Annotated in this window: 49 protein-coding genes and 1 pseudogene (2 of these 50 only partly in view); 23 read left to right on the top strand and 27 right to left on the bottom strand. The window is 67.6% G+C overall.

The window, feature by feature from the left end; translation table 11 throughout:
• Positions 1 to 131: the 3' end of a methyl-accepting chemotaxis protein gene (locus LZK98_RS05340; RefSeq protein ID WP_233785365.1), read on the top strand. The gene continues 1279 nt to the left of window position 1, outside the view; only the last 131 of its 1410 coding nucleotides appear in the window; the start codon falls outside the window, past its left edge; the stop codon is at positions 129 to 131.
• On the opposite strand, the gene LZK98_RS05335 is transcribed toward LZK98_RS05340, so the two are convergent.
• From LZK98_RS05335 to LZK98_RS05320, 4 genes are all read right to left on the bottom strand, one after another.
• Positions 121 to 987 (bottom strand): ROK family protein, encoded by an 867-nt coding sequence (locus LZK98_RS05335; protein WP_233785364.1) that lies wholly within the window; start codon positions 985 to 987, stop codon positions 121 to 123. The genes LZK98_RS05340 and LZK98_RS05335 overlap by 11 nt on opposite strands.
• 2 nt (positions 988 to 989) lie before the next feature.
• Positions 990 to 1844 carry a PEP-CTERM sorting domain-containing protein gene (locus LZK98_RS05330; RefSeq protein WP_233785363.1) on the bottom strand — a complete coding sequence of 285 codons (855 nt, stop codon included), beginning with the start codon at positions 1842 to 1844 and terminating at the stop codon, positions 990 to 992.
• Positions 1841 to 3163, bottom strand: a complete 1323-nt coding sequence (locus LZK98_RS05325; RefSeq protein WP_233786511.1) for a dicarboxylate/amino acid:cation symporter — start codon at positions 3161 to 3163, stop codon at positions 1841 to 1843. The genes LZK98_RS05330 and LZK98_RS05325 overlap by 4 nt, the downstream gene beginning before the upstream one ends.
• Before the next feature lie 102 nt (positions 3164 to 3265).
• Positions 3266 to 3544: a hypothetical protein gene (locus tag LZK98_RS05320; RefSeq protein ID WP_233785362.1), complete on the bottom strand. Its 279-nt coding sequence runs from the start codon at positions 3542 to 3544 to the stop codon at positions 3266 to 3268.
• 200 nt (positions 3545 to 3744) lie between these two features.
• Here LZK98_RS05320 and LZK98_RS05315 point away from each other — a divergent pair, with 200 nt between their 5' ends.
• Complete coding sequence (locus tag LZK98_RS05315; RefSeq protein WP_233785361.1) at positions 3745 to 4209, top strand: Lrp/AsnC family transcriptional regulator; 465 nt, start codon at positions 3745 to 3747, stop codon at positions 4207 to 4209.
• Positions 4210 to 4234: 25 nt separating this feature from the next.
• Here LZK98_RS05315 and LZK98_RS05310 read toward each other — a convergent pair whose 3' ends face one another.
• Positions 4235 to 5011: a LytTR family DNA-binding domain-containing protein gene (locus LZK98_RS05310; RefSeq protein ID WP_233785360.1), complete on the bottom strand. Its 777-nt coding sequence runs from the start codon at positions 5009 to 5011 to the stop codon at positions 4235 to 4237.
• Between the two features lie 202 nt (positions 5012 to 5213).
• Here LZK98_RS05310 and LZK98_RS05305 point away from each other — a divergent pair, with 202 nt between their 5' ends.
• The 7 genes from LZK98_RS05305 to LZK98_RS05275 all read left to right on the top strand — a co-directional run bounded on the left by LZK98_RS05305 (position 5214) and on the right by LZK98_RS05275 (position 17602).
• Entirely contained in the window at positions 5214 to 7151 is a 1938-nt protein-coding gene (locus LZK98_RS05305) for a TonB-dependent siderophore receptor (RefSeq protein ID WP_233785359.1), read from the top strand.
• 231 nt (positions 7152 to 7382) lie between these two features.
• Positions 7383 to 10109 carry a TonB-dependent receptor domain-containing protein gene (locus LZK98_RS05300; RefSeq protein WP_233785358.1) on the top strand — a complete coding sequence of 909 codons (2727 nt, stop codon included), beginning with the start codon at positions 7383 to 7385 and terminating at the stop codon, positions 10107 to 10109.
• Between the two features lie 62 nt (positions 10110 to 10171).
• A complete protein-coding gene (locus LZK98_RS05295) occupies positions 10172 to 12118 on the top strand; it encodes a S9 family peptidase (protein ID WP_233785357.1) in 1947 nt (648 codons plus the stop codon).
• On the top strand, positions 12115 to 13104 hold the full coding sequence (locus tag LZK98_RS05290) for an amidohydrolase family protein (protein WP_233785356.1): 990 nt from the start codon (positions 12115 to 12117) through the stop codon (positions 13102 to 13104). Before LZK98_RS05295 ends, LZK98_RS05290 begins: the two co-directional genes overlap by 4 nt.
• Positions 13105 to 13159: 55 nt before the next feature.
• Complete coding sequence (locus LZK98_RS05285; protein WP_233785355.1) at positions 13160 to 13633, top strand: RNA polymerase sigma factor; 474 nt, start codon at positions 13160 to 13162, stop codon at positions 13631 to 13633.
• Entirely contained in the window at positions 13630 to 14562 is a 933-nt protein-coding gene (locus tag LZK98_RS05280) for a FecR family protein (RefSeq protein WP_233785354.1), read from the top strand. The genes LZK98_RS05285 and LZK98_RS05280 overlap by 4 nt, the downstream gene beginning before the upstream one ends.
• A 127-nt stretch (positions 14563 to 14689) precedes the next feature.
• Positions 14690 to 17602 (top strand): TonB-dependent receptor, encoded by a 2913-nt coding sequence (locus LZK98_RS05275; RefSeq protein ID WP_233785353.1) that lies wholly within the window; start codon positions 14690 to 14692, stop codon positions 17600 to 17602.
• Here the strand turns inward: LZK98_RS05275 and LZK98_RS05270 are convergent.
• From LZK98_RS05270 to LZK98_RS20680, 7 genes are all read right to left on the bottom strand, one after another.
• Positions 17569 to 19167, bottom strand: a complete 1599-nt coding sequence (locus tag LZK98_RS05270) for an aminotransferase class V-fold PLP-dependent enzyme (RefSeq protein ID WP_233785352.1) — start codon at positions 19165 to 19167, stop codon at positions 17569 to 17571. The two genes, LZK98_RS05275 and LZK98_RS05270, sit on opposite strands and share 34 nt — an antisense overlap.
• Before the next feature lie 55 nt (positions 19168 to 19222).
• Positions 19223 to 19438 carry a hypothetical protein gene (locus LZK98_RS05265; RefSeq protein WP_233785351.1) on the bottom strand — a complete coding sequence of 72 codons (216 nt, stop codon included), beginning with the start codon at positions 19436 to 19438 and terminating at the stop codon, positions 19223 to 19225.
• An 813-nt stretch (positions 19439 to 20251) separates the two neighbouring features.
• The gene (locus tag LZK98_RS05260) at positions 20252 to 21829 is read right to left on the bottom strand and encodes an amidohydrolase (RefSeq protein ID WP_233785350.1); all 1578 of its coding nucleotides are present in this window, start codon (positions 21827 to 21829) and stop codon (positions 20252 to 20254) included.
• A 24-nt stretch (positions 21830 to 21853) separates the two neighbouring features.
• Positions 21854 to 24931, bottom strand: a complete 3078-nt coding sequence (locus LZK98_RS05255; RefSeq protein ID WP_233785349.1) for a TonB-dependent receptor plug domain-containing protein — start codon at positions 24929 to 24931, stop codon at positions 21854 to 21856.
• 268 nt (positions 24932 to 25199) lie between these two features.
• Positions 25200 to 25724, bottom strand: a complete 525-nt coding sequence (locus LZK98_RS05250; protein ID WP_233785348.1) for an Lrp/AsnC family transcriptional regulator — start codon at positions 25722 to 25724, stop codon at positions 25200 to 25202.
• 718 nt (positions 25725 to 26442) lie between these two features.
• On the bottom strand, positions 26443 to 26922 hold the full coding sequence (locus tag LZK98_RS05245; protein ID WP_406693893.1) for a DNA -binding domain-containing protein: 480 nt from the start codon (positions 26920 to 26922) through the stop codon (positions 26443 to 26445).
• Between the two features lie 112 nt (positions 26923 to 27034).
• Positions 27035 to 27157: a transcriptional regulator domain-containing protein gene (locus LZK98_RS20680; RefSeq protein WP_406693891.1), complete on the bottom strand. Its 123-nt coding sequence runs from the start codon at positions 27155 to 27157 to the stop codon at positions 27035 to 27037.
• 338 nt (positions 27158 to 27495) lie between these two features.
• Here LZK98_RS20680 and LZK98_RS05240 point away from each other — a divergent pair, with 338 nt between their 5' ends.
• From LZK98_RS05240 to LZK98_RS05210, 7 genes are all read left to right on the top strand, one after another.
• Positions 27496 to 28245 (top strand): LuxR family transcriptional regulator, encoded by a 750-nt coding sequence (locus LZK98_RS05240; RefSeq protein ID WP_233785346.1) that lies wholly within the window; start codon positions 27496 to 27498, stop codon positions 28243 to 28245.
• Between the two features lie 78 nt (positions 28246 to 28323).
• Entirely contained in the window at positions 28324 to 28944 is a 621-nt protein-coding gene (locus LZK98_RS05235; protein ID WP_233785345.1) for an acyl-homoserine-lactone synthase, read from the top strand.
• Between the two features lie 17 nt (positions 28945 to 28961).
• Positions 28962 to 29837: a phytanoyl-CoA dioxygenase family protein gene (locus LZK98_RS05230; RefSeq protein ID WP_233785344.1), complete on the top strand. Its 876-nt coding sequence runs from the start codon at positions 28962 to 28964 to the stop codon at positions 29835 to 29837.
• The gene (locus tag LZK98_RS05225) at positions 29834 to 30445 is read left to right on the top strand and encodes a GntR family transcriptional regulator (RefSeq protein ID WP_233785343.1); all 612 of its coding nucleotides are present in this window, start codon (positions 29834 to 29836) and stop codon (positions 30443 to 30445) included. Before LZK98_RS05230 ends, LZK98_RS05225 begins: the two co-directional genes overlap by 4 nt.
• A gap of 111 nt (positions 30446 to 30556) precedes the next feature.
• Positions 30557 to 30676 carry a benenodin family lasso peptide gene (locus tag LZK98_RS05220; RefSeq protein WP_233785342.1) on the top strand — a complete coding sequence of 40 codons (120 nt, stop codon included), beginning with the start codon at positions 30557 to 30559 and terminating at the stop codon, positions 30674 to 30676.
• A 50-nt stretch (positions 30677 to 30726) separates the two neighbouring features.
• Positions 30727 to 31392, top strand: coding sequence for a lasso peptide biosynthesis B2 protein (locus LZK98_RS05215; RefSeq protein ID WP_233785341.1), 666 nt, complete (start codon positions 30727 to 30729; stop codon positions 31390 to 31392).
• A complete protein-coding gene (locus tag LZK98_RS05210) occupies positions 31392 to 33137 on the top strand; it encodes an asparagine synthase-related protein (protein WP_233785340.1) in 1746 nt (581 codons plus the stop codon). The genes LZK98_RS05215 and LZK98_RS05210 overlap by 1 nt, the downstream gene beginning before the upstream one ends.
• Here the strand turns inward: LZK98_RS05210 and LZK98_RS05205 are convergent.
• From LZK98_RS05205 to LZK98_RS05180, 6 genes are all read right to left on the bottom strand, one after another.
• Positions 33091 to 35244 (bottom strand): Atxe2 family lasso peptide isopeptidase, encoded by a 2154-nt coding sequence (locus tag LZK98_RS05205; protein ID WP_233785339.1) that lies wholly within the window; start codon positions 35242 to 35244, stop codon positions 33091 to 33093. The two genes, LZK98_RS05210 and LZK98_RS05205, sit on opposite strands and share 47 nt — an antisense overlap.
• On the bottom strand, positions 35238 to 37799 hold the full coding sequence (locus LZK98_RS05200) for a TonB-dependent receptor (protein ID WP_233785338.1): 2562 nt from the start codon (positions 37797 to 37799) through the stop codon (positions 35238 to 35240). Before LZK98_RS05200 ends, LZK98_RS05205 begins: the two co-directional genes overlap by 7 nt.
• Before the next feature lie 99 nt (positions 37800 to 37898).
• Complete coding sequence (locus LZK98_RS05195; RefSeq protein WP_233785337.1) at positions 37899 to 38930, bottom strand: FecR family protein; 1032 nt, start codon at positions 38928 to 38930, stop codon at positions 37899 to 37901.
• A complete protein-coding gene (locus LZK98_RS05190) occupies positions 38930 to 39529 on the bottom strand; it encodes an RNA polymerase sigma factor (RefSeq protein ID WP_233785336.1) in 600 nt (199 codons plus the stop codon). The genes LZK98_RS05195 and LZK98_RS05190 overlap by 1 nt, the downstream gene beginning before the upstream one ends.
• 528 nt (positions 39530 to 40057) lie before the next feature.
• Positions 40058 to 41296: a glycoside hydrolase family 130 protein gene (locus LZK98_RS05185; protein WP_233785335.1), complete on the bottom strand. Its 1239-nt coding sequence runs from the start codon at positions 41294 to 41296 to the stop codon at positions 40058 to 40060.
• A 244-nt stretch (positions 41297 to 41540) separates the two neighbouring features.
• Positions 41541 to 41864 (bottom strand): hypothetical protein, encoded by a 324-nt coding sequence (locus LZK98_RS05180; RefSeq protein WP_233785334.1) that lies wholly within the window; start codon positions 41862 to 41864, stop codon positions 41541 to 41543.
• 159 nt (positions 41865 to 42023) lie between these two features.
• Between LZK98_RS05180 and LZK98_RS05175 the strand changes: the two genes are divergently transcribed.
• The 3 genes from LZK98_RS05175 (at position 42024) to LZK98_RS05165 (ending at position 44602) form a co-directional block, all read left to right on the top strand.
• Entirely contained in the window at positions 42024 to 42257 is a 234-nt protein-coding gene (locus LZK98_RS05175) for a hypothetical protein (RefSeq protein WP_233785333.1), read from the top strand.
• A gap of 100 nt (positions 42258 to 42357) precedes the next feature.
• Complete coding sequence (locus LZK98_RS05170; protein ID WP_233785332.1) at positions 42358 to 43029, top strand: BON domain-containing protein; 672 nt, start codon at positions 42358 to 42360, stop codon at positions 43027 to 43029.
• Between the two features lie 10 nt (positions 43030 to 43039).
• Positions 43040 to 44602, top strand: coding sequence for an MBL fold metallo-hydrolase RNA specificity domain-containing protein (locus LZK98_RS05165; protein ID WP_233785331.1), 1563 nt, complete (start codon positions 43040 to 43042; stop codon positions 44600 to 44602).
• A 112-nt stretch (positions 44603 to 44714) separates the two neighbouring features.
• Here the strand turns inward: LZK98_RS05165 and LZK98_RS05160 are convergent, their stop codons facing one another.
• Together LZK98_RS05160 and LZK98_RS05155 are read right to left on the bottom strand one after the other, a co-directional pair.
• The gene (locus LZK98_RS05160; RefSeq protein WP_233785330.1) at positions 44715 to 45665 is read right to left on the bottom strand and encodes a L,D-transpeptidase family protein; all 951 of its coding nucleotides are present in this window, start codon (positions 45663 to 45665) and stop codon (positions 44715 to 44717) included.
• On the bottom strand, positions 45662 to 46024 hold the full coding sequence (locus LZK98_RS05155) for a baeRF12 domain-containing protein (RefSeq protein WP_233785329.1): 363 nt from the start codon (positions 46022 to 46024) through the stop codon (positions 45662 to 45664). Before LZK98_RS05155 ends, LZK98_RS05160 begins: the two co-directional genes overlap by 4 nt.
• A gap of 200 nt (positions 46025 to 46224) precedes the next feature.
• Between LZK98_RS05155 and LZK98_RS05150 the strand changes: the two genes are divergently transcribed.
• Positions 46225 to 47052: a universal stress protein gene (locus LZK98_RS05150; RefSeq protein WP_233785328.1), complete on the top strand. Its 828-nt coding sequence runs from the start codon at positions 46225 to 46227 to the stop codon at positions 47050 to 47052.
• A 47-nt stretch (positions 47053 to 47099) separates the two neighbouring features.
• On the opposite strand, the gene LZK98_RS05145 is transcribed toward LZK98_RS05150, so the two are convergent.
• The 5 genes from LZK98_RS05145 to LZK98_RS05125 all read right to left on the bottom strand — a co-directional run bounded on the left by LZK98_RS05145 (position 47100) and on the right by LZK98_RS05125 (position 53639).
• On the bottom strand, positions 47100 to 47750 hold the full coding sequence (locus LZK98_RS05145) for a BON domain-containing protein (protein WP_233785327.1): 651 nt from the start codon (positions 47748 to 47750) through the stop codon (positions 47100 to 47102).
• Positions 47747 to 50383: a magnesium-translocating P-type ATPase gene (gene mgtA / locus LZK98_RS05140; RefSeq protein ID WP_233785326.1), complete on the bottom strand. Its 2637-nt coding sequence runs from the start codon at positions 50381 to 50383 to the stop codon at positions 47747 to 47749. Before mgtA ends, LZK98_RS05145 begins: the two co-directional genes overlap by 4 nt.
• Positions 50380 to 51930, bottom strand: coding sequence for a bifunctional aminoglycoside phosphotransferase/ATP-binding protein (locus tag LZK98_RS05135; RefSeq protein ID WP_233785325.1), 1551 nt, complete (start codon positions 51928 to 51930; stop codon positions 50380 to 50382). Before LZK98_RS05135 ends, mgtA begins: the two co-directional genes overlap by 4 nt.
• Before the next feature lie 7 nt (positions 51931 to 51937).
• Positions 51938 to 52414 carry an Hsp20/alpha crystallin family protein gene (locus LZK98_RS05130; RefSeq protein WP_233785324.1) on the bottom strand — a complete coding sequence of 159 codons (477 nt, stop codon included), beginning with the start codon at positions 52412 to 52414 and terminating at the stop codon, positions 51938 to 51940.
• Between the two features lie 214 nt (positions 52415 to 52628).
• Complete coding sequence (locus LZK98_RS05125; RefSeq protein ID WP_233785323.1) at positions 52629 to 53639, bottom strand: lysylphosphatidylglycerol synthase transmembrane domain-containing protein; 1011 nt, start codon at positions 53637 to 53639, stop codon at positions 52629 to 52631.
• A 99-nt stretch (positions 53640 to 53738) separates the two neighbouring features.
• Between LZK98_RS05125 and LZK98_RS05120 the strand changes: the two genes are divergently transcribed.
• Both LZK98_RS05120 and LZK98_RS20675 read left to right on the top strand, forming a co-directional pair.
• On the top strand, positions 53739 to 54731 hold the full coding sequence (locus LZK98_RS05120) for a zinc-dependent alcohol dehydrogenase family protein (protein ID WP_233785322.1): 993 nt from the start codon (positions 53739 to 53741) through the stop codon (positions 54729 to 54731).
• Positions 54732 to 54779: 48 nt separating this feature from the next.
• Positions 54780 to 55382: pseudogene (locus tag LZK98_RS20675) on the top strand (sensor histidine kinase); the annotation flags it as partial.
• Positions 55383 to 55490: 108 nt separating this feature from the next.
• On the opposite strand, the gene LZK98_RS05110 reads toward LZK98_RS20675, so the two are convergent.
• Together LZK98_RS05110 and LZK98_RS05105 are read right to left on the bottom strand one after the other, a co-directional pair.
• A complete protein-coding gene (locus LZK98_RS05110) occupies positions 55491 to 56144 on the bottom strand; it encodes an NAD(P)H-dependent oxidoreductase (protein ID WP_233785320.1) in 654 nt (217 codons plus the stop codon).
• 11 nt (positions 56145 to 56155) lie between these two features.
• Positions 56156 to 56299 (bottom strand): hypothetical protein, encoded by a 144-nt coding sequence (locus LZK98_RS05105; RefSeq protein WP_233785319.1) that lies wholly within the window; start codon positions 56297 to 56299, stop codon positions 56156 to 56158.
• 130 nt (positions 56300 to 56429) lie between these two features.
• On the opposite strand from LZK98_RS05105, the gene LZK98_RS05100 reads away from it, so the two are divergent.
• Positions 56430 to 57531, top strand: partial view of a bifunctional acetate--CoA ligase family protein/GNAT family N-acetyltransferase gene (locus tag LZK98_RS05100; protein ID WP_233785318.1) — the 5' portion only. The gene runs 1553 nt beyond the window's last position; only the first 1102 of its 2655 coding nucleotides appear in the window; it begins with the start codon at positions 56430 to 56432; its stop codon lies off the right edge, out of view.

Below are 57531 nucleotides of genomic sequence, written 5' to 3'. Positions count from 1 at the left end.
GCGACTTCATGCTCGTCACCTATTGCCAGGACCTCGGTCAGGGCCGCTATCGTGCGGTCAAGAGCGTGTTCGTGCCGCTGTGGATCAACGGCCGCCGCTGGGGCAATTTCGAGATGGCGTTCACGAACTGACCGCGCGGCGCGCCATCAGCAGCGCACCCTCCAGCCCGGCATTCTCCAGCATCGCCGGCACGACGAAATCCGGCGCGTTCGCCGCCGGCCCGACACCATAGCCGCCGAGCGCCGCGCGCAATTCCCCGGAAGTCGCCTCGAGCAGCCCGGGCGTCGTCATCACCCCGCCGCCCATCACGATCCGCTGCGGCGACCAGGCGAACACCAGCGCCGCCAGGAGCTGCCCCAGATAATGGGCGACCAGCGCCGCCACCTCGGGAGCCTCGGGCAGGGTCCGCCCCTTCAGCCGCTGCTGCACGGCCGGTCCGGCAGTCAACCCCTCCGCACAGTCGGGATGGAAGGGGCAGGTGCTCGGCGCATCGTCTCCGGCGGCCCGCACGAGACGGATGTGCCCCGCCTCGGGGTGCAGCGCTCCCACCAGCGCGCGCCCGTCGATCGCCAGCCCCGCGCCGATGCCGGTGCCGACCGTCACATAGGCGACGCTGCCGAGCCCTTGCCCCGCCCCCAGCGCCTGCTCCGCAATGGCGGCGACATTGACGTCGGTATCGACCGCAACCGGGCAATCCAGCCGGCCGGCGAGCACTACACGCAGGTTCGACCCGGTCCAGCCGGGCTTCGGGGTGTCGAGCATCTCGCCATAGTTCGGCAGCGCCGGATTGACGATCAGCGGGCCGAAGGCCGCGATGCCGGCTGCCGTGACCGCGACGCCCGCCGTCTCCACACAGCCGAGGATCGCATCCGCGGCGGCATCCGGCGTGGTGGTCGACCAGCGTCCCTCGCCGACGACGATGCCGTCCTCCGCCACCACGCGCGCCAGAATCTTGGTGCCGCCGGTCTCGATACCCAGAAACGCCATCGTCAGCCTGCCTGCAGCTGGTCGAAGGCAATCTGCTGAAGCGCCTTCACCACGCGCGGTTCGAGGCCGAGGTCATTGGCCGCGCGCTCTCGCTCGCCGAGCACGCGCGGATCGACACCTGTCACTCGGCCGAACACCATCAATGCCTCCAGATAATAGCCATAGGCGCTCGCGTGATACTGGTCCCATGTCCACAGATCGATCTGGCCATAGGTAAGGCCGTCATAGGGATTGGGATCGGCAATGCCAGCCGAGATCGCTCGATTCCACGCTTCGCCGACCGGTACTATTCCATCGATGTCCGGTACGGCGCGACGCGCAAGCTCGGAGGCTGCGCGCAGGTCGAGCGCCATTGCGGTCACCGGCTTTCCCGACCAGCGCCGGCCGGGCGGATAGGTAAGGTCGGCGCGCGTCCAGGTCGAAACCAGCTCGACGTCGACTTGGGGATTGGCGCGGCTGACCATCTCGGCCAGCAGCTTGGCATTGGCGATATGGATCGCCGGATCTCCCGGCTTGTCCCTGTCGAGCGTGCTGTAGCCCTGGAGCACGACCACGTCCCAGCGGCGGGCGATCAATGCGCGCTTCTCACGAACATGGAAATCGAAGCCTTTGCCGGGCGAGGTCTCGAGGCTCACCGCATAGTCGAGCCCCGCCTGCTCGGTGAAGGCCTTGAACAGCGCCGGCACGCCGCCGACACCGTCATGATTGAGATCGGTCACGCTGTCGGGCCGATAGCGCATCACCGGCGACCCCGCACCGAACGTGAAGCTGTTGCCGACGAATAGGATCGTTCGCGGTGCCCCGGGCGCTGCTGCCCCCAGCAACAGGCAGGCAAGAACCAGCAGCGCAGTTTTCATACCACGGCCGACTCGCCAACCGGTGCATCGGCGGTCCCCCGATCGCCTCCCGCAAGAGCGGCGTCGAGTTGCCGGGTGTCTATCTTGCGTTCCCAAGTGGCGACCACGATGGCGGCGGTGGCGTTGCCGATGAAGTTGGTGAGGGATCGGCATTCGGACATGAAGCGGTCGACGCCGAGGATGAGAGCCATGCCGGCGACGGGGACGGCCGGGACGATGGAGAGGGTGGCGGCCAGCGTGATGAAGCCGGCGCCGGTGACGCCGGCGGCCCCCTTCGACGAGAGCATGGCGACGCCGAGCAGGGCGAACTGCTCGCCCCAGGAGAGATGGATGCCGCACGCTTGCGCGATGAACAGCGCGGCAAGGGTCATGTAGATGTTGGTGCCGTCGAGGTTGAAGCTGTAGCCGGTGGGGACGACGAGGCCGACCACGCCCTTGTCGCAGCCCGCGCGCTCAAGCTTGTCGATCAGGCTGGGCAGCGCCGCCTCGGACGAGGAGGTGCCGAGCACGAGCAGCAGCTCGGCCTTGAGGTAGGCGATGAGGCGCAGGATCGAGAAGCCGTGCGCCCAGGCGATCGCGCCGAGCACGACGAGCACGAACAGGATCGAGGTCAGGTAGAAGGTGGCGACGAGACCGCCGAGGCCGATCAAGCTGCCGGCGCCGTACTTGCCGACAGTAAACGCGATCGCCCCGAATGCACCGACCGGCGCCGCCCGCATCAGGATCGCGACCAGGCGGAACACCACCAGCATCACCCGCTCGGCCAGATCGAGCACCGGCCGCGCCGGCTCACCGACCAGGCTCAAGGCGATGCCGAACAGGATCGCCACGAACAAGGTCTGCAGGATCGAGCCCGAGGTCAGCGCCGACACCATCGTTTCAGGGATCACCGCCATGATGAAGCCGGCGACGCTGCTCTCATGCGCCTGATGGGCATAGCCGGCGACCGCGCTCTGGTTGAGCGTCCTGGGATCGACATGCATCCCCGCCCCCGGCTGCACGACATTGGCGACCAGCAGCCCCACCAACAGCGCCAGCGTCGACACCACCACGAAATAGCCGAACGCCTTCGCCGCCACCCGGCCTACCGCCGCCAGCTCACGCATCCCCGCGATGCCGGTCACGACGGTGAGGAAGATCACCGGCGCGATCACCATCTTCACCAGCTTGATGAAGCCGTCCCCCAACGGCCGCAGCGCCTCGCCCACCCCGGGCCACACATGCCCCACCACCGCACCGCACACGATCGCCACCAGCACCTGCACGTACAGATGGGCATATAAAGGACGGCGCTTCGGCAAAGCAGCTGGAACGGACACGATCGCCACCCGTCCCTGATGCCCCAGCCCCGCTCAAAGGACAATCGGGTCCCCGACATCATCGTCATACAGCGCTAGGCGCGCGGCTCTCCCGCGATCGGATCAGGGAAGGCGCAGCCGGACTCTGCGGACCCTGACGAGGCTGCGCATCTTCTCGGCGACGATCTCCGCGCGATGCGGATCGATGTCGCGGACCGTGAGCGAAATGCGGCAGATCCTGGCCGAGCATTCGACCTGCGCCCGTTCGATCACACGATCCTGCTGCGCAATCAGCGCGAGCAGGCGACTGAGCACCTGCGCGCACCGATCCGCCGTGATCGCGAAGACGGCTGCGCGCGTGTCGACCCTCGGCGCACGTCTGGTGGCCATGACCGGAATCACGCCGCGCGCGCCGTCCGAAGATCGTCGAGGTGCACCGCCTCTTCGGGCTCTTCCGTCGGTTGCGCGTGATCCATCGTGCAGGTTCCTTCCCCAATCCGGGGAGGATATCCATGAGAAGCGGGAATTTCTTACCCAATCCCGCTGCAATTCGGCGGAATATCGAATATTCTGACCTGAAAATCGTCAATCCGAGAAAGATCGTGCCGGACAACCTGGATAATTTCGACCGAAAGATCCTGCGCCTGCTGCAGGACGACGCGTCGCTCTCCACTGCGGCGATCGCCGAGGCGGTCGGGATGTCCGCCTCGCCCTGCTGGCGCCGCATCGACCGGCTCGAGCGCGAAGGCTTCGTAAAGCGCAGGGTCGCGCTGGTCGACCGCCGCAAGATCGGCCTCAACGCCCAGGTCTTCGCGACGGTGAAGCTCAATGCCCATGGCCGCGCCAACCTCGACGAGTTCACCGCCTCGATCCGCGAGCTGCCGGAGGTGCTCGAATGCTATGTCCTCATGGGACCGGTCGATTTCATGCTGCGCGTCGTCGCCGCCGACATCGAGGCCTATGAGCGCTTCTTCTTCGAGAAGCTGTCGCGCCTTCCCGGCGTGCAGGAGATCAATTCGACCGTCGCCCTTTCGGAGATCAAGGCGACCACTGCCCTGCCCGTCTGATCCTCGCCTCTCCAGGGTCTGGATCCTAGCCCAGCGCCTCCACGGCGGACCTGAAGCGCCGGCCGAGCGGGATCGGCGTTCCGCAGGCAAGATGGACGACCGGCCGCCCGCTCGGCTCGCGTCGGATTTCGCGGACCTGCCGCGCATTGACGACGGTCTGGCGATGAACGCGCACGAAGCCGAGAGGGGCAAAGCGGTGCGCCAACTCGCTCAGCGTTGCCCGCACCAGATGGACACGGCCGTTGGCGACGATCTCGCTGTAATTGCCGGCCGAGCGGATCAGCGCCACGTCCTGGACGCGCACCCGCAGAAAGGGCGCCTCGGGCAGGTGGAGCCATTCGCCCGGTACCGCCGAATACGCCTCCGGCGACGGCGTGAACGCCATATCGTCCGATTCCCGGCGCGCATGATTTTCGAGGTGCCGCCCCCAGGCCAGCAGCGCCAGCAGCACGGTCGTACCCAGAATCGCTGCCCGCGGCAGGAAGCTGAAGATGGATGGCAGCGGCGGCATGCCCGGGGCGCAACGAAGATCGCCGGATATCGCGATCGCGAACTGGGACGCGAGCAGATCGGCAACCGTCACGGGAGCGAAGGCGAGAACGGCGAGCAGCAGCGGTGATCGCTGCGGCGCGGAGACGAGCTCGCCGACCGGCTCCCGGCAAGCGAAGCCGATCGTGAGCGTGAGCCCCCAGACCAGCAGATTGGCGAGCCGCGCTTCTTCCGGCCGCTCGGCGACGAACGGATCGACCGGCGTTCCGATGCCGCCCATGGCGTAGCCGAGCAGGAAGCCGAGCAGGCCCATAGCCACGCCGGCGCTCAGCGGGATCTGCCGCTCCCAGATCGACTCTCGAACATCAGCCGCCATGGTCCGACGATAGCCTACGAGCGCGCGCGCGCGAACTGCCGTTCGTCACGTCCGCGCGCCGTTCGTCCCAACCGGCTCCCGATGCCGCCGCGGCCGGGGCATCCGGCCCGGCGACCGGATGTCATCGGGATTGCGAATCATGCGTTGCTCCATCTGCTGTCTGTCGCTGCTCGCGGCGCCCGCTGCCCATGCCCAGATCGCGATCTCACCGCCGGCCCAGCCGCAGAACCGCGACGTGGTGCGGGCCGCGGACGACGCCTTCGGCCGGCGCATCGGCGTCGAGGAAGTCGGGCTCTACACCGAAAGCGAGGTGCGCGGATTCGATCTGCAGAGTGCCGGCAATTACCGGATCGAGGATCATTATTTCGTCCGGGCGGCCGGGATGCTTCAGCCGTTGACCGAAGGCACCGCCATCCGCGTCGGCGCCAACGGGTTGCGCACCGACTTCGCCGCCCCGTCCGGCGTCGTGCAATACGACCTTCCCGACGGCGTGCCGGGAATGCAGGCGACGATCGAGGCCGGCTGGTGGGGCGGGTCGGGACCGATCGTGCTGACGCGTTTCGCGGGCGGCACGCAGGACAGCCGGCTGAGCATCGCCGGCGGCCTCCAGCTGAGCGTCGGGCAACGCTATACCGACGGCACCGGCGGCGACTTCATCGCGGTGGGCCTCGTCCCGCGCTGGACGCCGGCGGCGGGCATCCGGCTGGCCGGCGTCTGGGGCCATAATTGGTACACGCGCGGTGCCGACACCACTTTCGCCAGCGCGGGTACGCCGCCGGCGCGCATATCGCTCGGCATCGATCGCACCCAGTCGTGGATGGACGCCAGCAACGAGAGCGATCTGTCGGGCGCGATCCTCGACATCGATGCAGGAGACGGCTGGAGCCTGGGCGCGTCGGCCTTCCGGTCGGAACTCGCCTATCGGCGCAACGTGTTCAACCTGATCCGGTTGTCCGATGCCGGCACCGGAGCCGAGGTGAGCGGCCTGTTGTTCGGCGAAGAGAACCGCCGGTCCTTCTCTGCCGAGATCACGGCCGCCAAGCGCTTCACCACCGGCGCACTGGATCATCGCCTGATCGCCGCGATACGGCGACGCGACAGCGTGGTGCTCAGCGATCCGGGCGCGGCCTTCACGCTTGGCCACTATCCCGATATCGATCGGCCGCCCGCCCTTCCCCGGCCGCCGGTCAGCCTCAATCCGCTGCGTCTTCGGGATGAGGTGGAGCAATGGACGGGCGGGCTTGGCTATCGGCTGTCGATCGGCAGCTTCGCGGAGCTGCGCGCCGACGTCCAGCGTGTGGAATATCGCAAGCAGGCGCGCGCGCTCGACGGAAGCTCGGAGCACCAGACGAGCCGGCCGTGGCTCTATGGCGGCGCGCTGTCGGTCGGGTTCACGCGCGCGCTGACCGGCTTCGCCAGCTATGCGCGCGGGCTGGAGGAGGCCGGGGTCGCGCCGGCCAATGCGGTGAACCGCGGCGCGGTGCTGCCTGCCGCAATCTCGCGCCAGGCCGAGCTCGGCATGAAATACGCCATCGCCGGCGGACCGACGCTGATCGCCGGCGTGTTCGACCTTTCAAAGCCGCTGCCGGGCATCGACGCCGGCGGCGCGTTCGACTTCGTCGGCCGGGTGCGGCATCGCGGCGCCGAACTGTCCCTCGCCGGACCGATCACTCCTCGGTTGGGTGCGGTGCTCGGCGCGACCTATCTTGATGCACGGACCGAAGGCGAGCTCGTCGATCGCGGATTGGTCGGCGCGCGTCCGATCGGACGCCCCGAGGTGATGGCGCTCGCCAATCTTACCTGGCGCGTGCCCGGCGTCGCGGGGCTTACGCTCGACGGCGGCGTCAGCATCCGCGGCGAGCGCTATGCCGATCGCGAAAATCGCGTGACGCTTCCCGGCTATGCGATAGTCAATCTCGGCCTGAGGCAGCGTTTCGCGATCGGGGACCATTCGGTCACGCTCCGCGCCCGCGTGGCGAACCTCACGAACCGGTTCGCCTGGAACGTCAGCAACTCCGGCCTGCTCACCCAGAACATCCCGCGCGTACTCACGCTCACCCTGACGGGGGAGATCTAGGGCCTTAAGCCTCTCCCCTTCAGGGGAGGGGTTGGGGTGGGGCCTGGCCCCAAGCGACCTGGCCCGCCGCACTGCCCCACCCCCAACCCCTCCCCTGAAGGGGAGGGGCTAAATTGCTGAATGTCGATCCGATCCGAAGATTTTTCGAAAATATGTCGGTTTTGTGAAATCCGTTCGTCTTCCCCTGTGGAAGCCCGCGGCGATGGACCGCCGGCTGGAACAGGGGGTCACATGACGCGATCTGGCAGTCTCATCCGGTTTGGCAGTGTCATCGGGGCGTGCGCGGCGATCTTCGCCGCTGCAGGCGTTTCGGCTCAGACGGCAGCGCAGGAGCAGTCAGCTCCGGCGGATACGCCGGCCGCGGACGGCGGCGAGATCATCGTCACCGGATCGCGCATCGACCGTAATTTCGACACGCCGACGCCGACGCTGACCGTGACCGCCGAAGACCTCTCGGTCGGCGCGCGCCCGAACGTCGCCGCGGCGCTCAACGATCTGCCGCAGTTCCGCGCGACCACATCGGCGCAGACCACCGGCACCAACACCGGCGCCGGCAACGCGCCGGTCGACTTGCGCGGCCTCGGCATCAACCGCACGCTGGTGCTGGTCGACGGCCGCCGCATCGTCAGCGACAACGACCTCAACACTATCCCGAACATCATGATCCGCAGCGCGCAGGTCGTGACCGGCGGCGCCTCGGCCGCCTGGGGCTCGGGCGCGGTGGCGGGCGTGGTCAATCTCGGAATCGACGAGAAGTTCAACGGACTGCAGCTCGGCGCCGAGGCCGGCATTTCGCGATACGGCGACGCCGCGCAGCATCGCTTCCAGGGCAAGGCCGGCTTCGGCTTTGACGACGACCGCGGCCACTTCGTGATCGGCGGCGAATATTTCAACAGCGACGGCATCGTGCCGAAGACCGCCCGCAAGAACGTCGGCCGCTGGGCGCCGTTCGGCGGCGCGATGACACCGGACGTGGGCTTCTCCACCTCGGCCCCTGGGGGCCTGATCACCTCGGGTGCGCTGAAGGGCAAGACGTTCAATCCCGACGGCTCGCTGCGCGATTTCGACTACGGCCGGGTGATCGCCGGCTACATGACGGGCGGCGAAGGATCGTCCAACGACGACCTGAGCCCGCTCGTCACTCCGCAGCGCCGCTATAGCGCGCTCGGGCGCCTGACTTACGACATCACGCCGTCGATCAAGGTCACCGCGGAACTGCGCCACTCGCGCATGTGGAACAACTACATCTGGTTCGGCGACCATGTGCAGGGCAACACGCTGACCAGCACGACACCGGCGGGAATACTGATCCGGTCGGACAACGCCTTCCTGTCGGACGAGGTGCGCACCGCACTCGCCAATGCCGGAGAGACCAGCTTCTACATGGGCCGGTTCAACAGCGATCTTTCCTATCCGTACATCGATTTCGAGCGGAAGGTGACTCAGGGCACGCTGGCGCTCGACGGCAAGGTCGGGTCGAACCTGCGCTGGAGTGCCTATTACAGCCACGGCGAATATCAGAACAACATCGACACCCCCGGCTTCCTGCTGACGCAGGAGTTCGCCAACGCGGTCGATTCGGTGACCGGGCCGGGCGGTACGCCGATCTGCCGGATCGCGCTGACCAACCCGGGCACCAACTGCGTCCCGATCAACCTGTTCGGCCAGGGCGCACCGTCGCACGAGGCGATCGACTATGTCACCGGCACGCCCAGCCAGCGCGCCACGACCAAGCTCGACGTCGGCGGCGTGAGCCTGCGCGGCGAGCCGTTCGAGCTGCCCGCCGGCGCGGTCTCCTTCGCGGTCGGCATCGAGGCGCGCCGGGAAGGGATCGTCCAGACCGTCGGCGCGCAGGACGCCGCCAAGGCGTTCCGCACCTTCAGCTTCTCGGCGATGTCGGGCCATTTCACCGTGAAGGAGGCATTCGGCGAGATCCTGGTGCCGCTGATCCACGACACGCCGCTGCTGCGCCAGCTGGAGTTCAACGGCGCGGTGCGCGTCAGCGACTACAGCACGACCGGCGCGATCTGGTCGTGGAAGCTCGGCGCCACCAACGAGTTCTTCCCCGGCTTCCGCGGCCGGGTGACGCGCTCGCGCGACATCCGCTCGGCCAATCTCAGCGAGCTCTACACCCAGACGACGACCGGCTATAACACCCTCTACGACCCGGAGAAGGACAAGACCGTCTATGTCCTCAGCAACGGCGGCGGCAACCCGAACCTGGAGCCGGAGAAAGCCGACACGTGGACATTCGGCTTCACCTATTCGCCACCGGCGATCGGCGGTCTCAACCTGTCGGTCGACTATTTCGACATTTCCGTCGACGATGTCATCACCACCATCTCCGCACAGGACCTGGTCACACGCTGTTTCAGAGGCAATGTCGCGTTGTGCTCGCGCGTCGAGCGCGACGGGAACGGCGAGATCACCCGCACCGTCTCTACATACGTGAACCTGGCAAGCTATAAGACCAACGGCATCGACGCCGAACTCTCCTACATCCTGCCGCTGAACCGCCTGTTCGCCTCCGCCGACGGCAGGATGAAGTTCCGCCTGCTCGGCACCTGGGTCGACAGCCTCACCACCGATGACGGCGAACTGAAGCTCGAATATGTCCGCTCGCAGGGCTATTCGTTCGGCCTCGGCGTGCCGGCGTGGCGGGTGAACGGATCGGTCGGCTACGAGAACCAGAGCTTCTCGGGGCTCGTCCGCGCCCGCTACATCTCGCCCGGCGAGTACAACAACCAGATCCCGCTCACCAACAACCACATCGGCGCCTACACCTATTTCGACCTGCAGGCGCAGGTGAAGGTGCCGGTGACCGACGGGCGGGAGATGGAGCTCTACGGCAACATCACCAACCTGTTCGACAAGGACCCGCCGCCGGGGTCGCTCTATTCGCCCTATTACGATGTGTTCGGGCGCTACTTCACGCTCGGCGCCCGCATCCGCTTCTGATCGTCGCGACTACCGACCGCCCGGCCCAGCTGCCGGGCGGTTCCGGTTCTGGAGACTGCCCGATGTTCCTCCGTCCTGCCTTTGCCGCAGCGCTCGCGCTGCTCCCCATGACCGCAACCGCGCAGGTCGCCAAGCCTGCGGCGATCGTCGCCGACGGCATCCCCGCCATCCCGCCGGCGCTTGCCGCCGAGACCCAGCCCTATCTCCAGGCGCGCAAGGCGGTGTTCCTCGGCTGGGACGCGGCCGACCGCTCGATGCTGATCAAGACGCGCTTCGCCAACACCGACCAGGTGCACAAGGTCCGCGGCCCCGGCGCCGACCGCACCCAGCTGAGCTTCGAGGAGGAGCCGGTCATCATGGCCAGCGCCTCCCCGGGCGCCGGCGACGTGACGGTGGTGCAGAAGGACGTCGGCGGCGGCGAGTTCTTCCAGCTCTACCGGCTGGTCGACGGCCGGCTGCACCTGCTCACCGACGGCAAGAGCCGCAACTGGTTCGGCGCGTGGAGTCCCGACGGCAAGCTGCTCGGCTATTCCTCGACCCGGCGCAACGGGGCGGACGCCGATCTCTACGTGATCGATCCGCGCGATCCCAAGTCCGACCATCTGGTCGCGACGGTCAAGGGCGGCGGCTGGAACATCGCGGATTTCTCCGCCGACGGCGGGACGGCGCTGGTCGTCAATCGCATGTCGATCAACCGTGCCGACGTCTATGAGCTCGACCTCAAGACCGGCCGGATGCGCGCGCTGAACGACCTCAAGCGCGAGGTCTCCTATGTCGCCCCTCGCTACGCGCCTGACGGCGGTATCTGGGTGCTGTCGGACATCGATTCCGATTTCGTGCGGCTCGGCCGGCTCGATCCGCGCACCGGCAGGTTCGCCCCGGTCTCCAAGGAGCCGAAATGGGACGTGACCGACTATGCGGTCGCTCCTGACGGCAGCTTCATCGCCTATGCGACCAACGAGGTAGGCATCAGCCGGGTGCACGTGCTCGACACCAAGGCGGGAACGACCCGCGACGTCACCGGCCTGCCGGCCGGCGTGATTCCCTACGCGATCGGATCGGCGATCGAGATCGCCCCCTGGGGCACGATCGGCCTCAGCATGTCCTCCGCGCGCGTCGCGGGCGATGCCTTCGCCGTCGATCCGAAAACGCTGGCGGTGACGCGCTGGACCGCGAGCGAGACCGGCGGGCTCGATCCCGCAAAGAACGTCGAGCCGCAACTCGTCGAGGTGAAGAGCTTCGACGGCGAGACGGTGACGGGCTTCCTCTACCGCCCCGATCCGGCGAAGTTCCCCGGCAAGCGCCCGCTGATCGTCAACATCCACGGCGGCCCGGAGGGGCAGACCCGGCCGGATTTCCTCGGACCGGACAACTACTACCTCAACGAGCTCGGCATCGCGCTGTTCTTCCCCAACGTCCGCGGTTCGACCGGCTTCGGCAAGAGGTTCGTGAACCTCGACAACGGTCCCTACAAGCGCGAGGATTCGGTGAAGGACGTCGGCGCCTTCCTCGACGCGCTGGCCAAGGACGCGACGCTCGATCCCGCCCGCTTCGCGGTGACCGGCCTCTCCTACGGCGGGTACATGTGCTACGCTTCCGCCACGCATTATTCGGCCCGGCTCAGGGGCGCGAACTGCTATGTGGCGATCTCCAACTTCGTCACCTTCCTCGAGAACACCCAGTCCTATCGCCGCGACCTGCGCCGCGTCGAATATGGCGACGAACGCGATCCGAAGCAGCGCGCCAAGCTGATCGAGATTTCCCCGCTCACCAGCGTCGACAAGATCACCGTGCCGCTGCTGATCGCGACCGGCGGCAACGACCCGCGCGTGCCCGCGAGCGAGGCCGAGCAGATCGTCAATGCCGTGCGCGGCAAGGGCGGCACCGTCTGGCACCTGCTCGCCGGGAACGAAGGCCACGTCTTCCACAAGAAGGAGAACGAGGACTATTATTTCTGGGCGAGCGTGCTGTTCTGGAAGCAGACTCTGCTCGGCGAAGGGAGGCGTTGATCTTCGTCCGCGGGCTCGCGATCGCCGCGACGGTCCTGCTGTCCGCTGCGTTGCTAGGCGCAGCGGACCGTCGACCGCCGGCGGTGCTCGTCGACCACCACGTGCATGTGCATTCGCCCGCGATCCTCGCCTTCCTGCCCGCTTATTGCGCGAGCCCGGGCAGGACCAGCAAATGCGATCCCGAGTTCACCAGCCCGCTCACCGTGACCGACCTGCTGCGGGCCATGGACGCCGCCGGGATCAGGCGCGCGCGGGTGATGTCGACCGCCTATCTGGCGGAAAGCCCGATGATGGTGCCGCCTGTCCCGGATCACGCGGAGATCGTCCGCAAGGCGAACGACTTCACTGTAGCACTGGCCCGCGCCCATCCGGACAGGCTCGAAGCCTATATCGGCGTCAATCCGCTCACCGCGACGGCGCTGCCGGAGATCGAGCGCTGGCGGGGCGATCGCCACGTCGCCGGAATCAAGCTGCATCTCGCCAACTCGCGCTTCGACTATCATCGGCCCGATCAGGTGAGGATGCTGACGGAGACCCTCCGCGCCGCGGCGGCCGCGCATCTGCGCATCATGATCCACATGCGCAACCGGGCGACCGGCTATGGCGCGGAGGAAGCGCGCATCTTCGTGGACCAAGTGCTGCCGGCCGCACGCGGCACGACGGTACAGATCGCACATGCCGCAGGCTGGGGCGGCATCGATGCCGCGACGCTCGACGCGCTCGGCGTCTTCGCCGGTGCCTGCGAGCAGGACCGGACGCTCTGTGCCGATCTCTATTTCGACCTCGCCGCCATCAAGCCTGCCGAGGCATCGGGTCAGGACAAGGCGGCGCTGGTCGCCCTGATACGCAGGATCGGGCCGGGGCACTTCCTGCCGGCATCGGACTGGCCGTTCGCGCGCGACCTCGGCGCCTATTACGCCGCGCTCGCCACCCTTCCGCTGTCTGAGATCGAATGGCGGACGATCGCCCACAATGTCGGCCGTTGAGAAAGGGTCTCGGATTTCGTCCACCGCATCGTGTAGGAAACGGCCAGGGAGCGCGATGAGCCAGTTGAACGAGATGTTGCGGCATGTCCGATCCGTGCTCAGGCGGCGTGGCGTCGCGGATCAGGATGCCGAGGATCTGGTGCACGAAGCCTTCCTGAAGGTGGAGCGCTACGAGCAGAAGCACGCGGTACGCTCGCAGGAAGCGCTGTTGGTCAAGGCGGCGGTCAACCTGTCGATCGACACCGAGCGCCGGGAGCGCCGGGCGCCCTTCTCCGCCGGAAACGTGTTCAGCATCGCCGATGCGGCGCCGGACCCGGAGCAGGTGCTGCAATCCCAGGCACGGCTGAAGCACGCCGCCGCCGGCCTGGCGCGCCTGCCCGAGCGCACCCGCCGCATCCTGCTCCGCCGCCGGCTGGACGGAGTCAACTACGCGACAATCGCCGAAGAAGAAGGGATGTCGATCCCCGCAGTGGAGAAGCAGGTCGCCCGAGCGACCCTGGAGATGATGAACTGGATGGAACAATGGTGATCCGCTCGAAGGAGGAGCGAACGCGCCTGAACGCGGAGGCGTCGGCATGGCTCGCCAGGCTGCACGGCCCGCGCGGGCGTGAGGCCGAGGGAGCGCTGCAGGACTGGCTCAAGGTCGATCCCGCGCACCAGGAGGCATTCGAGCGCGCCACCGAGCTGTGGGAGCTGCTGCCCGGCGCGGTCGAACTCGACGAGGAACCGCGGAGCCCGGCGCGAAGGCGCTTCGTGCCGCTGGCGCTCGCCGCATCGGTGGCCGCGCTGGCAGGTGCGGGAGCGATCACCTTCTATCTCAACCAGGCACCGACCTTCGATACCCGCGCCGGGGAGCAACGCACCGCAACCCTGGACGACGGCAGCCGGATCGCGCTCAACACCGACAGCCACATCACGGTGAAGTTCGACCGCGACGAGCGCGAGGTGCTGCTCGACCGCGGCGAGGCGATGTTCGACGTGGCGCATGATGCCAAACGGCCATTCGTCGTCAGGGCCGGCGACGAGCAGATCAAGGCGGTCGGCACCAGCTTCGTGGTACGGCGCGATGGCGAGCGGGTCCGCGTCACGCTGCTGCGTGGCAAGGTCGAGGTCATGCGTATCGGCGAGCGTCCACGGTTACTCGCCGTCCTCGCACCGGGTGAGCGCGTTTCGGCGAGTCCGGAGGCGGCGCCGCTGCTCGATCGGCCGGCGCTCGATGCGGTCACCGCCTGGCGCCGTGGCGAGCTCCTGTTCCGCAACACGCCCTTGTCGGAAGCGGTCGCCGAGGTGAACCGATACGGTCGGGAACGCGTGGTGGTGAACGATGCGCGGTTGGGCGCGCTACCCATCTCAGGCGTGTTCGCAAACGACGATCCGGCGGAGTTCGCCGCAGCGGTGGCGCAGCTGCACGGCCTCAAGGTGCGGCGCGAGGACAAAGCGGTGCTTTTGACGCCTTGAGCACATCTCCCTGCCATCCGCGGCGTATCGCGATCTATCATCCGCCGATCGACCGGAACCATCCGGCGATGCGGGGTAGGGGTCCATGATACGGGGATTGGCGATATCGCTGTCTGTGTTCGCGTGCATGGCCGCGACGGCCGCTGAGGCACAGACTGCCGCCAGGTTCCGTTTCTCGCTGCCCCGGCAGGACCTGTCGCTGTCGCTCGAGGCGGTGGCGACCATCACCCGCACCAACGTCATCTTCGTGCCAAGCGCCGCCAGGGGGCGCATCGCTCCGGCGCTCAATGGCACCTACAGCGCCGCCGAGGCGGTGCGCCGCCTGCTCAGGGGATCGGGGCTCGACTTCACCGTCACCGCCGGCGGTTCCTACGTCATCTCCAAGCGAGCATCCCCGCCGCGACGCGAGTACCGCGTGGCGGTCATTCCCGAGCCTGCGCCGGTGAAGATCGATGACGTCGCCGATATCGTCGTCACCGGTTCACGCATCGACGTGCCAGGCTTCGAGGCCCCGACCCCGACCTCGCATATAACCAGAATGGACCTCGACGTCGGCGCGCGCTCGAACGTCGCCGCCGCATTGAACGACCTGCCGCAGTTCCGTGGAACCATCTCGCCGCAAACCAGCGGTACCAACACGAGCGCGGGCATGGCGCCGGTCGACCTGCGCGGCCTCGGCATCAACCGCACGCTCGTGCTGCTCGATGGGCGGCGCTTCTCGAGCGACAACGATCTCAACACGGTGCCGACCGTGCTGATCAAGTCGGTCGACGTCGTGACCGGCGGCGCCTCCGCGGCCTGGGGCTCCGGCGCGGTCGCTGGCGTGGTCAACATCGTCCTCGACGGAGAGCTCGACGGCCTCAAGCTCGGCGCCCAGGCGGGGATTTCCTCGCGAGGCGACGCGGCCGAACACCGTTTCGAGAGCGCGTTCGGCACGCCCTTCGCCGGAGGTCGCGGCCATGTGATCCTCGGCGCCGAATATCTCGGCAATGACGGCATCATCCCCAAGACGTCCCGGTCCAGCGTCGGGCGCTGGGTCAGCGTGTCTGCGGGAAACGGCTATTTCAGGCTGACGCCCGACGTCGGGTTCTCCAATGCGGCCCCCGGCGGCCTGATCCTGAGCGGCGTCCTGGCGGGCCAGGTCTTCAACCCGGACGGATCGCTGCGCGACTTCCGCTACGGCACCGTGGTCGGCAGCGACATGATCGGCGGCGAGGGGCCGTCAAACGACAACCTCAGCGCACTGGTCACGCCGCAGCGACGGTACAGCGCACTCGGCCACGTCAGCTTCGACGCGACCGACGCCGTGAAGGTCACCGCGGAGCTGCGCCACTCGCGCATGTGGAACGACTATATCTGGTTTGGCGACCACAATCGCGGCAACATCGTCATCTCGCGGGACAATGCCTTCCTGTCGCCGGCCATCAGCGCGCAGCTGCTCGCGGCCGGGGAAGCCGGCTTCACCATGGGCCGGTTCAACTCCGATTTCCCCTTCCCCCGCATCGATTTCGAGCGGGTGACGACGCAGGGGACGATTGCGCTGGACGGGACGATCGGCAAGCGCTGGCGCTGGAGCGGCTATTACAGCCACGGCGAATATCGCAACGACATCGACACGCCCGGCTTCGTGATCGGCGCCAATTTCAACCAGGCGGTAGATGCGGTGCGAGATCCGGCGACGGGCCAGCCGATCTGCCGCGTCAAGCTCACCGATCCGTCGAGCGCCTGCGTGCCCATCAACCTGTTCGGCGAAGGCTCGCCCACGGCGGAGGCGCTCGCCTATGTCACCGGCACGCCGCGCCAGCGCGCCACGACGAAGCTGGACGTGGCGGGAATCAGCCTGCGCGGCGAGCCATTCACACTCTGGGCAGGCCCCGTCTCGATCGCCGCGGGCATCGAGACGCGGCACGAGGCGATCGAGCAGACGGTGGGCGAGCTCGACCTCGCCCGAGCATTCCGCTCGTTCAACTTCGCCCCGATCTCCGGCGGCTTCACCGTCAGGGAGGCCTTCGGCGAGATCCTGGTCCCGCTGGCGCGCGATCGGCCTCTGCTGCGCAAGCTGGAGCTGAACGCCGCGGTGCGCCTGTCGGACTATGACACGACCGGCACGATCTGGTCCTGGAAGCTGGGTGCGACGAACGAGGTCTTTCCCGGCTTCCGCGCGCGCTTCACCCGCTCGCGCGATATCCGCTCGGCCAATCTCGCGGAGCTCTTCACGCAGCTCACGGTCGGCTTCAACACGCTCACCGACCCTGAGAAGGGGACCAGCGTCTATGTCCCGAACAACAGCTCGGGCAATCCCGACCTGCGGCCTGAGACCGCAACCACCCTCACCGCCGGCTTCCTCTATGCGCCGCCGGCGATTTCCGGCCTCCGCCTGTCGCTCGATTATTACCGGATTCGCATCGACGACGTGATCACGCTGCTCTCGGCCCAGGATCTGGTCACGCGCTGCTTCAACGGCAATCGGGCACTATGTGCCTATGTCGAGCGGGATGCGAACGGCAATATCACCCGCACCGTCACCTCTTATCTGAACCTCTCGGAATACCGGACTGATGGGATCGACGCCGAGCTCTCCCAGACGCTGCCGCTCCGTACCTTCGCCGACCTGCCCGGCACGCTCACGCTGCGGCTGCTGGCGAGCTGGATCGACAGCCTCAAGGTCGGCGACGGCGTCGCGGCGATCGAATATGTCGGATCCCAGGGCAATTCGTTCAGCCTCGGCATGCCCAGGTGGCGGATCAACGGCAGTATCGGCTACGACAGCGACAGTTTCGGAGCCCAGCTGCGCGCGCGTTACATTTCTCCCGGCAACTTCAACTCGACGGTCAAGCTGCTCAACAATCACATTCGGGCCTATACCTATCTCGACCTTCTCGCACGGGTACGCGTCGCGGCGAGCGCGTCGGCGAAGATGGAGGTCTACGGCAGCGTGACCAACCTGCTCGACAAGCAGGCGCCAAACGGGTCGCTCTACTCACCCTTCTACGACGTGATCGGCCGCTACATCTCCATCGGCGCGAGGCTGGCCTTCTGAAACGCGCGCGCATGGATGGAGCGCTCTATCGCCGCTCCGCATTGACGGCTGAAATCGGCCCCACTTCGACCGCGAGCGCGCGCGCCAGAGCATCCATATTTGAATAAAGCCGGGGTCACGCGCACGCAGGCTCCCTTAGCGGGGCCATCGCGATGCACGGTGAAGATGCGGTGGCGGTCGAGGAGCCGGGCGGACAGCGCCGCATTGTCCCCGACGCTGGTGAGGCCACACAGGCGGAACGCGGTGATGCCGCCGTGCAGATCGGGCTCATCGGGCGTGAGTATCTCGATACCAGGCAGGGGACGGACGGCGGAAACCCAACGGTCGCGTAATGCCCGCAGCCGCGCCGCGCGGCGCGTGCGGCCGATCGCCTGCTGAAAGGCGAGCGCATCCGGGACGGTGAGGATCGCGGCGAAATCGGCTGTGCCGGTATGGACGCGGGCCTGCACGCCGTCGCGACCGTTTGCCGACTCGGCGGGATCGCGGTCGATACGGCTCAGCGCACGCCTGCGGATATGGATCGCCCCGACGCCGAGCGGCGCGCCAAGCCATTGTGGCAGTTGATGCCGACGAAATCGCAATCGAGATCGGCGAGCGTCATGTCGAGCTGCCCCCCAGCTGTGCGCCGCGTCGACGATCGCGTCGATGCCGCGGGCACGCGCTAGCGCCGCAATCTCGCGCACCGGCAGAACCAAGCCGGTGCGGTGGCTGAGATGCGTCAGCAGCACCAGCCGCAGCTGCGGATTCGCCTCGAATGCCGCGGCATTCAGCGAGGCGTTGAGGCTCTCGCGCATGGTATAGTCGATCCGGCTCCGGCCGAGGCCGACGCTCACGTCGTAACGGAAGCGCTCGCCGAGCTCGCCGCGCACGCCCGTATCCGCCTGATAGTCGCTGAATTCGGTGCCGAAGCGCGGCGTGAACCCGGCTGGATAGAGCGTTCTGAACGAGAAGCCCGGAAAGGCGCTGCTGGAGTTGTAGACGTTGGCCGTGCCGGCGGGGTTGCGCCAGTTGAAGTCGGTCACGCCATCGGCCGACTGGGCGGTGCTGAACAGGTAGAGCGTCGCGACATCGTCGAGCCGGTAGCGCGCGTCGATGGCGCCGCGGATGCGCTCCTCGTCGGGCTGTCCCCAGCGCTGCACGGGATTGAGCACTGCGATGGTCGGGTTGGCGGCCTGGAAGGCGATCGCGTCCGGCCGCTGGCGCGTACGCGAGGTCGCTTCGGACTTGTCGTACTCGCCGGTTAAGACGATGCTGCCGCGGTCGCCGGGCGCGATACCTCCGCGGGCTCCCGCCTGATATTCCTTACTGGGAAAACTGGCCGAACGCGTCCATGCCGGCTGGTCGGGGGTGATGTTGATCACGCCGGCGATCACATCCGATCCATATTGCGCCGAGGCGCCGTCGCGCAGCACCTCGATCCGCTTGATCGCCAGCGACGGGATGCTCGCGAGGTCGGGCGCATGCGCGCTGCGCGTGCCGAGCAGCGCCGAACGATGATAGCGCTTGCCGTTCACGAGCACGAGCGTCTGATCCGCCGACAGCCCGCGCGGCGTTGCCGGGCGCACGAACGCCTGGCCGTCCGCCGCGGGCAGGCGCTGGACGTTGAACGAGGGAAAGCAGCTAGGCGAGCGTATCGGACATATCGCCCGACACGCTGGAGCGCACGCCATCCGCCGACAGCACGTCGACGGGGGCGAGGGTGTCGAACTGGGTGCGCGAGCGTTCGCGCGTGCCGGTCACGACGATCGTGTCATCGGCATCGGCGGTCGAGGTTTGCGCCATCGCGGGCGTGCAAGCCGCGCCCAGCGCCACGATCGCGCCTGCGGTGATCTTCATGAAGTCCCCTGAACTTCCCCGGACGTGATCGTTCCGGGTTCGGGGCGGCGCTAGTCAGCGCATTCTTCACTTTGATGACCGAACGGCGAAAGTTTGAAGGTGCTGCCGGGGACGCGTCGGCTCAGGCTCGGTCGAGCCCAAGCGCAAAAAAGCCGCCCACGAGGGACGGCTAAAGCGCAGTCAGCGGCTGCTCTAGTGATGGTTGCGGGGACACGCTTCATGTGTCGGCGTGCTCTGACGCGCGTACGCGCATGATGCAGCGGAAAGTCTCGAATTGGGCCGGCTGCCGGCTGTCCGCTTTTCGACCCCTAAGCGCCAAAGCGGACATGATCGCGGCCCGAGCTCAAATGGCGTGAAATGGGCTGAAAGCGGGCTGACGGGTTTGAAGCAGGGTCGAAATAGCCATCGTTTGGACCGGTAATGTGCGGCTACAATACGTTAGCTAACATGCGATTATCCCATACGATCAATTTGCGGGAACGCTTCGCGCCGCGGCGGCGGAATATTGACCCCAGCCGCCTATCTACCTGTTTGGTCGCTTCCGGACCTTTCACGTTCCGCCGAGATCCTCCGGATAAGGCGCTCCGCAAGCGATCGGCGAAGCGCTGCGCCCCGTTCGATCTGCCGCCATGTGTTGTAGCTGATCCCAAATCTAGGCTGCAGTGCTTCGTCGGTACGGCCCGGGCAATTGGTGATCAAATGCTGCACAATATCGGGCGGAAGCGTGACCATGGACTTGGGCATCGTTTCTCCTTGCGGCGAAAGTGACGCGAGGGTGACATGGGGCCCGCGGGAGCGCCGTGGGCCCGAGGGTTACTTGGTTCGGGGATAGGCGATGCCCAACTGATCCAGGTAGGTCGGGTACTTCGCCGGATCGTAGTAATTCTTCTCCATCTCCGGCCGCAGCCGCCGCATGACCTCGGTGTTGAGGTGAATCGCCGGCTTGTCCTCGGCGGTCAGCACCGGATCATATTTCTGGTCCTTGAGCTGGACGTCGTTGAAATAGGCCTTCGCGTCCGCGACCAGCTTGGGCGTCGTCATCAGGTCGAGGATGGTCATCGACAGCGCCTTGGCGCCCGCCACCACGCCCTTGTGTGCGATCGGGGTCGCCATCGCCATCGCCGAGGTCACGTTGTGGCCAATCGCATTGGGGATGTTCGACGGATAGCGGATCGTGATGGTCGGCACGGTCCACATGATGTCGCCGATGTCGTCGGAGCCGCCGCCCATCGACGGGCCGCGCTTCTCAGGCGTGGAGAGCGGCGTCACCTTGGTCGCGAGCGGTTCGAGCTCGAAGCCGTTGGCCTGCTGCACCGCCTTGGCAAAGGCCTGGTCGTCGGCGGTCCATTTGGGCATGCCGACGCGCTCGATGTTCCGGAACGCCGCCTCGGCGAGCGGCCGGTTGCCATAGTTGGGCGCGGCATAGCCGAGGATGCGGCGCGAGACGGTGGTGCCCGTTGCCTTGGCGGCGGCTTCGGAGATCTCGTTGCCGGTCTGGAACAGCTCGCGGATCGACTTGAAGGTCTGCTCGCGGAAATAATACCAGACCGACGCCTCGCCGGGCACGACGTTGGGCTGGCCGCCGCCGTTGGTGATGACGTAGTGCGAGCGCTGGGTGAGCGGCAGATGCTCGCGCCGCATGTTCCAGGCGATATCCATCAGCTCGACGCCGTCGAGCGCGCTGCGCCCGGCCCAGGGCTGGCCGGCGGCATGGGCGGTCTTGCCCTTGAAGGTATATTCGACGGAGACCATGCCGTTGCTGGGCAGCGGCCCCCAGGCGGTACTGAAGTCGCGGCTGACATGGGTGAAGATGCACGCGTCGACGCCGTTGAACAGGCCGTCACGGACATAGAAGGCCTTGGTGGCGAGCAGTTCCTCCGCGACGCCCGGCCAGATCATCAGCCGGCCCTTGATGCCGTGCTTCTCCATCACGTCCTTCGCCGCCAGCGCGGCGACGACGACCAGCGGCATGCCGGAGTTGTGCCCCTCACCATGGCCCGGCGCGCCTTCGACCTGCGGCTTGATCGTCGGGATGCCCGGCACCTGCGACAGCCCCAGCAGCCCGTCGATGTCCGAGCCGAGCGCGATCAGCGGCCCGCCCTCGCCCCAGGTCGCGGTCCAGGCGGTGGGGATGCCGGCGACGCCCTTTTCGATCTTGAAGCCGTTCTTGGCGAGGATGTCGGTGATATAGTCGGACGTCCTGAACTCCTGGAAGCCGGGCTCGGCGAAGCTGAAGATGGAATCGACCATCTCCTGCGCAAGCTTCGCCCGCGCATCGACACCGACCTCCGCTTCGGATTTCAGCTTCGGGCTCGCGTCGGCGAAGGCCGGTGCGGAAAGGGTCGTGCCCGCCAGCAGAAGCGCGGCGGCGGCAAGCGAAAACGTCCTCATTGTTCTTTCCCCTCGTTCTGAAGATCAGAGCGCGATGCGCGCCACCACGCGGAAGGTGCGGCCCAGCGTGTCGTAGAAGTTGCGGTTGGTCTGCGGATAGGCGGTGGTGTTGTCCTGGCTCGGACCGTTGCCGATGATCACCGGGTCCTTGTCGAACAGGTTGCGGATCGCGAGCTGCAGCGATCCCTGCCCGGCCCAGGCCGGGAACTTCACCGTGATCGAGGTGTCGACGAACAGCGCGCCGTCGATGTGGTTGTCGTTGATCGTGCGGTTGTCCGCGGTCGATGCCGGGCAGCCGCTGGTACACTCGACATAGTTGTTGTTGTAGACGCCGTCGCTGATGCCGCGGCCGGTCAGGTTGAAGGTCAGGTCGGCGACGCTGTAGGTGGCGCTGACGTTGTAGACCCAGCTCGGCGGGCCGTTGCCGGTGTTGGATCCTGCGCCGTCGACCGGCAGGTTGATACCGTTGTCGGTCGTGTTCTCGATATTGTAGGTGACAAGGCCACGCAGCGTGAGGTCGCCGGGCAGGCCCGACGCGATCTCGTCGAGCCGCACGCGATAGCTGGTCTCGATGTCGAGCCCGCGCGCCTTCTGCGACGAGAAGTTGATCGGCTTGAGGTTGATCTGCTGGGTGAGGCCCGTCGCCGGATCGACGATGATGTTGTCGCAGAATGACTGGACGTTCTGCACGTAGCAGAGGATCGCGGTGTTGTCGGCGGAGATGACGCCGATCGCGTCCTTGATCGAGATGTCGAAATAGTCCGCCGACAGCGCAAAGCCGGGCAGGAAGGTCGGCGTCAGCACCGCGCCGACGCTCCAGCTGTCGGCCTTCTCCGGCTGGAGGTCGAGGTTGCCTGTGGTGTTCTCGAGGAAGGTGTCGGGCCGGAAGGTGCCGTTGGCGAGCGGGATCTGCACGGTGTTGGTGCGGCGCGTGCCGCTGGCGAACAGCTCGTTGAGGTTGGGCGCGCGGATGTCGCGGCTGATGGTGCCGCGCAGCCTGATGTCCTTGATCGGCTGCCAGGTCGCGCCGACCTTCCAGGTCTGGACGTCGCCCGAGGTGCTGTAGTGGGTGAAGCGGCCGGCCGCGTTGACGTCGAAGCCGGTGAAGACCGGCACCGCCAGCTCGACGAAGCCTTCGGTCACGTCGTAGGAGCCGCGATTGACCTGATAGTTCCCGTACTGCCAGCCCGACTGGTAGAGCGGGTCGACGGTGCCGTCGACCTGCTCGCGCCGCCACTCGCCGCCGAAGGCGACCGCGACCGGGCCGGCGGGCAGGCGGAACAGCGTGCCGTTGACGCTCACCGCCGCCACGTCCTGCTTGATCGTCTGGAAACGCTCCGGCTGGCCGGGACCGAAGATATAGTCGAGAGCCTCTTGGGTGATGCCGCCGACGCCGATGCGGTTGATGGGCACGCAGCCGTTGGCCGGATCGGTCAGCGTCGAGCGGCAGACGATCGTGCCGGCGGCGAGCCCCGCCGCATTCCCCGCCGGCGCGAACACCGCGTCGGTGGCGAGCGCGAGCCGCGCGGTGTTCCAGGTGTTCACCAGCAGCTCGTGCGCCTTCATCACGCCCTTCTGGTAATAGGCGTCCCACTTCCACTGGCCCCCGCCGATCCCGAAGCTGCCGTTGGCGCCGGCGACGTAGCGGAACACCTCGCGCGTGTTGTGGCTGCCGGCCGCCGGGATGCCGGCGTTGGTGGTGCCCATGATCAGCGAGCCGTAGCCGCCCGCCGCCAGCGCGGTGCGGACGGACGCGGGCAGATAGGCGTTGTCGGCCGCGATCGTCACCGAGGGCGTGCGCGAGGCCTGGTAGTAGGACAGACCCTCGTAGCGATTGTAGCTGACCTGGCCGAATATCTGGAAGCTGTCGGTGACGTCGAAGCTGACCCGGCCGAAGCCGGTGATCCGCTCCTCGTCCGGCGACAGCGTGTTGGTGCCGAGGTGCGAGCTCAGCGTATAGGCGGCGTCTCCACCGACCATGTACGGCGCGCTCTGCGCACCGAAGTTGAGGATGCCGGTGGTCGCGACACCCGTCGCCGGGTCGATCAGGCCGAAATAGGTGCCCTCGAGCGGCCCGGCATAGGCGCCCGCGGTCGCGCCGATCTGGCGGATCAGGCCGCCCGGCGTCATCTGGTTGAGCCCGACGTTCGAGGCGACGATATACTGCGGCAGGCCGTTGGTCGCGGTATAGTCGGGATTGGTGATCAGGAAGGTGCGGCTCTTGTTCCAGTCGCGGTCGATGGTGTGCCGGCCATCCTGCTTGAAATATTCGCCGCTGACGATGACGCGCAGCCGGTCGTCGAGGAACCTTTTCCCGGCGGTCATGGTGAGCTTGTAGGTGGGCGTGTCGCCGTAGGTGGTGATGCCCGACTCGGCAGACGCCTTGAAGCCCTGGTAGTTCTTGTTGAGGATGAAGTTGACGACGCCGCCGACCGCGTCGGAGCCGTAGGCGGACGAGGCGCCGCCGGTGACGACCTCGACCCGCTCCACCAGCTCCTGCGGAAAGGTGTTGATGTCGACCGTCCCGTTGACGCTCGACGCGACCGAGCGCTGACCGTCGAGCAGCACCAGCGTTCGGTTGGTGCCGAGCGAGCGCAGGTTGAGCGCGTTGATGCCGGCATTGCCGTTCGACAGCGAACCCGAGCTGTTGGCCGGCGTCGAGCTGCCCGCGATCGCCGGCAGCGTATTGACGAAATCGGCGAGGTTGGCGGGGGCATTGGCCTGGATGTCGGCCGTGCCGATCACGCTGACCGGCGTTGGCGCGCTGTAGCCGTCGCGGACGATGCGGCTGCCGGTCACGACGATCTCGCCCACGCCGGCACTGGGCTGGGAACCGTCGGACAGCGACTCGCCGGTTTCGGCATCGACCGGGCGCCCCCCGGCCTCGTTCACCGTCTGCGTGTCCGTATTGGAGGAGCGGATCGGCCCGCCCTGAGGCAGGACCTGCTGCGCCGAGGGGGGCTCGGTGTTCTGAGCATCGGCGCTCTGTGCGGCGGCGGCGCCGGCGAGCCACAATGGGGCCGTACCGACAGTAGCGAGAATGGCGTGCCGGAACGCCCGGGTTTTCGAATTGCGCGCAACGATATTGCCGAGATGCGTCATGACAGCCCCTTTTGTTGGCCTTGTCCGTCTCGGCACCCCCTCCCTGGGTCGTTGTCCTCCTCTCTGCTGGAATTAAGCTGCCGTTCCCGCTGCCCTGGCATTCCAGCGACGCTGCGATCCGGCCTGTTCTCGAAACAAAATTATCGGAAACCGCGCGCAGCTTCTCAGGAAATATTACGTCGAAAGCGGTATACGAAGCAGAATTTCATCACACTTCACCTGCTTTTCGACGCTTTTCATCAACCGCAGCGGGGCATGGAAGAAAAATCTACGCCGATTCGCTTCTGGACGACGAATTTCGGCCGCTGTTCCCGAACAGGATCGGCGGCGCCGTCCGCTGCGCCACCTGGCGCATTACGAAGCTGCTGCGGATGCGCGCGACATGCGGCAGCGTCGAGAGCTCGCTGCGATAGATCCGGTCATAATCCTCGAACGATCGGACGTGCACGATCATGACGAAGTCGGTGTCGCCCGATACGAAGCTGCAGAACGACATCGAAGGGCAGCGCACCACCGCCGTCTCGAATTCGTTGAGCACCTGCTCGGCCTGCGAGCTCAGCTCGATCGCGACCAGTACGACAATGTGGAGACCGAGCCGCCCGAGGTCGAGGTCGGCGTTGTACCCGCGGATCGCTCCCTGCTCTTCCAGGATCTTGCGCCTCCGCGCCGCGGCGGTACTCGACAGATGGACGCGCTCTCCCAGCGCGACGTCGGACACGCGTCCGTCGACGGATAGCTCCTGGAGAATGCGGTAATCGGTAGCGTCCAGCGGCTCACTAACGGATTCGATCACAAAACTCCCCTTTCTTGTTGCAAGTGGAGAAATACCCCGCTGAGGCTGTTGCAAAAGGGCGGGAAGCGCAACCGCATTGCTGATACCCTTCACTTCGCAACTGCAGCATGCCGCGGGACAGGATGAGATCGGCGCTTCGATCGAATCGATAGCAAGTCCGCTGAATATTTCGGTCCAGGTATCTTCCTTCCTGTCTCATGGATCATTAGAAATATTTGGAATCTAAAAACTACAAGAGAATATATGCGCGAAAGCGAGGCGGAACGGATCCGTGTATTGCTTGCGGAAGGCGGGGTTACAGCTCAAGTCTTACCGAATGCAAGTCATGATGAAGGTTTTAGGATCGTCGCTCCAGGCGTCGAATGGAACGTTGTGGAAGCCGCGTTGGACAAGCACGGTTATCGCTCAATGGCCCGTGACGAAGGGGCGGAGTAATGAGTGAGACCACCGTCTTGGCATACGCCGACGCATCCATCGATCTCGTGCTAGGAGCTTGATGCATGCTGGAGGTGGCAGCCGCGATCGCATCACAGGCGGTGTCGGAGCAATCTTTGCTGGCGTCGCCGCTATACGGATTGCCGACGCATGGAAGATTTGGGCGGGGCGCTGCGATCCAAAGAACCCGAACTTTCGGCCGCCCTCCTTGAGACGGAAGCTCTGACAACTGTGGCATTGAGGTGCATAATCATCTCTCGAGCCTCGAGCCCCCTTACATTTCTTATCGCGAAGTCCGACCATGCCGCATTAGCGAGCGATAGCCGCCTCGCGCCATTGCTCCCGCACCGCGTACTAACCGCCGCACGCGCGAGCGCACCCAATCCGATCGACTTTTCCAATCGCCGACATGTCCGGCACCGAGCAGGACCTCGGCGATCTCGCGTTGGCTCGCGCCCGCTGCGAGCGCATCGTGGACGCGCAATAACACCAGCCAACGAGCAATGTATGGATCGCGCGGAAACAGCGAGGCGGCAAAGCGGTGATGCTCGACAAGGTCGAGGAAGCGCCTCAGCGGCAGCAACCGCGGGCGAGCACTGACCAAGCCTTGCAGTCGATAGAGGAGGAGGACCCGCCCACCCCGGGCGAGGCTCCCCGTTTCGACGTCTAGGCGGATGTGATGCCAACCGTCCGAGAGAACAGCGTGCTCCCGCCCGTCGGGACCGGCCACGACCGTGAGCCAAGGCGCAAGCTCCTCCAGCATAACGTGATCCGAATCGGCGCAATCGGCAGAAACGACCACCACATCGAGCGTGCCCGGATCGAGATCGGCACGCCAAATAATACGCGCCTCGGGGGCGTGGCGAGCCGGCTCCTCAGCGAAAGTGAAGGCCCCATCGCGAAGGATCGGGACCGATGCCGGATACACCGCGCGTCGCGACGCTCGCGCGAGCATGCCAAGCGATATAGTCCGGATCGCGGCGCAGCCATTCCCACATAAGTCCGGCTCGATCGATACGAGCGAGGCGCGCGTAGTCCGCGGGATCGCGCCAATCGGGCGTCCCCTTATCAGACGGCGAGATCACTACCTGTTCCGTGCCGCGAAGCAGCGGGACTTCGCGCCAGGGCGCGATCCGTGGCGTAGCAACCGGCAATCACCGTATAGCAGGCTCTGCCGCCGGTTTCTTTTCGCTAGCCAGCTATGATATGTTGATTTCGTGACATGAGTCGCCGGACGGCAGCGTGAGAAACCGCCGTTCGGTCGGCACGCAGCGATAAGGGCGATCGCGGGATCCCCGGCGGCCTGAGACACCGCCTGCGGTCGGCATGCGAGCCGATGGACATACATCTGACGGCGATGCAGCTCATCCGCATCGTCGAGGGGGTCCGCAGCGTCGACGACATGACGGCCGCGATGGCGATCGTGGCGGCGCGGCTGGGCTTTCAATATTTCGCGCTTAGCCACCACGTCGATGTCGCCGCGGTGGGCAATGCCATCCGCATCCACAACTATCCGGCACGGTGGGCCGACTATTATGACCGGCAGGCGCTGGGCGTCTCCGATCCTGTCCACCGTGCCAGCCATGTGACCAGCGTTGGCTTCTGCTGGTCGCGCATGCCTCAGATGATTCCACTGACCGCCAAGGACCGACGCGTTCTCGCGCTTGGGCGCGAGGAGGGAATCGGCGACGGCTTCACCGTGCCGGCGCATGTGCCCGGCGAGGCCCGCGGCTCCTGCTCGTTCGCCAACGAAGCGAACCAGCCAATGCCGCAGGACATGCTGCCGGTTGCGCAGCTTGCCGGTGCCTTCGCGTTCGAAGCCGCGCGGCGCCTGTGGACCACGCGTGGGCATCTGCCGATACCGCCGCCGCCCGCGCTCACCGACCGGCAACGCGAATGCGTGCTGTGGGCGGCGCGCGGCAAGGGCGACTGGGAGATCAGCCGCATCCTGGGCGTCAGCGAGGAAACAGTTGCCCGGCACGTCAAGATGGCGTGCGAGCGTTACGATCTGAGCAAGCGGACATCGCTGATCGCCCGGGTCCTGTTCGACGGAACGATCACCTTCAGCGATATTTTCGGCCGCTGATATTACCCTTTTCCGGAATAGCACCGCTTCGCCGTCCCGGCCGATCCTTGATCCGACCACGGTCAGGGAGCCCGAGCCATGCTGCATGTGCTTCAGTTCGATGCGCAGCCCACGCCGGACGGCGTGCTTCGTGCAATGTTCGCCGCGCGCAAGCGTGTATTCGTCGATCTGCTGAAGTGGGACGTGCCGGTCCTCGACGGCAGATATGAAATTGACCAATTCGACGACGAGCACGCCTGCTATCTGGTGCTCACCGATCACCGGGGTGGTCATCTCGGTTCGGCACGGTTGCTGCCGACCACCCGACCACACCTCCTCGACAGCCTCTACGATCACCTGTGCTCCGTCACGCCTCCGCGCGGGGGAGACATATGGGAAGTGAGTCGGTTCTGCCTCGACCGCGGCTTGCGGGCATCCGAGCGCCGCGCCGTGCGCGACACGCTGGTGATGGCGCTTGCCGATCATGCGTTCGCCAACGGTATCGCCCGCTACACCGCGATCGCCGAGATGGGCTGGTTCCAGCAGATTCTCACGTTCGGCTGGCGATGCCGGCCGCTCGGCCTGCCACAGATGACTGGCGGCGCAACGCTCATCGCGCTCGACATTGAGATCACCGCCGAAACGCCTGGCCTTCTCGCTGCCGCCGGCATTGTCGCGCGGCCTATGCTCTTCGCCGGCGCCGGTCGCGCCGCCGCCTGATGCGCAGAGGGCCGAACATGACCAACGCCCACGACGATATCGTCGCCGCATGGTGCACCGAGCTCCGGTGCGAGGGCTGGTGCATCATCCCCGATGCGCTGCCGCCGGCAACGATCGCCGCGCTAGATGCCGACCTTGCCGAGACCTTCGAACGTACGCCGTTCTGCAAGGGCGGCTTCTATGGCGCGACCACCAAAAGGTTTGGACGGCTGCTGGCGCGATCCGCCCACGCCGCTGCGCTCGTCCAGCATTCTGTCATTCTCGGCATCACCGAGGCGATCCTCAGTCCCTGGTGCGATTGCATCCAACTCAACACGACACAGGCGATCGCCGTCCATCCTGGTGCGCCCGCGCAGTTTCCGCACCGGGACCAAGACATGTGGGCAGCCCCCAAGGGCGAGATCGAATATCTGGTCAACGTGATCTGGCCGCTCACGCCGTTTCGCGCCGAGAACGGCGCGACACGGATCTGGCCGCGTAGCCACGGAGCGCAGGCGCTTCTGCCCGAACCTGACCGCGCGCCGGTCGCTGCCGAGATGGCGCCCGGATCGGCAGTCGTGTTCCTCGGATCGACCCTGCACAGCGCAGGAGCGAACGAGAGCGGTGAAGTTCGCCGAGGAGTCGTGGTCGGCTACTCGCTGGGCTGGCTCAAACCTTATGAAAACCCCTGGCTCGCCTATCCGCCGGAGGTCGCCCGGCGCTTGTCACCTGAGCTTGCCGCCCTCGCCGGCTACCGTCAGCATCGTCCCAATCTCGGGAATTTCGAGGGACAATGCCCGTCGGTGCTGCTCGGTGACTATGCCGGCGAGCCGCTTGCCGCCGTGGATGCACTGCGACCCGACCAGCAGGCAATGATCAATGCCTACGCCGAAGAACAGGCTGATGTCCGATGAACTCCGGAGCAACCGCCGAACGCGTCTATGATGCAGTCAAGCGGCGGATCCTGTCCGGTATCTATCGGCCAGGAGAACGGATCGATGCAGCGGCGCTGGCGCAGCAGCTGAGCAGCAGCGCCACCCCCGTTCGCGACGCGCTTCACCTTCTCGCCGGCGAGCGCCTGATCGAGACGCGGGCTGGCGACGGCTTCCATGTCGCGCAACTCGACACGCCAGCGCTGCGCGATCTCTACGCCTGGAGCGGTCAAATTCTGCTGCTGGCGCTCAGGAAATGGAATACGGCTGCCGCAGGAATACCGGGCTCCGATGGCTTACCCGCCGAGGCAGGCGAACGCGTCGGCACCGCCTTCGCTTATATCGGATCATGCACCGGCAATTCGGAGTTTCAACGAGAGATCAGCTCGGTCAATGATCGCCTTTACGCGGCTCGCATGTGCGAGTCGCTCCTGTTCAAAGATTGGCACAAGGAAATCTCCGAAATCGAAGCCGCACTGGCGCGCGGAATTGCCTCAGAGTTGCGTCGACTTGTCCTGAGTTACCATCGGCGTCGGCAACGTTCGTTGATGGAGATCGCTCGGATTCTTCATAAATCCGTCGGGACCTGAGGATCACCGGGCCAACATTCGACATATATCCGGATTATATACTTCGTGTATCTTCGCGGACTGCGTACTCTCTCGAGGCTGCGTCACGTGCAGCACAGCAGGAGAGCAGTTATGGAACGCGAAGATGATGTGATCGAGCTCGGCACCGCGAGCATCGAAACCAAGGGCAGCGTGGGCCTGCCGATCGACCTCCGGAACGGCCAGGAGCCGTTCGGCCTTGCCAACGACTGATCTCGACGCGCGGCCCGGCCGGGCCGCGCGTCTCTTTCCGGTGCCGCCCCATGTCCTTTGGCCTTCGCCCCGGCGTCTCCTTCTGCCGTGCCGACGATCGCCTGGTCTTTCTCGACCTTTCCGCCGACCGTTACTTCTGCCTGTCCGAGCCGATCGAAAGAAGCTTCGCCCGGCTGGTCGAACGCGGTCACGGCGATGTTTCGTCCGACCTTATACCCCTGCGCCGTAGCGGCATCCTGACCGAGCAGCCGGGATGCGCGCCGCTCGCACCGTGCACGCCTCCGCAAGTTCCCGAAGCGAGCCTGCTCGATGCGCCGCTCCCGCATGTCAGCACGCCGTCGATATTGGCGGCGCTGGGCAGCCTCGCGAGCAGCCGCACGCGATTGAAGTTGCTGGGTCTTCGCCGGTCTCTGGCAGCGATCGGCCGCGGCAAGGCAAAGCTCCGTGAGCCCGGTGAGGCGGAGGTATCGAAGCGGCTGCTTCGGACGGTCGCTGCATTCCGAGGCGCGGAAGGCATCGTCAGCGCCCTCGACAATTGCCTGACCCGATCGGTCGCGGTGTCCGGACGGCTGCTCAGGCAAGGCGTATCGACGAACGTGGTCATCGGCGTCCGGCTAGGGCCGTTCAATGCCCATTGCTGGGTCCAGCGCGAGGGCTACCTGGTGAACGACCGGTTCGACATGGTCCGCATGTTCACGCCGATCCTGGTGATCTGATGCGCACCCGCTACGCCGCCGCGATCTTCCCGGGCGGATCTGCGCAGGCAGAACCGGCGAGAACCGGGATCGAAGCGGCGCTTCCAGCATCGTTCTCGCTCGTTTTCGGCGCCGGCGGCGTCCTTCTGTTCAGCGATCGTCCGGAGAGCTGCCTCAGGTTGCCGGGTGCGGCCATCGTCGGAGAGATCTTCGCGCGCGGTGAGGCGAAACCGTGCCGGTCGTTGGGTCCCGACACATCGATCGCCATCGAACGCTCGTGCGGCGAAACGCTCGTCGAGGCCTACTGGGGTGCCTATGTCGCCGTCGTCATCAATTCCAGCGGTGCAACAACCCTGGTGCGCGCGCCCTTCGGCGACCTCGGCTGCTATTACCTTCGCTCCGGCGCTGCCCTGCTCGTCGCGTCCGATCTCCCGCTGCTGTGCGCGATCGCCAATGTTGAACGCCGCCTCGATGTCCCGGCTCTCGCACGCCACATCGCCTATCCCGAATGGCGTTCGCACGAGACCTGTCTCAGCGAGGTGTCGGAGCTGCGCGGCGGCGACAGCCTGCGGATCACACCTGACGGGATCACGCCGCGGGCGATCTGGTCGCCTTGGCGGTTCGTTGCCGAGGAGCTGCAGATCGACGATCCGCACGACGCTGCCCGGCGCGTGTGTGATGCGATACAGCTCTCCGTCAGGGCACGGACAAGGAACAGGACATGCCTGCTCCTGCTTTCGGGCGGCCTCGATTCTGCGATCGTCGCGGCGGTGCTCGCCGAGGCAAATGCCGATTTCAGCGGTCTCAATCTGATCGCGAATGACGCCGCAAGCGACGAGTGGCGCTACGCGAGCCTGGCTGCCCAATCCCTCGGAATCGACCTCGAGTGCCGCCGCTTCGCGCTGGACAAGATCGACGTTCGCCGTTCCGGCGCCGCGGAGATGCCCTACCCGGTGCATCGCTGCTTCACTCAGGCGCTCGACGACATCGCGATCGAAGTGGCCGAAGCCCGGGGCGCCGAGTTGATCGTCGACGGCGGCGGCGGCGACAATGTGTTCTTCGGCTTGCGCAGCGTCAGCATTCTCGCCGATTGCCTGCTCACGAGCGGCTTCGATCAACGCTTCTGGATCGCGGCGCGCGCGCTCGGCGACCTCGCCCAAACGGGAACGGCGACCTTGCTGCGTAGGACGATTGCGCGCGCCTGGTTTCGCTCACGTCCGCCCCATCTCGCGCCGAACCTCGCCTTCCTGTCCGCGGATGCCAAGGCAGCCGCGTTGGCGCGTGAGCGCCACCCCTGGTTCGCGCCGCCGCCAGGCGTGCTGCCGGGACGCGCCAGCCATATCGCCCTGCTGGCGCCGGCGCAGAACCTCGTCGAGGCATTGCAGGCGCAGGCGCGCTATCCGTCAATGTCTCCCCTGGTCAGCCAACCGGTCGTCGAAACGTGCCTGCGCGTCCCGAGCTGGTCATGGATCGCCCCAGGCCGAAACCGCGCGGCGGCACGCCGGGCCTTCGAGACCAGCCTTCCACCCGCAATCATCGACCGCCGCTCCAAGGGGGCACCGACCGGCTTCGTCGCGGCGATCTTCGAGCAGAACCGGTCTGTCATCCGGAACATGCTGCTCGGCGGCGCGCTGGCCGAAGCGGGACTCCTTGACAGGCGCGCCGTCGCCGATGCGCTGGATCATAGCGGGCCGACCCGCGACTTCGGCTTCGTGCGGATCATGGAACTGGTCGACGCTGAGGCCTGGGCTCGCGCGCAGGATTAGCGGCAGCTTCGGGTCGCTGGCGAGCCGCCTCCCGCATCCTGCGCCAGCGCGCATATTGCTCCCCTTTCGCCGAGCCGGCATCTTCCCGCCCCTGCAGCCAGAACGAGAACCAGTCCAAATTGCGCTCGTACACCGCGCGGCGATGCACCGGCTGCCATTTGGTGTGCGCCTCGTCGGGGAAGACGTACATCTCGACGGGCTTGCCCTGCTCACGCAGCGCACTGAACGCCTCGAGCCCAAGCCGGAACTCGACATCCGAGAGCTGCATCAGCAATGGCGTGTCGATCCTCGCCGCATTCTGGGCGAGCGACATATCGCGCCAGAACGCGCGGTCGTCGCTGGTCGCCGAAGGGTAGCCGATGCTCCTCAGCCAGTCCGCCCAGGCGATCCCGCCATAGGTCATCGTGGTGTTGGGCTCGGTGCAGCAGGTGCTCATCGCGGCCGCCGCGAACACTCCCGAATGGATCAGAGCGAAGGCGACCGTGCTCGCCCCATCGCTGAGCCCGGTGATGCCGACCCGCCTGAGATCGGCATAGCCCTGGTCAATCGCCAATCTCACGCCGGTGAGGACGGAGGACAGCAGGCTGCGGCGCTCCGACCAGTCCTTCTGATTGACGGCAATGATCGCATCCCAGCTCTTGAGGTCCGGAAAGGCGGACGCAAAGAACGGCACCCGCTCGACGCTGAGCACGGCGAAGCCGCGCTCCGCCAGCAGGAAGATCGGATATTCGTCGCCGGTCCCTCCGCGCAGGAAGCCGTCGCTATGGTACTGGACGACAACCATCGGCAGGCGCGTTCCGGGCCGATAATCTGGCGGCAGCACCAGATCGCCCCATGCTTCAAGACCATAGGCATTGCGCCACTCAAGACGCCGCACCTGCCCGAGGCGGATGCCAGCGAACTCCGGATTGGGGTCGAACAGCTCGCGGCCAGCCCCGCTCCTGACGTCGATCGCGACCACGCGGCGCGGGGTCCGGCTGTTCTCGCGCGTACAGACGAGCTCGCGCGGCGCCATGACGCAGCCATGGAGCACGTCCTCGGTGCGCAGCACCGCGACCGGCTCCTTAGGCCCCGGTTTCCAGCGATAGAGCGCCATCGTTCCCTTGTTCCAGCCCTCCCTGCGCAGGAACAGCACTGCGCCTTGGTCCCACCAGATCGAGAGGATACCGTTCGAGCATGATGCGCTGCCGCAGCGGATCGTCGTACCCGCCAGCCCGGCCGCCATCAGGACAGATGGTGCCATCGGCGAGGCAGCGTCACGCTCGACCCACGCGCGGCGACCATCGGGCGCGGTCGATGCAGGATCGACCATCCAGCTGGACGGCGGCGCGCTCCTGAGGCGCGCATCGTCCTCCGGCTGAGCCGGGCGGACCTGCCCAGTCGCAAGGTCGGCCGCGAAGACATCGCGCGCGTCGGTGGCGCGCAGCCGCGGTCGCGCCGAGATTTCAGGAGTGACGCGCTCGTCGTACAGCCATCCCCGCTGGCCTTCCGCGTCGATCGCACGCTCAAGCGCCGCCTGATCCTTCTGCGTGCCATAGATCAGGCGCGTGCCATCGCCGCTCCACGCAACCGCGACCACGTCGACCTCCGCCTGCGAAACCGGACGGGCGCTGCTCCCGTCCGCCGCGGCCACCCAGGCCCGGGTCCGGCCGGCGTCGCGGCGCAGATAGGCGAGGCTCCGCCCATCGGGTGACCACACCGGCACGACCACCGCAGTGGCGCCGGCCGGCAGGTAGAACCCCTGCTGGACGTCGACCAGCTTGATGAGCTCGCCGCCGCGGTCGACCGCGCGCGGCGGCGCCGCGCCGCGAATGACGCTCACCACCAGCGCGCGGCAATAGCCGTTGGCGGCGAGGTTCGCCTGGTTGACGACGTACGCGACACGCGTCCCGTCGGGCGATACGGCAAAGGGGCTGGGGCTGGCGAACGAGGCCGAGTCGGGGCTGCCGATCTCGCGCATCTCGATAAGATCGCGCGTGGAGATCGCACGCGCCGGCTGCGACTGCTCCGTCGCGACGGGAAGAATCCCCGTACACGCCGCGCTGGCGGCGGTCGGAGCCGTGGTGGCGGCGAGCGGCGCCAGCAACGCGAAAGCCCCCCTCACCATGACGCGCGCACCTGGAACGCGACCAGCCGCCCGACCGGCGAGTAGTTGGTCGAATCATAGGGCGTGTCGTAGGGAATCGAGACCGCGATCGGATCGGGTTCATCGTTGAACAGGTTCTGGACCGAAAGGGTCAGGTCGAGACCGTCGAACACCGGCGTGATCGCCTCGACCCGGTAGCGCGCGGTCAGGTCGAAGGTGGTCATCCTGTCGATCGAAACCGCCGGATCGAACCGCACGTCGCGCACCCCACCGACATGATTGACTGCCGCGGTCAGCGTCAGCGGTCCGCCCGACCATCCGGCGGTCGCGCGGCCGCGCCAATGCGGCGGATTGAAGATCACGCCGGCGAGCGGCAGGACCGGCTGGTCCGGACTGAGCTGCTGTGTGCTGTCCAGATAGGCAAGGTTGGCCGAGACGGTGAGCGTCTGGTTCGATGCGATCGACGCGCTGTAACTGGCGAGCACGTCGACCCCGCGCGCGGTCTGACGACCTGCATTGACGTTCGCATTGTCGACGATCGCAATCACATGCGCCGGGTCATAGGGCGTGCCGGTCAGGTTGAGGAACGTGCCGGCGCCGGCGATCACCGCAGCCTGGTCCTCCGCGCCCGGATCGAGGGTGATCTGGTCACGATAGATCGGATTGCTCAACGCCTCGCGTCCAAGCGTGATCGGCGCGACGATGCGGTCGTGATAGGCCACGTCGAAATAGCTGATCTCAAGACGTGCCCCGGGGAGGGCGCGCGGATGCAGTGCGAGCGTCGCCGACCAGGTCGTCGCCCGCTCCGGCTTGAGGTCGGGATTGCCTCCAACGATGAGGAGCGCGCCCGACCCCGGAGGCGCACCGGTGGCGCCCAGCGCCGCCGGCGGATAGAGATAGACCGCCCGCGGCTGATACTGCTGATAGAGCGTCGGCGTGCGGAAGGATTTGCCCCAGCTCGCCTTGAAGTCGATATCCGGGCTGACGGACCAGATCAGGCCGAGCTTCGGTGTCACGACGTCGTCGATGCCGGGATAGCGCTCGTAGCGTAGCGCCGCGCTGGCATCGATGCGGTGCACGAACGGCACGTGCTCGCCAGGCCCGATCAGCGGGAGACTGAGCTCGCCGAACCCGTAATAGCTCTCCTGCGCATGCGCCGTGTTGATCGCGGCATTGGCGGCGGAATAGCGCCGGAAGCCGATCGACCGATAGCCGCCGCCGAGCGCCAGTTTCGCGGCGCCGCCCGGCAGCGCAAACAGCTTGCCGCTGCCGCTGAGCTCGAAACCCTGTGCCGTGTTTCGATAGAAGCCCGGCCCCGAATCCCTGCAGGCATCGAGCGCACACTCGACCTGCCGATAATCGACGCGGTCCTTTCCATAGTTGCCGCTGAGCGTGACCTGCCAGTCGTGCGCAAGTTCCAGGCGAAAGGCCGGCGCGATCGCGAAGGCCTTGTCCACCGACGAGAAGGTCGCCCGCCCCTCGTGAAGATCGCCGGTCGGCGTGGTCGGAAAGGTGAGGTCACTCCAGCGGATGTTGTAGAGGCCGTCGATCTCGAACGAGAGCCCAGACCCGAGCGACTGGTGCGCGGTCGCGATGGCACTGTGCTGGCGCATCGCCGGATAAAGGTCGAGACCGGGCGAGCGGCGCGCGGCATAGGAGCGATCGCGCGCACGGATCGCGGTGTTGTCGCCATATTGATAGGCGACCAGTGCCCCGCCGCCTGACCAGCGCGTGCCGGCGAGCGCGCCATATTGCTGCTCGACATTGCCGCCTTCGGTCGACGCCGCGACACGCGCGCTGGCTTCCACGCCCTCATAGTCACGCCGGAGGAGGATGTTCGCCACCCCGGCGACAGCATCGGAGCCGTAGATCGCCGACGCACCGTCGGGCACGACTTCGATCCGCTCTATCGCGCTCAGCGGAATCGCGGAGACGTCTACGCTCTGCTTGACGGCCGTATAGGCGAGCCGGCGGCCATTCAGCAGCGTAAGCGACGCGTCGCTGCCGAGCCCGCGAAGGTTGACCGACGAGCCGCCACCGACATCGACACCGCTCCCGGAGGGGACGTTCATGCCGATCCCCGGGTTCTGCCCGCCGCCGAAGCTCTGCGGAATCGCACGCACGACATCGCCGAGGGTCGCCTGGCCTGCGTCGCGAACCTGCTCCCGATCGATGCCGATCACTGGCGACGCGACCGCAGCACCGCGGATGCGCGAGCCGGTCACCAGGATATCCGAGGTGCTGGCATCGGCGTCCTGCTCCGCGGAGTCCTGCTCGACGATCAGGTCGCCGCCGACCTGCCGTGCTCGCAGGCCCGAGCCGCGCAGCAGCAGTGCAACCGCAACCGCCGGCGTGAATTGGCCCGACAACGCCGGCGCGGTCTTGCCGGCCACCAGCACCGCTGGCGCGATGATGCTGGTGCCGGACGCGACCGCCACCGCGCGCAGCGCGTCGCCAAGCGGCTGTGCTGGAAGGTCATAGGCCTGTTCAGCCACCTGCTGCGCGGGTGCGGGCGCCGCCGCCATCGCCAGCGCTGCGGCGCCGCACATACTCCCGAGAAATCGTCGGACCGTCATCGTCTCCTCCCCCCGGATGCGACGCGCGTTCGCGCGCGTCGTTCGAGGCGGTTGACGACAGCGGGGGAAAGTCGGCCCCCCTTCCCGGTCAGAAAAATCTCAGCTGGGCGAGCCGGCCGGCGAGGCAGAAAGAAGCAGGTTGCCTTCTCGGGTTCGCGTGACCCGCAATCGCAGCGACTGCGCAACGGTCCGCGCGAATCCGGCAGTGTCGCTGGCACGATAGGCGCCGGTGATGCGGAGCTCGGCGATGGCAGGATCAGCGAGGACGATCTTGGTCCCGCTATAGCGGTTGATCTCGGCGACAGCCTCGGCGAGGCGCGTCGCGTCGAACGTCAGCATGCCGGAGGTCCATTGCGCGTCTGCCTTGGCTGCCGCCTGCGGCACGGGCAGCGGCGCCGCGGCGACGAAGGCAATCGTCTGCTGGGGTCGGAGCGTTCTGACCTTGGACGGCGACGGCGTGGCCGATCGCATCGCCTCCGCGTTGCGGACCTCGACGGCGCCGCGCAACAGGGTCACCGTCACTTGCCCGTCGTGAAGGCCGACATCGAACAGGGTTCCCCGCGCGATGACCGCGCCGCCGCCCGCGGCCACGATGAACGGACGGTCCGCCTCATGCGCGACATCGAACCGCGCCCGCCCCTTGAGCAGTTCGAGCCGCCGTTCGCTGGCGCCGAATGCGACGCGAAGCGCGCTGTCGGAATCGAGGGTCACGGTCGAGCCGTCGTCGAGCGCGACCGTGCGGATCGCGCCCACCGGCGCGCTGAATTCGCTCGACCCGGCACCGGTCAGGCCCTGCAGCATCTCCGGCCGTGCGATCGCCAGCCCGATGAAGAGGACGGCCAGCGCCGCCGCGGCCGCCAGCGTATACCCCACCGGCCGGCCGAACCGCCCGTGGCGCCGCTCGGGCAGGTTGCGCGTCTGTCCGAAGCTGGTCTCGGCTAGCAAGCCGGACTGGTTCCAGGCGCGCTCGGCCCGCTCGTACGCTTCGCCATGGCGCGGATCGGCGGCGCGCCAGCGCTCGAACGCCGCCCAATCGACCTCGGCACCGGAGTCATGGATCAGCACCACCCAATCGCGCGCTTCGCGGCGCGCAACCTCGCCTGACTTGGCGCCGCCGCCGAGGTTCGCCATCAGTCTTCGCTCAGCGCGCGGTCGATTTCGGCGATGGCCCGGCTCATCTGCTTGCGGACCGCGCGCACGCTGAGGCCGGTCCGTTCCGCAACTTCGGCATAGCTGTATCCGTCGAGGCGACAGGCCATGAAGATCTCCCGCGTAAGTGGACGCAGGCGCTTCATAGCGGTTTCGAGGCGTTTGATCATGTCCCGCGCCTCGAGGCGATCATGCGGGTCGCCGGTCGCGAGCGATGCGTCGTCGGCCCGGACGTGTGCTGCGGCGTGATGCCTGACCGCAAACTTGGCCCGATCGCGCACGAGGTTAATCGCTATCCGGCTGAGATAGGCCTCGGGCCGGTCGAGCGCGGACAAGAAGGCGGCACCCTTGCGTACCAGCCGCTCGAAGGTCTCGTGGACGAGGTCGCGCGGATCATCACCGCCCGAGCGGCTGGAGAAGAATCGCATCAGCCGTGGCGTCTCGGCGCGATAGAGGTCATCGAGGGAACGCTCGGGAACGACGCGAACGACGCGGTTCTCCGGCGGCAGCGGGTCGCCCTCGGCGAGACGCGCAGTCCCGCACGCGCCGCCGATCTCGTCCGAGGTCAGGTTCAGACGCATGGCCTCACCGGGGCCCGCCCGGCCGAATGTCGCTGCGATCGACGCCTATCCGCCATGTCCGATCCGCCTCCATCTGCGAGGCCGCCGGCGAAAACCGGTGTCGAGAACGCGCCGAAGACATGCGTCGCCCGCATTAGCCGCGAACGGCCTGTACGGATGCGACGGTCACCCGGCCGCACGAGGTGCGCCGGGTCCTGCCTCTCAGGTCGAGGTTCTCAAGCCTCGGCGCCGCTCCTACGGCGCACCACAAGACTAGGACGAGCAAAACGCAAAATGCAAGGCGACGCCGCAATCAGGATCGGGCGTGACATCCCCCGGCTTGCCGACCAACGGCGTTCGCCTCTATCGTTCCGCTGTTCGGCGGTGCTGGATGGCCGGATCGATGCAGCCTAAAGGCGGCATGTCCGGCGCGCGTTCTCAGGCGCGTTTCTCAACTTCCAGGACCGTCGGACACCCGATCTGGCGCCTCCGCTCTCGGATATCCACCGCACCGGAAGAGCTGGCCAGAGTCAGTTGGTCGACGCAAGCTCAGTCCATCGCCGCAAGGAGCATGTCGATCGAGACCGTCGCGAACGCCGTGAACGAGTCGGCCACGCCATAAGGCAGCAGCAGCGCCCGGCCGAGCGCAAGCGCACCGCAGCTGTAGGCAACGTTGGGAACATAGCCGTCCCGGGTTTCCGGGCTTGGCCGGATCAAGGGCTCGCTCGAGCGGGCCAACAGCTTGGCGGGGTCCTTCTTGTCGAGCAAGCATGCACCAATGCAATAGTTGCGCACCGGCCCCACCCCGTGGGTGATGACCAGCCAACCCTCGTCGAGTTCGATCGGCGAGCTCGAGTTCCCAAGCTGGATGAATTCCCAGGGCCAGCGCGGCGAAATGATGATGTCGCCGTTCTCCCAGCTGTAGATATCGTTCGACCTGAGCAGCCAGATATTCTCATGGTCCTGGCGGCCGAGCATCGCATAATGGCCGCCGACCCGGCGCGGGAACAGCGCCATGCCTTTGGTCCCACTCATGGCGCCGCGCAGTGCGCTCAGCTCGAAGCTCACGAAGTCGCGTGTCCGCAACAGCTCCTGACGGATCGCCTCACCGCTGAACGCGGTATAGGTCCCGAAATAGGTGACGTGGCCATCCTCGTCGGTGAAGCGGACAAGGCGCAGGTCCTCGATGCCATGGCGCTGGCGGAAAGTGACGGGGAAGATCACCAGCTCGGAGAGGTCCTCGTGCGCGCCATAGTAGAAGCGCACGCCGGGATCGTCCGGGGCGCCGCCGGGGATCGTCTCGATCTGGGGAGACACGGCGCGGGGACTCGGCGGATCGATGACGAGCGTGCCTGCTTCGGAGAAGATCCCCGTGCGGAAGATGATCGACGAGACATGGCCCTCGCCGACGCCGCGCAGCGACAGCACCACGCGTATCGCGCCCGGCGCCACGTCCTCTTGGTCGGGATGTGGCACGATGCTCGGGTTGAACAGCGCCGCGGCCTCGAACGAATATTCTTCGACGAAATAGGCGCCCGCGAGCAGCGCCTGCTCGGCGCTAACCTCCCGGCCGTCGGCCTGCGGCTCGACCAGGTCATAGTAGCGTCGCCGCAGGACCGGCTCGACATCGCGGTGGCGGTCCGACAGGCTCGCGATCACGCGCGCCAGCTCGGCACGCAGCGCCGCGTCGCTCAACGACAGCACACGATCGAGGATACGTGCGACCCGCGGCCGTGTCGGTCCGTGCGCGATACCGCCATTCTCGGCAGGCACGAACGGGCGCAGCACGACTCGCGCTGGCGCCGGTCGAAGCAGGAGATCGAGCGGCTGGACGAGTTCGCGCGGGGCGTCCGCCTCAGGGCTGCGACCAGGCAATGATGAAGACCCAAAGGTCGCTGAGCACGATCCAGGCAAGGCGCGCCAGCACGAGAAGCCCAAGCAGCGCGACCGCCGCAATCGTCCAATCGCTCAGCGTCGGTCGCCTGCGAGCCCGGCGCGCTGCCGAAACGCCAAGAGGCCGCCTCGGCATCGGTCAGCGCTCGATGCGGCTCAGGATATGCGCGGTGCCATCGGGCGCGACATCGATCAGATATTGGCGGCCGTCGGTGCAGCGCGCACGCCACCGGGGCAGTCCACCGCGGCTCTCGATTTGCTCGGCGGCCGTCACGCCCTGGCAGTCGATCCCGGCGTCTCGGATCGCACGCAGGAACACCGCCCGGCGCCGGGGATCGGACAATCCGGACACTGCCGCGGTTGCATTGGTTGCCGTACCCGCCACCGGCCCGGAGTCGTTGACGGTCGGGGCTTTGTCGCAGGCGGCGGCAAGCAACAGGGTCGCGAGGATGACGCGTCTCATTGGGTTCCTCCATCAAAGGCCGACGGAGATCAGACCCAAAATGAGCCGCGAACCCAATGCGTAGTTGCCCGGATGAGCTCGGCGCCGCTTCGTAGGATTGCGGATGGCCTCGGACGCCCAGCGCGGCATCTTCGGCCCATATCCCCAAGGAGCCGAACGATGGCAAAATCACCGCTCATTCCGCCGCCCGACACGGTCGATCCCCACGCCCCGCCGGAGGCGCCGCCGCCGCATTGGCCGACCGAACGCGGCGCGCCGGCGGCGCCCGAATGCCCGCCCCCCGCGCCGGAGGAAGGATCGCCCGACACCGCGCCGCCGGAGCGGCCCGCACCTGACGGCGACGGCGATGGCGATGGCAATGGCAATGGCAATGGCAATGGCAATGGCGCTTGATTGCTATCGTCGGCGGCGCGGCTGCAAGGCGCCATTCTTGACGCTCGGCCGAAATGCTCCGGCAGATCACGGATTCAGCGCGACCGCCGGATTGCCCACCATGGCCCGGTCGAGGGAGGTGCAGATGGCGGACGATGCGCGATTGAAGCGGGACGTGCTCTACGAGCTGGATCATGATGCGCGAGTCGGTGCGGCGCATCTGCATGTGACCGTCAGCGATGGCGTGGCCGTGGTATCGGGCTCCCTACCCAACCTCACCGCCAAGCAGGCGGCACTCGCCGCCGCCCGCCGCGTCCCGGCCCTGCGACGCGCCTTCGACGGCATCGCCATCGACCCGGCGCTCGGCTCGCCCACCGATGCAGAGATCGCCGAGCGCGTGCGGGCGATCCTTATGCTGGACGCGGCCGTGCCGGCGGGCGTGCTCGACGTGGCCGTCGCCGAGGGGCGAGTGACGCTCAGCGGTGCCGTGGACTGGGGCTATCAGCGCGAGGCGGCGCGATCCGCTGCGGCCCGCATCGGCGGGGTGACCCACGTCGTCGACCGAATCGAGGTGTCGGGTCCGCCCAGCGTCGCCGACCTGCGCGGCCGCATCCTCGCCGCACTCGAGCAGCTCGTCGAGGCCGAGGCGGCGGCGATCGACATTGAGATCGAGGCGGGCGTAGTCCGGCTGCGCGGCGCGCTCGACGGCGCCGCCTGCCGCAAGGCAGCCGAACAGGCTGCGCGCGCCGCGCCTGGCGTTGTCCGCGTCGAGAATTTGCTGAACGCCGCCTGAGGACCTCCCCATGCCGCTTGAACTGATCTTCCACGGCGCCGCCGGCGCGGTCACCGGGTCATGCATGGAACTGCGCGGAACACGTCATCGCGTGCTCGTCGACTGCGGCCTGTTCCAGGGCTCGCGCACGCTGGAGACGCTGAACTACGAGCTGCTGCCGTTCGATCCGCGCGATCTCGACCTGGTCGTGCTGACCCACGCGCACCTCGACCATGCCGGCCGCTTGCCGCTGCTGGTTCGCGAAGGGCTGCGCGCGCCCGTGCTGTGCCTGCCGCCCAACCGCCAGCTGCTCGGACCGTTGCTGATGGATGCCGCCAAGCTGCAGGCCTCCGATGCCGAACGGCGCAACGAGCGCCCCGATCGCAGCGGGCTGCCGCCGTTCGAGCCGCTCTACGATTTCGAGGACGTGACCGAGCTGGTGGCGCAGGTCGAGACGCTGCGCGCGGGCAAGTGGCACGAGCCGCTCCCCGGGCTCGAGCTGCGCTTCTGGGATGCGCATCACATCCTCGGCGCCGCCTCAGTCGAGCTCCGCCTCGATGGCCAGGCCCTGCTTTTCTCGGGCGACATCGGCGACGGCGCGACGAAACTCGCCGATCCGCCGGCGCCGGAGGGCGGCTGGGATCATGTCGTTTGCGAGGCGACCTATGGCGATCGCGACCGCGTCGTTCCCACCGAGGAAGCGCGGCGCGAGCGGCTGGCAAAGTCGGCCGAGGCGGCCTTGGCGCGCGGCGGCAATCTCGTCATCCCCGCCTTCGCGCTCCAGCGCACCCAGCTGCTGATCGAGGATTTCGTGACACTGTTCGATTCGGGCCGGCTCACGCCAGTCCCGGTGTTCATCGACGCACCGCTCGCCGACAAGGTGACGCGTGCCTACCGGCGCTACGACACCCCCCCGCGCCGCGGCCCCTCCCCATTCGACCATCCCAAGATCCGCTTCACCCGCAGCGTCGACGAATCCAAGATGCTCAACCGCATCTCCGGGGCGGTGATCATCGCAGGGTCGGGCATGTGTACCGGCGGCCGCGTCCGCTACCATTTGCTGCGCAACCTGCCCCGGGCCGATTCGACCGTGCTGTTCGTCGGCTATCAGGCGCGCGGCACGCTGGGAGCAGTCCTCGAAAGCGGCGCCCGCCTGGTTCGCATCTCCGGCGCCGACGTCCGCGTCCGCGCGCACATCGAGTCGCTCGACGCCTATTCGGCGCACGCCGATCGGGCAGGGCTGCTGCGATGGATCGCAGCCCGCGCGCCGATCCGCGGCAACCTGTTCCTGGACCATGGCGAGACCCCCGCGCTCGACCGGCTTGCCGCCGATGCGGCGCAGCTTCCCGGCATTCCCGCCCCGATCGTACCGGTGCTCGGCGAATCCTTCCGGCTTGCGCCGCAGGCCCGCGCTATTCGCAGCGCTGCGCCGCGCGCCGACGCCCCCGCGCTCGTCGCCGGCGAGGACCTGTCGAGCCGTCAGGCGGCGCTGCGCGAATTGCTCGACTCGCGCCTCGCCGCGCTGCCGACCGACGCGGCGCGCCGAGCGGCACTCGATACCGTGCAGCACGCCGTCGAGGCGCTACCGCGCTGACTCCATCGCTCGACCTTGCGCGGCACCCATGCGCCGCCGGACAGTGCCCGAGGCAGTCGGTCGGATGTCCCATTGCCAGTGCCGTCGTGCGCCGGTCGTCCGCACGGATTGCCTAATTCTCCTCCAGGACCGTAAACGGCGGACTTCCCGCAACCAGGCTTTCCCCGGTCAGCACGACCGTCGTGCCGGACGTTACAATCGCCGCCACTACCCGGCGGAACGCCGGATCGACACCGAAGCCGTCCCAGAATCGCGGCGGAACCGGATCGGCTTTCGCGTCCGGCCGGAGCGCCACGCTGAACCATTGCCGCTTCGCACCGTCGCCATCGGCGAGGACATAGGCGGTGGTCGCCTCCACACGTCCGGCGATCGTCACCGCGGCGTGCCCGATCTCCCGCCCGTTCCGCAGGACGACCACGCGGCGGTCGGCTGCGCTGATCACGATCGATACCGGTCCGTCGGGTGCCAGCTCGGGATGCCACCAGCTTTCCCCCGGAGGGGCGGCGCCGGCCTTGCCCCGGAGTGGGTCCCCCGCCGGCGCGAGCCGAGGCAGGTCGCGCGCATCGGTGACGACAACCGTCATCCCCAGCCGCGTCACGCCATAAAGCAGCTTGGCGAACGCGGGCGGCAGCCGGATGCAGCCGTGCGATGCCGGATAGCCCGGCAGGCTTCCGGCATGCAGAGCGACGCCGCCCCAGGTGAGGCGCTGCATATAGGGCATCGGCGCATCGTCGTAGAGGCTCGAATAATGCTCGACCTCCTTCTGGAGCACGGTGAACACCCCGGTCGGCGTCTCATAGCCCGGGCGGCCGGTCGATACCGTCGTCACCGCGATGGGCACGCCGTTGCGATAGAGCACGGCACGCTGGCCGGCGATGCTGACGATCAGCACCACAGGGCCCTGCGGCGCCACCTGCGGGGTCCAGAGGAACTCGCCCGGCTTGAGCCGCTGCGCAGTTTCGATGATGCTTCCCGGCGCCACCGGCACCACCACCTGCTGCGCAACCGCTGGCGCCGCGCAGGCGAGAGCGAGCAGCAGCCTGCCAAGGCGCCCGGGCCTCATGCGTGCGCCATGTGCAGGCGCTCGGCGAGCTCGGCCGGCGGGCAGCGGGTGAGGTCCTTGGCGATCTCGGCGACGACGTGCCCGCGATAGGCCTTGGGAAGCGCATCGCGCAGCCCACCCAGCGTCCGCGACGGCGCCACCAGCAGGAGCGGCGTTCCGGCGGCCAGCAGCGGCGCGATCGTGTCCAGGACCTCCGTCAATCTTCGCCGCGGATCGGCCGGACCGTCGCCAAGCGCGCGGGTCAGCAGCCGGGCAGGAACGAGCTCGAAGTCGGGTTGATGGTCGCGGCCACGGTTGCGGAGCAGGCGGACATGGTCATCGTCGAGCACCAGCACCAAGGCGCCGTGCGGAATCAGCATCTGAACCTCCCTCGATCGATCGAAGGAGAGCATTCGCCAGGCACGTCCACGCGGAAATGCGCAATTGCCCGTAGTGGCCGCAGACGGAAAGGGCGCTTGAAGCCGCTGGGCATCGCTCCATTGCCGCCGCCACTACGGAACATTCCCAAGCGCATCGCCGGCGCATTGGCGCTTCGCTCCGCACGCGAAAGGAGCGAGTCATGATCAAGGATCTGCTGTTCGTCATCGACAACGCCAAACGGACCGAGCCCTTCCTCAAAGCGGCGGTCGCGCTCGGGGAAAGCTTCGGCGCCTATTGCGAGGTCGTTACCCTCTCCGCCGGACCGCTGCTCGCTGCCGAGTTCGCGCCGCTCGGCGCGCTCTACCTTCCCGAGGACGAGCTTCGCCGCGACGAGGAAGCGCGCCTCGCCGAGGTGCGCAAGCTCGTCGCCGAAGCGACCTGTCCGGTCGAGGTCTACGGGCTTCGCGACGACGTCGCATGGATCCCGCAGGACCTGAGGCTGAGCCGGCCGCTCGCCGACCTCTGCGTCGTCGGCACGGAGGAGTGCTGGGAGGTGCCATGGCTGCGCCGCCGTGTGCTCGACACCTTGCTCCTTTCCACCGGGACGCCGCTCTTGCTGCTGCCGCCGAACAAGCCGCTCGGCCGCATCCGCCACGCGATCGTCGGCTGGAAGGCGTCGCCCGAAGCCAATCGCGCCGTGCACGACCTGGTGGCGATCGCCGAGCCCGGCGCACGCGTCGAGCTCGTCACCGTCGGCGCCAATCCCGGCGACGCCAATGCACTCGCCACCGTTGCCGAAGCCCAGCGCCATCTCGTCCGGCACGGCTTCGATGTCTCGACCTTCGCGCTGCCGGAAGGGGATTGGTCGCGCGTCGCGGAGGTGCTCGAGCACCATGCCCGGCGGCGGCAGGCGGACCTGCTCGTCGTCGGCGCCTATATGCATTCGCGGCTGCGCGAGACCGCATTCGGCGGGGTGACGCGCGACCTCCTGTCGAACGCGATCATCCCCGTGCTCCTCTCGCACTGAGGACAGGCGGGCGCTCCCGGCGCGCTTAGCGGGCCGGGAGCCGGGCTTCACGCAAGGATGATCTCGTCCTCGACCGCCAGCACGCCGGGTGCCGCCCACGCGGCCGCCTCCGCCGTGCGGCGCTCGTTCCAGCCGCGTACCGCACCGCCGAGCGTGACCTTGCCACCGTCGACGCGGACGGTGATCGTACTCGCGTCGACCTCGCTCGAGCGCTTGAGCGCGGCCAGGATGCGTTCGTGCAGATCGGCCGGCGCGGGCTTCGGCTGCACCGTGATGTAGCTCGCTACGCCACGCACGCCGCTGATGCGGCCGGCGGCGGTGTAGGCGGCCTGCTTCTGATAGTTCCACTCGACCTCGCCGGTGAGCGTCACATATCCCCTCTCGACCTTGACCGAGATCTTGTCCTCGGGGATGCGCGCGTCCCATTCGAAAAGCCGCACGATCCGTCCGGCGATCTCGTCGTCCGAGGTCTTGGGTTCGCTCGGCAGGCGTACATCGATCTCCTGCGCCACCGCCTTCACGCCTTTGACGCCGCGGGTGAGGCGCTCGGCCGCAAGCTTCATCGCGTAGCTGGGAACATGGCCGATGAGCGTTACCACACCGTCGCGGGCGGTGACGCCGATATGGCCATGCTCGACGTCGGGAGCCCAGGACAGCTGGTCGATGACGTCCTGCTGCAGCTGGCTGTCGCTTCTCATATGCCGTCTCCTGATCCGAAGCGCCGGGGCACCTTGGCCCGGCCACCGACTCTCGCGTGTCGCTTGGGACGGAAGAAGTAGGAGTGTTGCGTAGTGGCGTGCGCGTAGAAGCGGCGCTTGGCGGCCTCGGTCGCGGCGGCGTAGGCGAGCACGACCGCGAGGCTGGTGCCGAGCAGGCTGAAGCTAAGCGGTACGAGGCCGAACAAGCGGGCGGGTTCCCCCGTCCAGGGGAGCACCAGCGCCGCGGCGGATGTCGCGATCGTGCCCCAGAGCAGGAGCCGGCTCGGGCGACTGCGCAGCGCCGGCCGGCGCGTGCGCAGGATCAGAACCACGACGAGCTCGGTCAGCAACGACACGAGAAACCACACCGTCTGGAACACCACCGCATCCACGCGCAACACGATCAACAGCAGCGCGAAGGTCAAAAGGTCGAACGCGCTGCTCACCAGTCCAAACACGACCATGAAGCGCTGGATCTCGCGCATGTCCCAACGCTGCGGGCACGCGACATGCTCGGGATCGACCCGATCGGTCGAGATCGCGACCGACGGGAGGTCGGACAGGAAATTGTTGAGCAGGATCTGCTTGGGGAGCAGCGGCAGGAACGGCAGCAGCGGCGTCGCCAGCGCCATGCTGACCATGTTGCCGAAATTGGCGCTGGTGGTGATCGCGATATATTTGAGGGTGTTGGCGAAAATACGTCGCCCATCCTCGACCCCTTGCCGCAGCACGTCGAGATCGCGCCGCAGCAGGACGATGTCGGCGCTCTCGCGGGCGACATCGACCGCCTGATCGACCGAGATGCCGATGTCGGCGACGTGCAGCGCCGGCGCGTCGTTGATCCCGTCGCCGAGGAAGCCGACCGCGTGGCCGGCGCGCTGGAGCGCGCGGACGATCCGCTCCTTCTGCTGCGGATCGATCTCGACGAACAGCTGGGCGCGCGCTGCCTTGTGCGCCAGCGCCGGCGCGCTCATCGCCGCGATCTCGGCGCCGGTCAGCATCGCCGTCGGGTCGAGCCCCACCTCGGCCGCGACATGCGCGGTGACGTGGCGATTGTCGCCGCTGATCAGCTTGACCGTGATTCCCAGCGCGGCGAGGTCGGCGATCGCCTTGCCGGCGTCCGGCTTGGGCGGATCCCGGAAGGTGAGGAAGCCGAGCAGGACCATGTCGCGCTCGTCGTCCCGCGACCATGACGCCGCCGGCGTGAGCTCCCGCTCGGCGACGGCCAGCACGCGCAGGCCCGCTTCGCCCTGCGCACGGACCAAGGACTCGATCCGCGCTCGCCAGGCAGCGTCAAGCGCGACCGTGCCGTCCAGCATCGCGACCTGCGTGCAGACCGCGAGCACGTCAGCACAGGCGCCCTTGGTCACCATGCGTGCGGCAGCGGATGCCTGTGCGACGATGACGCTGAGCCGCCGGCGCTGGAAGTCATAGGGGATCTCGCCGAGCTTGATCGTGCTTCCAGGCGTCCAGCCGTCGTGCTCGGCCGCCGCACAGAGCGCCGCGTCGAGCGGATCGGCGATCCCGCTTTCGAAATGCGCGTTGAGAAAGGCTGCGTCCCGGACGCGGCAGTCGGACGCACCGGCGGCACCGAGCGCCCCGGCAAGCGACACCGCGCCCTCTGTGAGCGTACCGGTCTTGTCGGTGCACAGCACGTCCATGCTGCCGAGGTTCTCGATCGCCTCGAGCCGGCGGACGATCACGCCGCCGCGCGCCAGATGCCGCGCGCCCGCCGACAGCGTGACGCTGATGATCGCCGGCAACAGCTCCGGCGACAGCCCCACCGCAAGCGCGACCGCGAACAGCAGCGACTCGGTGACCGGCCGGCCGAGCAGCTGGTTGACCGTCAGCACCGCGAGCACGATCACGATCATCACCCGCAGCAGCATCGTGCCGAAGTGCCGCACGCCCTGCGCGAAATCGGTCTCCGGTTCCTGCTCGCGGAGCCTCGCCGCGATCGAGCCGAACTCGGTGCCGCCGCCGGTGGCGGTGATGAGCACGCGCGCTGTCCCGCTGCGGACGGACGCGCCCATGAAGACGGCGTTGGTTCGCCCGGAGACCGGCGCATCGGCGGAAACGGCGCAGGGAGACTTCTCGACCGGCAGCGATTCGCCTGTCAACGCCGCCTCGGTCACGAGGAAATCATTGGCCTCGATCACCCGCGCGTCGGCAGGCACGAGATTGCCCGCGGCCAGCAGCACTATGTCGCCGGGCACGATGTCCGTGACCGGCTTGGTCTCGGCCACGCCGTCGCGCAGCACCGTTGCGAACAGGGCGAGGCGGGCACGGAGCGCGAGCACCGCCCGTGATGCCCGGAATTCCTGGAAGAAGCTCAACAACCCGCTGCCGAGCACGATCGCAAGGATGATCGAGGAGTCGACCCATTGGCGAAGTGCCATCGAGACGCCTGCGCCGAAGATCAGGATCAGCACGAGCGGATTGGCGAACTGCCGGATGAGCAGGCGCGGCGCGGACAGATGTTCCTTCCCGTCGATCGCATTCGCGCCGCACCGCGCCAGCCGCGCAGCGGCTTCCTCCTCCGCGAGGCCGTCGGCTCCCGTGGCGAACCTCGCGAAGAGCGATTCGATCGGCTCCGCCCAAAACGGCGCCGGTGAAGATGCGACCCTGTTCATGCCGAGCGGGCCAGGAAGCGCCGCGCCGAGGCTGCGATCCGTGCGGGCGGGCCGCCAGCGGCGAGCCGGCGCCAACCACGAAGCGATCCCACCGGCCGACGCGCCTGCAGGCGGACCACGCGGGCATTCGCGTCGGAAGCGTCACCCTCTCGTCCCGACACCCGTGCGATGCGTACCGCGAGGCCAGCCTCGAGCCACAGTCCGACGAAGCGCGCACCGGCCGATGCCGCAGCCTCGGCGATCGCACCGCGTTCGCGCGGATCGAGGAACGCCGCGTCGGCGATGACGCTGCCGCCCTCGGCAAGCCTGTCGCGACAGGCGCTGTCGAGCGCGGCATAGACGCGGACGCTCGCGGCAGCGGTATAGTCGGCGGCTGGGATACGCGCCTCCGGCGCCAGGCCCGCCAGCCGCTTGCGCACCACGTCGCTGCGCAGGATGCGCGCGCCAGGCGCTGCGCCGATATCCGCGGCCAGCGTGCGCGCCAGTGTCGATTTGCCGGTGCCCGACCGGCCGCCGATCGCCAGCAGCAAAAGGGGAACGGGATCGAGCAGCGATGCAGCGAGGGCGAGATAGCTGCGCGCCTGCCGTATCGCCGCGCCGCCGCCGCCTCGCCTCGCGCGCGCCGCCGCGACATGGGCGCGAACCGCGGCGCGAATCGAGAGGAGCAAAGGCATCAGAGCCACCCCGTCCTCGTCTTCGGCGGACAGGTCGAGATAGCGATTGAACAGGCGGTTGGCCTCGCGCCTGAGCCCGCGGTGCCAGAGGTCCATCAGCAGGAAGGCGAGATCATAGAGCACGTCGGTGGTGGCGAGCTCGGCGTCGAACTCAAGGCAGTCGAACGGGACCGGCACGTCGTCGATCAAGGCGATGTTGGCGAGGTGCAGATCGCCGTGGCAATGTCGCACCCGTCCTGCCCGCGCCCGCGCATCGAGCAGGGCGGACTGGCGGGTGAGCGCTGCGCGCTGGCGCGCGAGCAGCTTCGCCACCGCCTCGCTGTCGAACATGCCGGCGTAGGCAGCAAAGCTCTTGGCATTGCCAGCGATCACCGCGCCAAGACGCTCCGCCCCGCCTGAGCTGGACGCGATCTCGGCGGCGACGTGGAAGGTGTGAACGGCGTCGGCGAGAGCGATCATCAACCCCTCGTCGAGTCCGCCGCGTCGTGCACGATGATCGAGGAGCACGTCGTCGGCGAAGCGGCGCATCTCGAGCAGCCAGTCGACGGCCGCTCCTTCGCCGTCCAGCGCCAGGCACCCGTCCGGCTCGCGCGTGATTGCGTGCAGCCCCACGTAGAGGCCGGGCGCGGTGCGGCGGTTGAGCCGGAGCTCGGCCGCGAGCGCCGCCTTGCGCCGCGCCGGTGTCGAGAAATCGAGATAGTCCAGCCGAACCGGCCGCTTGAGCTTCCAGGCGCGGTCGCCGGCGAGAAAGACATGCGCGGCGTGCGTATCGACGCGGCGCACTGGATCGGCGCCCAGCACGCCGCTCTCCTCGAGGAAGCCGACGACCTCCTCCGCCGCAGGGCGTTCGGTGCGTGCGGCGGAGGAGGTCATGCGCCGATCAGCCCTTGTGGCCGATCGCGATCTTGCGGGTGCGCTCGACCGCCTCCGCATTGCGCGGCAGGGTGACCGTCAGCACGCCCTTGTCGAACTCGGCTGCGATCCTGTCGAAATCGACATCGCTCGGAAGCGTGATGCGCCGGGCAAAGCTGCCGTAGCTGCGCTCGCTCAGCAACCGGCCATCCTTCCCATGCTCCTCCTCGGAGCGCTTCTCGCCCTTGAGGGTCAGCACGCCCTCGGCGACGCTCAGCTCGATATCCTCCTCCTTCATACCTGGCAGCTCGGCGGTGAGGCGATACGCCTTGTCGCCCGAGGTCATCTCGAGCGCGGGCACCGGCGCGAAGCCGCCCAGGCCGAGATTGAGGAAGCTGCGCGCGGGCGCGACGTCGTCGAACAGCCGGTCGATCTCGGTGCGCAGCCAGCCGAACGGCGATGGCGCCGGCTGGCGCCGGGCGGGACTCTTGGACAGCTCGTTCATCGGGAACACTCCTTGCTGGTTCATTCCGCCGCCGGAGCCGCCCCAGACGAGGGGTGCGTTCGCCTTCCGCCTCGACCAATTCGGTCGATCAGCCGGCGCACCCCCGTCGCGCGAGCGCGGGGGCGCTGGGCCGAATTCCGATCCGAATATCGACGTCTTCCGTTACGGCGCGTCCAGACTAGGTCCGTCCCGCCTCGGCCCTCCATTGGGGACACTACCTAGCGGCGCGCCGAGCCCGGGGCCGGGTGCGCATCAGCACCATCCCCGGCACGAGCGGCAGCCAGAGCGTGAACCCGCGCAGCAGCAGCGTGCCGGCGATCGCCGCCTCAACCGGCACGCCGAGTGCGCCCAGCATCGCAGTCGAGGTCGCCTCGAAGCTGCCGAGCCCCATCGGGATGGGCCCGAGCGTCGCCACGATCGAGGCCGTCATCAGCGCGATGAACGACGATCCAGCGCGCAGCGGCTCGCCGAGCGCGCACAGGCAAAACGCAAGCGTCGCCGCATCGGCGAGGAACACGAGCCCGTTGAACGCCGCCACCTTGAGGATCAGAGGGCGGTCCGTCACCAGGCGCTTCGGCGCCTCGCCCATGATCCCAAGCAGCTTGCGGACCACGCCGATGTGCTCGAGCCGGGGCGGCAGTGGCGCGCTGCCGCGCGCACGCAGCCACAGCGCCAAGGCCGGGATCGCCAGCGCGACGAGCAGGAAGGTCGTGACCAATCCGACCAGCAAGGGTGTCGCATGGCCGTGCAGCCACAGCACGGCCAGCATCACCATCGCGAAGCTGGCATAGGCTGCATAATAGCCGATGAGCGATACCAGCAACGCCGCAACCGCCGCACCACGCGGAACGCCCAGCGCGATCAGCCGGTCGACCAGCACCACATTGCCGCCCATGCCGGCGCCCGGGATCGCCTGGTCCGCGAACAGCTTGACGAGGGCCACCGGGAGCAGCCGGCCCAATGGCTGGGGCGAACCGGCGCGGCGCAGGACCGTCGTCCAGCCGAGCGCGACGGCGACATAGGTCCCCGCCTGGAGCGCAGCGGCGGCTACGAGCCAGAGCGGCTGCGCGCGGCGGAGCATCGCCGCGAACCGCTCGAGCTCGCCGAAGTGGAGCACCGCCGCAACGAGCCCGGCGATCGCCAGCAGCGCGATCAGCCACCGCGACAGCCATGTCCGCCGCTCCTTGCTCTCCCTGCTTGGTTCCGATTGGCGCGTGCCGGCCATTCCGCTGCCTCCGTCGCGGAGCTAGGCCGTCCTCACGCGCCCGGCATTGCGCAAAATCCCCTATTCTCCCCCGGTTCCGAAGCGCGCAGGATCGCCGGCATGATCGACGGCTATGCGATGCAGTTCGACCGTGCGGGGCTGCCGCTCCGCCGCGTGCCGCGAACATTCGGGCCGCCCGACCCCGAGGAGGTCCTGCTCGAGGTGCTGGCCTGCGGCGTTTGCCGGACCGACCTGCACGTTGCCGACGGCGAGGTGGCGGCGCACTACCCGATCGTGCCGGGGCACGAGGTCGTGGGCCGCGTCGTCGCGGTCGGTTCCCGGGTGACCGGCATCGCCCTCGGCGCACGTCTTGGCGTGCCGTGGCTCGGCGGCAGCTGCGGCCATTGCCGCTATTGTCTCAGCGGCCGTGAGAATCTCTGCGAGACGCCGGTCTTCACCGGGGCGACGCGCGACGGCGGCTATGCGACCCACTGCCTTGCCGATGCGCGCTATTGCCTGCCGATCCCGGACGCCTTCGCGGATGCCGAGGCGGCGCCGCTGCTCTGTGCGGGGCTGATCGGCTACCGCGCGCTGGTCATGGCCGGCGACGCCGACACGATCGCGCTCTACGGCTTCGGCGCCGCCGCGCATATCGTCGCGCAGGTCGCCAACTGGCGGGGCCGGCGGGTGTTTGCGCTTACCCGGCCGGGCGACGCCGCGACCCAGGCGTTCGCCCGCCGTCTGGGTTGCACCTGGGCGGGTGGCTCGGACCGGCCGCCGCCCGAAGAGGTCGACGCCGCGATCATCTTCGCCGCCGACGGCGCGCTGGTTCCTGCCGCGCTCCGCGCGGTGCGCAAGGGCGGGCGTGTCGTCTGCGCCGGCATCCATATGAGCGACATCCCCGCCTTCCCCTATGCCGATCTGTGGGGCGAGCGCGCGCTCCTCTCGGTTGCCAACCTCACGCGCGCGGACGGCGCAGCATTCTTTGCAGTAGCGCAGCGCATTCCGGTGCGTACGACCACTAGGGTCTATCGGCTGGCGGACGCCAACACGGCGCTCGACGACCTTCGCGCCGGTCGGCTCGAAGGCGCGGCGGTGCTCGTGCCGCGCTAGCGCTAGCCTAGGGGAATCTCCGCATTCGCAGGCGCATCGCCGAACGGCATGCACGAGTCAGAGACGGAGGAGCGCATGACCGACACCGAGACGATGGCCTTTCCCCAGCTGCGCCAGCACGCGCACGACATTCGCAACCTCTTCGGTGCGATCGCGTCCGCCCGCCATCTGATCGAAGAGGCTCCGGACAGCGCGTGGCGCGCACAGCTGCTCGATGCGATCGAAGACGCCGCCATGCGCGGCGGCGTGCTGACCACCCAGCTGCTCCTGGTCGACTCGGCCAATGCGGAAGCCTTCGCGCCCGCGACCCGCCTCCAGCGACTCGTGCCGCTGCTACGCTCGATCACCGGTTTCGACGCGCGCCTGGTCCTCGGCCCCGTTACCGGCGATGGCGCGGTTCACGCCGACGGCGACCATTTCGACCATGCGCTGATCGAGCTCGTCACCAACGCGCGGCGCGCGATCGGTGCCGGCGGCACCATCCGCATTCGGCTGCGAAGTCGTGGCGGCCGGGTGCGCCTGATCGTCGCCGACAACGGATGTGGCATGCGGCGCCAGGACAGGGAGCGGTTGCTCGCAGGCCCTGGCCGGCCAGGTGCTCACGGCACCGGATTCGGTCTCGTACGTGATTTCGTCGCCGCGGCGCACGGCCGGCTCGCCATCCGGAGCGCCCCGCAGCGCGGCACGGCGGTGATGATCGACTTGCCGGCGATCCCGCGCCCCGCGACCCGCCGGCCTGAGACCGCTCCTGCACCGCGATCAATGGCAGACGTGCGCCTGCTCGCGCCGGTGCCAGGCGTTCAACAGCTTCGCGCAGAGCAGGCGGGTCCGCTCACGCGCCTGCTCGAGGCATTCCTCGATGTACTGGGCCTTGGTCCCGCTGACGATCGCGTCGAAATGGACGTGGTCGTCGCTCGCGAACGCGAAGATCGTCGACAGATAGGTGTCGAAAGCCTGGCGCAGCGACACCCATTGTCCGTGCTCCTCGAGCCACGGGCGCGTCGTCGCCGACGAACTCAGGATCATCAGATGCTTGCCCCTGAGCATCGGGTTGGGAAGATCGTGCTTGATGCTGCTCGGCCCGAAGCCGGCCCCGAGCACGCGGTCGATATAGCCCTTGATGATCGCCGGCGGCATGCCGAACCACAAGGGATAGATCAGCGTCACCACATCGCACTCCCGCAGCAGGGCAAGCTCGGCCGCGACATCGGGCGCGGGCTCGAAGCGATCGCCGGCCGGCCGTTCGTCGGCCTTGAGCAGCGGATCGAAGCCGATCGCATAGAGATCGCGAACCTCGGCCTGCTGGCAGCAGGCCTCGACGGTCTCGCAATAGGTCTGTGCGACCGTGTGATTGAAGCTCCCTGGAGCCGGGTGCCCCAGCACGACGAGATGACGGATCGGAACCTGCGACATAGTCCTCCCTCCTAGACCGGCAGGTGAAGGACCAGACGGGCGAGCATGCCGGTCAGCGTGACGGCGCCGAGGCCAGACAGGCCGATGGCGACACGCGGCTGCTGGCTCAGCAGGGTCGTGGCGTGGTGGGCAAAAGCGCTGAGTGCGTAAATCATCGGTCGTCTCCGCAATCGATGGCGCCAACCTCCTCGATCGCGGCCCCCGCCGACATACGGTTCTCTACTTATCGCGGACCGCCCCCTGACGGTGCTCAATCATGGCTGCTCAAGAACCAGGAGCGATGCCATGACCATCCGCAACCTCGACGCCCTGTTCCACCCGCGCAGCATCGCGGTGATCGGCGGCTCGAGCCGTGCCGGCTCGCTCGGCGAGCGCGTCCTCGAGAACATCATCGACGGTGGCTTCGAGGGCTTGATCTTCGCGGTCAACCCCAAGCGGGTCGAACTCGACAAGACCTGGTGGGTCCACTCGATCGACGCGCTGCCCGAGGCGCCCGACCTCGCCATCATCGTCACCCCCGCCGACACCATTCCCGGGATCATCGGCGAGCTCGGCGCCAAGGGGATCAAGGTCGCGGTGGTGCTCTCCGCCGGTCTCCAGGACCCTGCGCTCCGCGACGCGATGCTCGCGGCGGCCCGACCGCACCTGCTGCGCATCGTCGGACCCAACTGCCTCGGCGTGCTGCTCCCCCATGCGCGGCTCAACGCGTCGTTCGCGCCGCGGTCGGCCGCGCCCGGCCGGCTCGCCTTCGTCTCGCAGAGCGGCGCCTTGGTGACAGCGATGCTCGACTGGGCGGCCGACAAGCATGTCGGCTTCTCGGCGGTGGTCTCTGCCGGCGACATGGCCGACGTCGACCTCGGCGACCTGATCGACATGCTTGCGGGCGATCCGGCGACCGACGCGATCCTGCTCTACGTCGAGGGCGTCACCGCGCCGGCGAAGTTCATGTCGGCCGCCCGCGCCGCGTCGCGGGTCAAGCCGGTGATCGCGATCAAGGCGGGCCGGAGCGCGGCCGCGGGCAAGGCGGCGATCTCGCACACCGGCGCGCTGGTCGGGGATTATGACGTCCATGCCGCGGCGTTCGCGCGCGCCGGCATCGTGCTGGTCGACAGCCTCACCGACCTGTTCGATGCCGCACAGGTGCTGTGCCGCCATCGGCCGCAGGGCGGCGACCGGCTCGCGATCGTCACCAACGGCGGCGGAGCCGGGGTGCTCGCCGCCGATGCCCTGGCCGATCAACACCGTACGCTAGCGACGCTCTCGCCGCAGACAGTCGCCGCGCTCGAGCCCGTGCTGCCGCACGCCTGGTCGCGCGGCAATCCGATCGACGTGGTCGGCGACGCTCGGGCCGAGCGCTTCTCGGCCGCGGCCGAGGCCGCGCTGGCGG

The sequence above is a fragment of the Sphingomonas cannabina genome, from assembly GCF_021391395.1.
GTDB lineage: Bacteria > Pseudomonadota > Alphaproteobacteria > Sphingomonadales > Sphingomonadaceae > Sphingomonas > Sphingomonas cannabina.
The sequence above is the reverse complement of the archived record's forward strand: the minus strand, read 5'-3'. Positions and strand labels throughout refer to the sequence as shown.

Excerpts from the sequence above, each read along its gene's own strand:
- LZK98_RS05190 (WP_233785336.1), bottom strand. The coding sequence starts at position 39,529 with ATGCGTCTGAACCTGACCTCGGACGAGATCGGCGGCGCGTGCGGGACT.
- LZK98_RS05110 (WP_233785320.1), bottom strand. The coding sequence starts at position 56,144 with ATGTCGCAGGTTCCGATCCGTCATCTCGTCGTGCTGGGGCACCCGGCT.
- LZK98_RS05265 (WP_233785351.1), bottom strand. The coding sequence starts at position 19,438 with ATGAAGATCACCGCAGGCGCGATCGTGGCGCTGGGCGCGGCTTGCACG.
- LZK98_RS05285 (WP_233785355.1), top strand. The coding sequence starts at position 13,160 with ATGAGCCAGTTGAACGAGATGTTGCGGCATGTCCGATCCGTGCTCAGG.
- LZK98_RS05255 (WP_233785349.1), bottom strand. The coding sequence starts at position 24,931 with ATGACGCATCTCGGCAATATCGTTGCGCGCAATTCGAAAACCCGGGCG.
- LZK98_RS05330 (WP_233785363.1), bottom strand. The coding sequence starts at position 1,844 with ATGAAAACTGCGCTGCTGGTTCTTGCCTGCCTGTTGCTGGGGGCAGCA.
- LZK98_RS05105 (WP_233785319.1), bottom strand. The coding sequence starts at position 56,299 with ATGATTTACGCACTCAGCGCTTTTGCCCACCACGCCACGACCCTGCTG.
- LZK98_RS05150 (WP_233785328.1), top strand. The coding sequence starts at position 46,225 with ATGATCAAGGATCTGCTGTTCGTCATCGACAACGCCAAACGGACCGAG.
- LZK98_RS05275 (WP_233785353.1), top strand. The coding sequence starts at position 14,690 with ATGGCCGCGACGGCCGCTGAGGCACAGACTGCCGCCAGGTTCCGTTTC.
- LZK98_RS05300 (WP_233785358.1), top strand. The coding sequence starts at position 7,383 with ATGACGCGATCTGGCAGTCTCATCCGGTTTGGCAGTGTCATCGGGGCG.
- LZK98_RS05165 (WP_233785331.1), top strand. The coding sequence starts at position 43,040 with ATGCCGCTTGAACTGATCTTCCACGGCGCCGCCGGCGCGGTCACCGGG.
- LZK98_RS05260 (WP_233785350.1), bottom strand. The coding sequence starts at position 21,829 with ATGAGGACGTTTTCGCTTGCCGCCGCCGCGCTTCTGCTGGCGGGCACG.
- LZK98_RS05130 (WP_233785324.1), bottom strand. The coding sequence starts at position 52,414 with ATGAACGAGCTGTCCAAGAGTCCCGCCCGGCGCCAGCCGGCGCCATCG.
- LZK98_RS05295 (WP_233785357.1), top strand. The coding sequence starts at position 10,172 with ATGTTCCTCCGTCCTGCCTTTGCCGCAGCGCTCGCGCTGCTCCCCATG.
- LZK98_RS05225 (WP_233785343.1), top strand. The coding sequence starts at position 29,834 with ATGAACTCCGGAGCAACCGCCGAACGCGTCTATGATGCAGTCAAGCGG.
- LZK98_RS05245 (WP_406693893.1), bottom strand. The coding sequence starts at position 26,922 with ATGCTGGAGGAGCTTGCGCCTTGGCTCACGGTCGTGGCCGGTCCCGAC.
- LZK98_RS05310 (WP_233785360.1), bottom strand. The coding sequence starts at position 5,011 with ATGGGCCTGCTCGGCTTCCTGCTCGGCTACGCCATGGGCGGCATCGGA.
- LZK98_RS05215 (WP_233785341.1), top strand. The coding sequence starts at position 30,727 with ATGTCCTTTGGCCTTCGCCCCGGCGTCTCCTTCTGCCGTGCCGACGAT.
- LZK98_RS05235 (WP_233785345.1), top strand. The coding sequence starts at position 28,324 with ATGCTGCATGTGCTTCAGTTCGATGCGCAGCCCACGCCGGACGGCGTG.
- LZK98_RS05135 (WP_233785325.1), bottom strand. The coding sequence starts at position 51,930 with ATGACCTCCTCCGCCGCACGCACCGAACGCCCTGCGGCGGAGGAGGTC.
- LZK98_RS05220 (WP_233785342.1), top strand. The coding sequence starts at position 30,557 with ATGGAACGCGAAGATGATGTGATCGAGCTCGGCACCGCGAGCATCGAA.
- LZK98_RS05125 (WP_233785323.1), bottom strand. The coding sequence starts at position 53,639 with ATGGCCGGCACGCGCCAATCGGAACCAAGCAGGGAGAGCAAGGAGCGG.
- LZK98_RS05160 (WP_233785330.1), bottom strand. The coding sequence starts at position 45,665 with ATGAGGCCCGGGCGCCTTGGCAGGCTGCTGCTCGCTCTCGCCTGCGCG.
- LZK98_RS05170 (WP_233785332.1), top strand. The coding sequence starts at position 42,358 with ATGGCCCGGTCGAGGGAGGTGCAGATGGCGGACGATGCGCGATTGAAG.
- LZK98_RS05230 (WP_233785344.1), top strand. The coding sequence starts at position 28,962 with ATGACCAACGCCCACGACGATATCGTCGCCGCATGGTGCACCGAGCTC.
- LZK98_RS05210 (WP_233785340.1), top strand. The coding sequence starts at position 31,392 with ATGCGCACCCGCTACGCCGCCGCGATCTTCCCGGGCGGATCTGCGCAG.
- LZK98_RS05240 (WP_233785346.1), top strand. The coding sequence starts at position 27,496 with ATGGACATACATCTGACGGCGATGCAGCTCATCCGCATCGTCGAGGGG.
- LZK98_RS05335 (WP_233785364.1), bottom strand. The coding sequence starts at position 987 with ATGGCGTTTCTGGGTATCGAGACCGGCGGCACCAAGATTCTGGCGCGC.
- LZK98_RS05305 (WP_233785359.1), top strand. The coding sequence starts at position 5,214 with ATGCGTTGCTCCATCTGCTGTCTGTCGCTGCTCGCGGCGCCCGCTGCC.
- LZK98_RS05155 (WP_233785329.1), bottom strand. The coding sequence starts at position 46,024 with ATGCTGATTCCGCACGGCGCCTTGGTGCTGGTGCTCGACGATGACCAT.
- LZK98_RS05175 (WP_233785333.1), top strand. The coding sequence starts at position 42,024 with ATGGCAAAATCACCGCTCATTCCGCCGCCCGACACGGTCGATCCCCAC.
- LZK98_RS05180 (WP_233785334.1), bottom strand. The coding sequence starts at position 41,864 with ATGAGACGCGTCATCCTCGCGACCCTGTTGCTTGCCGCCGCCTGCGAC.
- LZK98_RS05145 (WP_233785327.1), bottom strand. The coding sequence starts at position 47,750 with ATGAGAAGCGACAGCCAGCTGCAGCAGGACGTCATCGACCAGCTGTCC.
- LZK98_RS20680 (WP_406693891.1), bottom strand. The coding sequence starts at position 27,157 with ATGTGGGAATGGCTGCGCCGCGATCCGGACTATATCGCTTGGCATGCT.
- mgtA (WP_233785326.1), bottom strand. The coding sequence starts at position 50,383 with ATGAACAGGGTCGCATCTTCACCGGCGCCGTTTTGGGCGGAGCCGATC.
- LZK98_RS05120 (WP_233785322.1), top strand. The coding sequence starts at position 53,739 with ATGATCGACGGCTATGCGATGCAGTTCGACCGTGCGGGGCTGCCGCTC.
- LZK98_RS05195 (WP_233785337.1), bottom strand. The coding sequence starts at position 38,930 with ATGGCGAACCTCGGCGGCGGCGCCAAGTCAGGCGAGGTTGCGCGCCGC.
- LZK98_RS05200 (WP_233785338.1), bottom strand. The coding sequence starts at position 37,799 with ATGACGGTCCGACGATTTCTCGGGAGTATGTGCGGCGCCGCAGCGCTG.
- LZK98_RS05205 (WP_233785339.1), bottom strand. The coding sequence starts at position 35,244 with ATGGTGAGGGGGGCTTTCGCGTTGCTGGCGCCGCTCGCCGCCACCACG.